At 44.4% G+C, this 57671-nt stretch carries 58 protein-coding genes and 5 pseudogenes (1 of these 63 running past the window's edge); 16 read left to right on the top strand and 47 right to left on the bottom strand.

Annotated features, from left to right (window positions below; genetic code table 11):
- From alr to NE638_RS07430, 3 genes are all read right to left on the bottom strand, one after another.
- Window positions 1-301, bottom strand: partial view of an alanine racemase gene (gene alr, locus NE638_RS07440; protein ID WP_173745974.1) — the 5' end (the start) only. It extends 869 nt beyond the left edge of the window; 301 of the gene's 1170 nt are visible here — the first part of the coding sequence; the start codon lies at window positions 299-301; its stop codon lies beyond the left edge, outside the window.
- The gene (locus NE638_RS07435; protein WP_173745973.1) at window positions 298-1815 is read right to left on the bottom strand and encodes an NAD(P)H-hydrate dehydratase; all 1518 of its coding nucleotides are present in this window, start codon (window positions 1813-1815) and stop codon (window positions 298-300) included. Before NE638_RS07435 ends, alr begins: the two co-directional genes overlap by 4 nt.
- A gap of 61 nt (window positions 1816-1876) precedes the next feature.
- Window positions 1877-2524 (bottom strand): redox-sensing transcriptional repressor Rex, encoded by a 648-nt coding sequence (locus NE638_RS07430; protein WP_021650558.1) that lies wholly within the window; start codon window positions 2522-2524, stop codon window positions 1877-1879.
- A gap of 214 nt (window positions 2525-2738) precedes the next feature.
- Here NE638_RS07430 and abc-f point away from each other — a divergent pair, with 214 nt between their 5' ends.
- The gene (gene abc-f / locus NE638_RS07425; RefSeq protein WP_022426792.1) at window positions 2739-4655 is read left to right on the top strand and encodes a ribosomal protection-like ABC-F family protein; all 1917 of its coding nucleotides are present in this window, start codon (window positions 2739-2741) and stop codon (window positions 4653-4655) included.
- A gap of 30 nt (window positions 4656-4685) precedes the next feature.
- Here the strand turns inward: abc-f and NE638_RS07420 are convergent, their stop codons facing one another.
- Window positions 4686-5552: a pyridoxamine kinase gene (locus NE638_RS07420; protein ID WP_015524819.1), complete on the bottom strand. Its 867-nt coding sequence runs from the start codon at window positions 5550-5552 to the stop codon at window positions 4686-4688.
- A 92-nt stretch (window positions 5553-5644) separates the two neighbouring features.
- Here NE638_RS07420 and pdxR point away from each other — a divergent pair, with 92 nt between their 5' ends.
- Window positions 5645-6961 (top strand): MocR-like pyridoxine biosynthesis transcription factor PdxR, encoded by a 1317-nt coding sequence (gene pdxR, locus NE638_RS07415; protein ID WP_173745972.1) that lies wholly within the window; start codon window positions 5645-5647, stop codon window positions 6959-6961.
- On the opposite strand, the gene NE638_RS07410 is transcribed toward pdxR, so the two are convergent.
- The 25 genes and pseudogenes from NE638_RS07410 to NE638_RS07290 form a co-directional block, all read right to left on the bottom strand.
- The gene (locus NE638_RS07410; protein WP_173745971.1) at window positions 6958-7599 is read right to left on the bottom strand and encodes a precorrin-8X methylmutase; all 642 of its coding nucleotides are present in this window, start codon (window positions 7597-7599) and stop codon (window positions 6958-6960) included. The genes pdxR and NE638_RS07410 overlap by 4 nt on opposite strands.
- Window positions 7600-7601: 2 nt before the next feature.
- Entirely contained in the window at window positions 7602-9122 is a 1521-nt protein-coding gene (locus NE638_RS07405) for a cobyric acid synthase (RefSeq protein WP_022426794.1), read from the bottom strand.
- On the bottom strand, window positions 9107-10159 hold the full coding sequence (gene cobD / locus NE638_RS07400) for a threonine-phosphate decarboxylase CobD (protein ID WP_022426795.1): 1053 nt from the start codon (window positions 10157-10159) through the stop codon (window positions 9107-9109). Before cobD ends, NE638_RS07405 begins: the two co-directional genes overlap by 16 nt.
- 27 nt (window positions 10160-10186) lie before the next feature.
- Complete coding sequence (gene cbiB, locus NE638_RS07395) at window positions 10187-11164, bottom strand: adenosylcobinamide-phosphate synthase CbiB (protein ID WP_173745970.1); 978 nt, start codon at window positions 11162-11164, stop codon at window positions 10187-10189.
- Window positions 11151-12554: a cobyrinate a,c-diamide synthase gene (locus NE638_RS07390; RefSeq protein WP_173745969.1), complete on the bottom strand. Its 1404-nt coding sequence runs from the start codon at window positions 12552-12554 to the stop codon at window positions 11151-11153. The genes cbiB and NE638_RS07390 overlap by 14 nt, the downstream gene beginning before the upstream one ends.
- Complete coding sequence (gene cobK, locus NE638_RS07385) at window positions 12555-14528, bottom strand: precorrin-6A reductase (protein WP_173745968.1); 1974 nt, start codon at window positions 14526-14528, stop codon at window positions 12555-12557. It abuts the gene before it with no gap.
- Window positions 14521-15252: a precorrin-3B C(17)-methyltransferase gene (cobJ, locus tag NE638_RS07380; RefSeq protein WP_021650567.1), complete on the bottom strand. Its 732-nt coding sequence runs from the start codon at window positions 15250-15252 to the stop codon at window positions 14521-14523. Before cobJ ends, cobK begins: the two co-directional genes overlap by 8 nt.
- On the bottom strand, window positions 15245-16333 hold the full coding sequence (locus NE638_RS07375) for a cobalt-precorrin 5A hydrolase (RefSeq protein WP_173745967.1): 1089 nt from the start codon (window positions 16331-16333) through the stop codon (window positions 15245-15247). The genes cobJ and NE638_RS07375 overlap by 8 nt, the downstream gene beginning before the upstream one ends.
- 3 nt (window positions 16334-16336) lie before the next feature.
- On the bottom strand, window positions 16337-17095 hold the full coding sequence (gene cobM, locus NE638_RS07370; RefSeq protein WP_173745966.1) for a precorrin-4 C(11)-methyltransferase: 759 nt from the start codon (window positions 17093-17095) through the stop codon (window positions 16337-16339).
- 3 nt (window positions 17096-17098) lie between these two features.
- Window positions 17099-17800 carry a precorrin-2 C(20)-methyltransferase gene (gene cobI / locus NE638_RS07365; protein ID WP_092069119.1) on the bottom strand — a complete coding sequence of 234 codons (702 nt, stop codon included), beginning with the start codon at window positions 17798-17800 and terminating at the stop codon, window positions 17099-17101.
- A 108-nt stretch (window positions 17801-17908) separates the two neighbouring features.
- Window positions 17909-19126 carry a cobalt-precorrin-5B (C(1))-methyltransferase CbiD gene (gene cbiD / locus NE638_RS07360; protein WP_147603012.1) on the bottom strand — a complete coding sequence of 406 codons (1218 nt, stop codon included), beginning with the start codon at window positions 19124-19126 and terminating at the stop codon, window positions 17909-17911.
- A 19-nt stretch (window positions 19127-19145) separates the two neighbouring features.
- Window positions 19146-20486: an MATE family efflux transporter gene (locus NE638_RS07355; RefSeq protein ID WP_021651731.1), complete on the bottom strand. Its 1341-nt coding sequence runs from the start codon at window positions 20484-20486 to the stop codon at window positions 19146-19148.
- Between the two features lie 207 nt (window positions 20487-20693).
- Window positions 20694-20990: pseudogene (locus NE638_RS18205) on the bottom strand (AAA family ATPase); the annotation flags it as partial.
- 177 nt (window positions 20991-21167) lie between these two features.
- Complete coding sequence (locus NE638_RS07345; RefSeq protein ID WP_173745965.1) at window positions 21168-21665, bottom strand: hypothetical protein; 498 nt, start codon at window positions 21663-21665, stop codon at window positions 21168-21170.
- A 3-nt stretch (window positions 21666-21668) separates the two neighbouring features.
- Window positions 21669-21887 (bottom strand): hypothetical protein, encoded by a 219-nt coding sequence (locus NE638_RS07340; protein ID WP_173745964.1) that lies wholly within the window; start codon window positions 21885-21887, stop codon window positions 21669-21671.
- A gap of 14 nt (window positions 21888-21901) precedes the next feature.
- A complete protein-coding gene (gene gloA2 / locus NE638_RS07335; protein ID WP_173745963.1) occupies window positions 21902-22285 on the bottom strand; it encodes an SMU1112c/YaeR family gloxylase I-like metalloprotein in 384 nt (127 codons plus the stop codon).
- Window positions 22286-22500: 215 nt separating this feature from the next.
- A complete protein-coding gene (locus NE638_RS07330; RefSeq protein WP_173745962.1) occupies window positions 22501-23376 on the bottom strand; it encodes a beta-1,6-N-acetylglucosaminyltransferase in 876 nt (291 codons plus the stop codon).
- Window positions 23373-24302, bottom strand: a complete 930-nt coding sequence (locus NE638_RS07325; RefSeq protein WP_173745961.1) for a glycosyltransferase — start codon at window positions 24300-24302, stop codon at window positions 23373-23375. Before NE638_RS07325 ends, NE638_RS07330 begins: the two co-directional genes overlap by 4 nt.
- Window positions 24303-24313: 11 nt before the next feature.
- The gene (locus tag NE638_RS07320; RefSeq protein WP_173745960.1) at window positions 24314-25636 is read right to left on the bottom strand and encodes a DUF6418 domain-containing protein; all 1323 of its coding nucleotides are present in this window, start codon (window positions 25634-25636) and stop codon (window positions 24314-24316) included.
- A 7-nt stretch (window positions 25637-25643) separates the two neighbouring features.
- Complete coding sequence (locus NE638_RS07315; protein WP_173745959.1) at window positions 25644-27101, bottom strand: flippase; 1458 nt, start codon at window positions 27099-27101, stop codon at window positions 25644-25646.
- Window positions 27101-27850: a glycosyltransferase gene (locus tag NE638_RS07310; RefSeq protein WP_173745958.1), complete on the bottom strand. Its 750-nt coding sequence runs from the start codon at window positions 27848-27850 to the stop codon at window positions 27101-27103. The genes NE638_RS07315 and NE638_RS07310 overlap by 1 nt, the downstream gene beginning before the upstream one ends.
- Window positions 27851-27932: 82 nt before the next feature.
- The gene (locus NE638_RS07305) at window positions 27933-28922 is read right to left on the bottom strand and encodes a glycosyltransferase family 2 protein (protein ID WP_173745957.1); all 990 of its coding nucleotides are present in this window, start codon (window positions 28920-28922) and stop codon (window positions 27933-27935) included.
- Window positions 28923-29113: 191 nt separating this feature from the next.
- Window positions 29114-30229, bottom strand: a complete 1116-nt coding sequence (locus NE638_RS07300) for a glycosyltransferase (RefSeq protein WP_173745956.1) — start codon at window positions 30227-30229, stop codon at window positions 29114-29116.
- A 24-nt stretch (window positions 30230-30253) separates the two neighbouring features.
- Entirely contained in the window at window positions 30254-31192 is a 939-nt protein-coding gene (locus tag NE638_RS07295) for an NAD-dependent epimerase/dehydratase family protein (protein WP_173745955.1), read from the bottom strand.
- A 473-nt stretch (window positions 31193-31665) separates the two neighbouring features.
- On the bottom strand, window positions 31666-32847 hold the full coding sequence (locus NE638_RS07290) for a zinc ribbon domain-containing protein (protein WP_173745954.1): 1182 nt from the start codon (window positions 32845-32847) through the stop codon (window positions 31666-31668).
- 561 nt (window positions 32848-33408) lie between these two features.
- Between NE638_RS07290 and NE638_RS07285 the strand changes: the two genes are divergently transcribed.
- Window positions 33409-34305 carry an RluA family pseudouridine synthase gene (locus NE638_RS07285; RefSeq protein ID WP_118608803.1) on the top strand — a complete coding sequence of 299 codons (897 nt, stop codon included), beginning with the start codon at window positions 33409-33411 and terminating at the stop codon, window positions 34303-34305.
- Window positions 34306-34359: 54 nt separating this feature from the next.
- On the opposite strand, the gene NE638_RS07280 is transcribed toward NE638_RS07285, so the two are convergent.
- From NE638_RS07280 to NE638_RS18405, 4 genes and pseudogenes are all read right to left on the bottom strand, one after another.
- Window positions 34360-35124, bottom strand: coding sequence for a type III pantothenate kinase (locus NE638_RS07280; RefSeq protein WP_092069061.1), 765 nt, complete (start codon window positions 35122-35124; stop codon window positions 34360-34362).
- Window positions 35125-35143: 19 nt separating this feature from the next.
- Window positions 35144-35782 carry an ECF transporter S component gene (locus NE638_RS07275; protein WP_118608802.1) on the bottom strand — a complete coding sequence of 213 codons (639 nt, stop codon included), beginning with the start codon at window positions 35780-35782 and terminating at the stop codon, window positions 35144-35146.
- A gap of 154 nt (window positions 35783-35936) precedes the next feature.
- The gene (gene coaBC, locus NE638_RS07270) at window positions 35937-37142 is read right to left on the bottom strand and encodes a bifunctional phosphopantothenoylcysteine decarboxylase/phosphopantothenate--cysteine ligase CoaBC (RefSeq protein WP_173745953.1); all 1206 of its coding nucleotides are present in this window, start codon (window positions 37140-37142) and stop codon (window positions 35937-35939) included.
- 14 nt (window positions 37143-37156) lie between these two features.
- A pseudogene (locus NE638_RS18405) lies at window positions 37157-37660 on the bottom strand (peptidylprolyl isomerase); the annotation flags it as partial.
- 636 nt (window positions 37661-38296) lie between these two features.
- On the opposite strand from NE638_RS18405, the gene NE638_RS07260 reads away from it, so the two are divergent.
- On the top strand, window positions 38297-38776 hold the full coding sequence (locus NE638_RS07260) for an S-ribosylhomocysteine lyase (RefSeq protein WP_015524777.1): 480 nt from the start codon (window positions 38297-38299) through the stop codon (window positions 38774-38776).
- Between the two features lie 192 nt (window positions 38777-38968).
- Here NE638_RS07260 and NE638_RS07255 read toward each other — a convergent pair whose 3' ends face one another.
- The 8 genes from NE638_RS07255 to NE638_RS07220 all read right to left on the bottom strand — a co-directional run bounded on the left by NE638_RS07255 (window position 38969) and on the right by NE638_RS07220 (window position 45303).
- Complete coding sequence (locus NE638_RS07255) at window positions 38969-39523, bottom strand: SH3 domain-containing protein (RefSeq protein ID WP_129974831.1); 555 nt, start codon at window positions 39521-39523, stop codon at window positions 38969-38971.
- A 91-nt stretch (window positions 39524-39614) separates the two neighbouring features.
- Window positions 39615-40619, bottom strand: coding sequence for an XdhC family protein (locus NE638_RS07250; RefSeq protein ID WP_173745951.1), 1005 nt, complete (start codon window positions 40617-40619; stop codon window positions 39615-39617).
- 32 nt (window positions 40620-40651) lie between these two features.
- Window positions 40652-41797 (bottom strand): aminotransferase class V-fold PLP-dependent enzyme, encoded by a 1146-nt coding sequence (locus tag NE638_RS07245; protein WP_173745950.1) that lies wholly within the window; start codon window positions 41795-41797, stop codon window positions 40652-40654.
- Between the two features lie 261 nt (window positions 41798-42058).
- The gene (locus NE638_RS07240; RefSeq protein WP_004612621.1) at window positions 42059-42379 is read right to left on the bottom strand and encodes a TfoX/Sxy family protein; all 321 of its coding nucleotides are present in this window, start codon (window positions 42377-42379) and stop codon (window positions 42059-42061) included.
- A gap of 26 nt (window positions 42380-42405) precedes the next feature.
- On the bottom strand, window positions 42406-42801 hold the full coding sequence (locus NE638_RS07235; protein ID WP_010775277.1) for an SRPBCC family protein: 396 nt from the start codon (window positions 42799-42801) through the stop codon (window positions 42406-42408).
- A 29-nt stretch (window positions 42802-42830) separates the two neighbouring features.
- Window positions 42831-43136 carry a hypothetical protein gene (locus NE638_RS07230; protein ID WP_021425049.1) on the bottom strand — a complete coding sequence of 102 codons (306 nt, stop codon included), beginning with the start codon at window positions 43134-43136 and terminating at the stop codon, window positions 42831-42833.
- 155 nt (window positions 43137-43291) lie between these two features.
- The gene (locus NE638_RS07225) at window positions 43292-44587 is read right to left on the bottom strand and encodes a tyrosine-type recombinase/integrase (RefSeq protein ID WP_003505396.1); all 1296 of its coding nucleotides are present in this window, start codon (window positions 44585-44587) and stop codon (window positions 43292-43294) included.
- Window positions 44588-44673: 86 nt separating this feature from the next.
- A complete protein-coding gene (locus NE638_RS07220; protein ID WP_003505395.1) occupies window positions 44674-45303 on the bottom strand; it encodes a helix-turn-helix domain-containing protein in 630 nt (209 codons plus the stop codon).
- Between the two features lie 174 nt (window positions 45304-45477).
- Here NE638_RS07220 and NE638_RS07215 point away from each other — a divergent pair, with 174 nt between their 5' ends.
- The 8 genes and pseudogenes from NE638_RS07215 to NE638_RS07180 form a co-directional block, all read left to right on the top strand.
- The gene (locus NE638_RS07215) at window positions 45478-45708 is read left to right on the top strand and encodes a helix-turn-helix domain-containing protein (protein WP_003505382.1); all 231 of its coding nucleotides are present in this window, start codon (window positions 45478-45480) and stop codon (window positions 45706-45708) included.
- 144 nt (window positions 45709-45852) lie between these two features.
- Window positions 45853-46167 carry a hypothetical protein gene (locus tag NE638_RS07210; RefSeq protein ID WP_014080633.1) on the top strand — a complete coding sequence of 105 codons (315 nt, stop codon included), beginning with the start codon at window positions 45853-45855 and terminating at the stop codon, window positions 46165-46167.
- Complete coding sequence (locus NE638_RS07205; protein WP_005345966.1) at window positions 46167-46472, top strand: hypothetical protein; 306 nt, start codon at window positions 46167-46169, stop codon at window positions 46470-46472. Before NE638_RS07210 ends, NE638_RS07205 begins: the two co-directional genes overlap by 1 nt.
- Complete coding sequence (locus NE638_RS07200; RefSeq protein ID WP_173685576.1) at window positions 46448-48169, top strand: MobA/MobL family protein; 1722 nt, start codon at window positions 46448-46450, stop codon at window positions 48167-48169. Before NE638_RS07205 ends, NE638_RS07200 begins: the two co-directional genes overlap by 25 nt.
- Window positions 48147-48857: a DUF6040 family protein gene (locus NE638_RS07195; RefSeq protein WP_138344492.1), complete on the top strand. Its 711-nt coding sequence runs from the start codon at window positions 48147-48149 to the stop codon at window positions 48855-48857. The genes NE638_RS07200 and NE638_RS07195 overlap by 23 nt, the downstream gene beginning before the upstream one ends.
- Window positions 48858-48945: 88 nt before the next feature.
- Entirely contained in the window at window positions 48946-49539 is a 594-nt protein-coding gene (locus NE638_RS07190; protein ID WP_003505367.1) for a type IV toxin-antitoxin system AbiEi family antitoxin domain-containing protein, read from the top strand.
- Window positions 49540-50403 (top strand): nucleotidyl transferase AbiEii/AbiGii toxin family protein, encoded by an 864-nt coding sequence (locus tag NE638_RS07185; protein ID WP_003505363.1) that lies wholly within the window; start codon window positions 49540-49542, stop codon window positions 50401-50403. It begins immediately after the preceding gene.
- Window positions 50404-50551: 148 nt separating this feature from the next.
- Window positions 50552-50830, top strand: a pseudogene (locus NE638_RS07180) (response regulator); the annotation flags it as partial.
- 10 nt (window positions 50831-50840) lie between these two features.
- Here NE638_RS07180 and NE638_RS07175 read toward each other — a convergent pair.
- From NE638_RS07175 to NE638_RS07150, 6 genes are all read right to left on the bottom strand, one after another.
- Complete coding sequence (locus NE638_RS07175; protein ID WP_069989194.1) at window positions 50841-52514, bottom strand: recombinase family protein; 1674 nt, start codon at window positions 52512-52514, stop codon at window positions 50841-50843.
- Window positions 52515-52591: 77 nt separating this feature from the next.
- A complete protein-coding gene (locus NE638_RS07170) occupies window positions 52592-52765 on the bottom strand; it encodes a transposon-encoded TnpW family protein (RefSeq protein ID WP_002604472.1) in 174 nt (57 codons plus the stop codon).
- A gap of 455 nt (window positions 52766-53220) precedes the next feature.
- Window positions 53221-53463 carry a helix-turn-helix domain-containing protein gene (locus NE638_RS07165; protein ID WP_002604473.1) on the bottom strand — a complete coding sequence of 81 codons (243 nt, stop codon included), beginning with the start codon at window positions 53461-53463 and terminating at the stop codon, window positions 53221-53223.
- Window positions 53447-53884: a sigma-70 family RNA polymerase sigma factor gene (locus NE638_RS07160; RefSeq protein ID WP_003502131.1), complete on the bottom strand. Its 438-nt coding sequence runs from the start codon at window positions 53882-53884 to the stop codon at window positions 53447-53449. The genes NE638_RS07165 and NE638_RS07160 overlap by 17 nt, the downstream gene beginning before the upstream one ends.
- A gap of 473 nt (window positions 53885-54357) precedes the next feature.
- Complete coding sequence (gene rlmN / locus NE638_RS07155) at window positions 54358-55341, bottom strand: 23S rRNA (adenine(2503)-C(2))-methyltransferase RlmN (protein WP_002584956.1); 984 nt, start codon at window positions 55339-55341, stop codon at window positions 54358-54360.
- A gap of 16 nt (window positions 55342-55357) precedes the next feature.
- Window positions 55358-55543, bottom strand: a complete 186-nt coding sequence (locus NE638_RS07150) for a cysteine-rich KTR domain-containing protein (RefSeq protein ID WP_003431289.1) — start codon at window positions 55541-55543, stop codon at window positions 55358-55360.
- 398 nt (window positions 55544-55941) lie between these two features.
- Here NE638_RS07150 and NE638_RS07145 point away from each other — a divergent pair, with 398 nt between their 5' ends.
- From NE638_RS07145 to NE638_RS07130, 4 genes and pseudogenes are all read left to right on the top strand, one after another.
- Complete coding sequence (locus tag NE638_RS07145; RefSeq protein ID WP_002584957.1) at window positions 55942-56298, top strand: helix-turn-helix transcriptional regulator; 357 nt, start codon at window positions 55942-55944, stop codon at window positions 56296-56298.
- Between the two features lie 201 nt (window positions 56299-56499).
- Window positions 56500-56829, top strand: a complete 330-nt coding sequence (locus NE638_RS07140; RefSeq protein ID WP_002584958.1) for a plasmid mobilization protein — start codon at window positions 56500-56502, stop codon at window positions 56827-56829.
- A pseudogene (locus NE638_RS07135) lies at window positions 56790-56993 on the top strand (relaxase/mobilization nuclease domain-containing protein); the annotation flags it as partial. The gene NE638_RS07140 and the pseudogene NE638_RS07135, both read left to right, overlap by 40 nt.
- Window positions 56992-57671 (top strand): annotated as a pseudogene (locus NE638_RS07130) (ABC transporter permease); the annotation flags it as partial. The pseudogenes NE638_RS07135 and NE638_RS07130, both read left to right, overlap by 2 nt.

Here is a 57671-nt window from a genome sequence, read left to right as displayed (position 1 = left end):
CATCGTTGGCTGCAAGTTCTTCATAATATTCCTCAAATACAAGGCCAAGGATCAGGACAGGCTTGATGATCCCTGCATGCCGAAGCTCCAGTGCCTCCTCTGCAGTAGCTGTTGCAAATCCCCAGATATAGTCATAGTCCTGGATCAGACGGGCAATAGCTCTGGCACCATGACCATAACCGTCCGCCTTGATCACAGCGATGATCTTTGTCCCTTCTTTGACATTTTTATGCATTTCCTCAAAATTGTGGGCAATGGCATCCAGTGATACCAGTGCTTTTACTCTCTCGTATTTTTTCATAATCCCGACTCCTCTTCACCTATAGCTAATGCCTTGGGCAGATATTCTATGATATCTCCTGCCAGCATACTGCGCATTCCTTTTTCAGCGGCTGCAAGATCACCGCAAAGTCCGTGAAGATAAACACCTAACGCGGCCTTTAAAACCATGGGAGGCTGTTCCTCCGTTTTCAGATACATACATAACACTGCTGCCAGGATCCCGGAAAGCACATCTCCGCTTCCTGCAGTTGCCATTCCGGAATTACCGGAAAGATTCAGATACATCTGGCCTTTTTCATCTGCGATCACCGTACATGCATCCTTCAATACGCACACAGAGCCTGTTTCCGCAGCACATTTCAGTGCAGTATCTGCGATCTCATGCTGGATCTCCTGGATCGTTCTGCCACTGAGCCGGCTCATTTCTCCGATATGCGGTGTCAGGACTACATGCTCTCCCAGATACTGGTACCACTGTGGATGTGCAGCCAGAAGGTTCAGGCCGTCCGCATCCAGGATCAGCGGCTTTTTCTCCCGGGCAGCCGCCGTGAGAAACCACTGTTCTCTCTCACGGCTGGCCACTGATGTTCCAAGTCCCGGTCCGATCACGATCACATCACACCAGGATAGAAGCTGTTCATTGGATTCCTGATCAAAGCGGCTGCAGACCATAGCCTCCGGAAGGAGTATCTGCAGTGGGATCCTGTTGGCTTCCACAGTCTGGATCTTTACCATTCCCGCACCGGCACGAAGTGCTGCACTGGCGCTTAAATAAGCGGCTCCACACATTCCCTCACTTCCGGTCACAAAGAGCACTTTTCCGAAGGTACCCTTGTTTCCGCCGGGATCACGTTCCGGAAACAGCTTCAGATCTTTATTTTCCAGACAGGCGGCAGATGCAGTCACAGCTTCCTGCTCATAGATCCCGATATCGGCGGTAACGATCCTTCCTGCATACAGTCTTCCCGGATAAAAGCAAAGACCTCTTTTCCGGTAGGCAAATGTGACAGTCAGATCGGCGCTGAAGGCAATTCCCATTTCCAGGCCAGTATCTCCGTTCACTCCTGACGGGATGTCAACTGCAATCTTTTTGGCCCTCGCACTGTTCATCTCATGGATGATATCAGCATAATGCCCCTCGATCGGACGCGTCAGGCCTACCCCAAACACGGCATCTACTATAGTAGTATATTCACTCCACTGCGGGTTATTCACCTCCGGGACACGATAACCGGAAGCGATCTTATACTGAAGAGCTGTCTCTCTGGTCATTTTATCTTTGTTTCCGACCATATAAAACTCTACCCGGATTCCCTTCAGATGGAACAATCTGGCAACAGCGATACCGTCACCGCCATTATTTCCGCTTCCGCAGACTACCAGGATCCTTTCGTCCTTCTGGAGATACTTTTCTGTTTCCTCTACCACCTTCAGTGCCGCCCGCTCCATCAGAACCTCGGAGGGAACTCCGATCTCACGGATCGTTGTGGAGTCCAGATCCTTCATTTCTTTGCAGGTAACAAGCTTCTTCATTCTGTCTTCTGCCTCCCCTCTGTCATAGAGAAAGCTGCCGTTTCCGGCAGCTTAACAATTCTTACTTATCCACATGTTCCTGCCTGTATTTGCTGAGATTATAAGACAGTGTCATCAGACTCTCGGAAAGATGAACGTTCTCTACGATCACATCATCCGGTGTCTCAAGATCGAGATGTGCAAAATTCCAGATTGCCTTGATCCCGTTCTCCACCAGGATATCTGCCATTTCCTTGGCTTTATTCTTGGGAAGTGTCAGGATCGCGATCTCCACGTTATTCTCTCTCAGGAAAAACGGAAGCTCACTGAGCATCTGGATCTCAAGTCCACGGACTGCGATGCCCTCAAGCACAGGATTTACGTCAAAGATACCAACCAGCCTGAACCCGCGCTTCTCAAAATCCACATAATTGGCAAGTGCCTGTCCCAGATTACCGGCACCCAGGATGATCATCGGATGAACGGTATCCAGTCCCAGGATCTTACCGATCTCTGTATAAAGATAGTGTACATTATAGCCATACCCCTGCTGCCCAAAACCGCCAAAATTATTAAGATCCTGACGGATCTGAGAAGCTGTGGTATGCATCTTTTTACTTAATTCATTGGAAGAAATACGTTCTACATTATCTTCCATCAGCTCTCCTAAGTAGCGGTAATAGCGTGGCAGACGCTTAATCACCGCTTTCGAGATTTGTTTTGTCTCCACGATAGTTTTCCTCCTTACCTTACACTAGGTTAATTATAACGAATTGACATTTTCCTGTCAATTAAAGTTGTCTATTCTGTACAAATTTCTTTATAATTTTTCTAATAATTGATTTTTTCTTTGAAATCCCGGCAGTTTCCGTTATAATAGGTGGAGGATTTTTCCCTGTTCAGACATAAACAGGGGTGATTCTTTATACAGGAGGACAGTTTTTATGATTTTATCATGTCAGAATATATGCAAGGCCTTTGGCGAAAAAGTAATTTTAAATGATGCATCCTTTCACATTGAAGACCGTGAAAAGGCTGCTCTGATCGGATGCAATGGTGCAGGAAAGACCACACTGCTGCGTATCATCATGCAGGAGCTTTCTGCTGATTCCGGTACCGTGGTGCTTGCCCGGGATAAAAATATCGGCTATCTTGCCCAGTACCAGGATATCCACGGACATCATACCATCTACGAGGAGCTTCTTACCACCAAGCAGCACATCATCGATATGGAACGCCGTATCCGCAATATGGAACAGGAAATGAACACGGTGACCGGTGATGAGCTGAACCGTCTGATGGAAACCTATACCCGCCTGACCCATCAGTTTGAGCTGGAGAACGGATACGCTTACAAAAGTGAGCTGACCGGTGTCTTAAAGGGTCTCGGCTTCACGGAGGAAGATTATGACAAGCAGATCGAAACTCTTTCCGGCGGTCAGAAAACCCGCGTGGCGCTGGGCAAGATGCTTCTTTCCAAGCCGGATATCCTGCTTCTGGATGAGCCAACCAATCACCTGGATATGGAAAGCATCTCCTGGCTGGAAACTTATCTTCTGAATTATCCGGGAGCTGTTTTTATCGTCTCCCATGACCGTTATTTTCTGGATAAGGTAGTCACCAAGGTCATTGAGATCGAAGCCGGACAGACCCGCGTATACAGCGGCAACTACTCTGCCTATGCTCTCAAGAAGGCTCAACTTCGTGACGCACAGTACAAGGCATACTTAAATCAGCAGCGGGATATCAAGCATCAGGAAGCCGTTATCGCCAAGCTGAAATCCTTTAACCGTGAAAAATCCATCAAGCGTGCGGAAAGCCGTGAAAAAATGCTGGACCGTGTACAGAGGATCGAAAAGCCTCTTGAGCTCCAGGACCGGATGCGTATCTCGCTGGAACCACGGGTGTTAAGCGGAAACGATGTGCTCCACGTGGAAGCGCTTTCCAAGGCTTTTCCGGGACAGACCCTGTTCTCCGATATCTCCTTTGATATCAAACGCGGCGAGCGTGTGGCACTGATCGGAAACAACGGAACCGGAAAGACCACCATGCTGAAGATCATCAACGGTCTTATTGAGGCAGATGCCGGCAAATTTTCCCTTGGTTCCAAGGTGCAGATCGGTTATTACGATCAGGAACATCATGTTCTGCATATGGACAAGACGATTTTCCAGGAGATCTCCGATACTTATCCGACTCTCACAGAGACCGAGATCCGAAATATGCTTGCCGCATTTCTCTTTACCGGAGATGATGTTTTCAAGGAGATCTCCGCACTTTCCGGTGGAGAAAGAGGCCGTGTTTCCCTTGCAAAACTGATGCTTTCCGAAGCCAACTTCCTGATCCTTGACGAGCCTACCAATCATCTGGATATTGCCTCCAAGGAGATCCTGGAGGAAGCACTGGTCAGCTACACCGGTACAGTCCTTTATGTATCCCATGACCGTTACTTTATCAATCAGACTGCGACCAGGATCATGGAACTGACAAACCAGGCAGTGGTAAATTACATCGGTGATTATGATTACTATCTGGAAAAGAAGGAGGAGCTGACCAGTACCTATGCACCGGGAAGCACTTCTCCGGAGGCACCTGCCGAAGAAAAATCGGTTTCCGAGAACAAGCTTTCCTGGCAGCAGATGAAGGAAGAACAGGCAAAGAAACGAAAACGGGAAGCCGAGCTGAAAAAAGTCGAAGCCCGTATCGAAGAGCTGGAAACAAGAGACAGCGAGATCGACGAAACCATGGTCCTTCCGGATGTCTGCACCAATGTAGCGGAATGTACAAAGCTGAGCCGCGAAAAAGCAGCCATCGCTGAAGAACTGGAAGAGCTTTATGAAAAATGGGAAGAGCTGGCCTGACGGTCAGCTCTTTTTTATCCCCTCATGTTTTTATGGAAGCAGCATGCCGAGATGCTGTTCAAAGCATACACCATCGTTACGGTCTGTTCCTTCCTCCACCGCATCCCGGATCGATGCCGAGATAAAGTCCACGGCCAGCTCTGCACAGGTTTTCATGGAATATCTTTTTACCAGCCCTGCACTGAGCACGGATGCAAAAAGATCTCCTGTCCCGGAATAGCTTCCGCCAGATTTCTCTGCAAATACCCAGGAGCTGTTTCCGTTTTCCAGGACAAGATTTCCCATTTTCAGAGGCTGCCCCTCCTCCCTGTGATCCACTCCGGTGATCACAACGGCAGGAAGTGAAAATTTCCGGGCAAGTCCGCACCCGATCTCCCGGATCTCTTCCATCCGCCGGGCCTCTGATGCCTTTTGCAGTTCCTTCCAGATCTCCTCCATTTTTTCTTTTCCGTAGAGAAGAAGGAGGGCTTCCGTAAGGTTCGGTGTGATCACATAGGAACGACGTGTCAGTTCGCAGAACCGGCTGCGAAGCTCTTCTGTATAGATCGGATAAACCGCGCCGTCATCCCCCATCACCGGATCTGTAAGGATCAGAGTATCCTTCCCTGCAAACGCATCCATAAATTTCAGGATCCTGTCTGCCTGCTTATCGTCAGAAAGAAATCCTGTATAGATCCCATCCGGGAAAAATCCTCTTTTTTTCCACTGCTCCATATATGGTTCCATATGCTCTGTGAAATCCTCACAGAAATAACTTTCATAACCGGTCTGGTTGCTTAAAACAGCGGTGGGAAGTGGACACGCCTGGACTCCCATCACCGAGATCACCGGGATCGCTGCTGTCAGTGAACATTTCCCCAGCCCGGAAAGATCATTGATCACTGCTATTTTTTTCATGGTAATTCTCCAGTCTTGAGTTTTTTTCTGTAATATTATAGAATGAACTGTCAGGTTTACGCAATCATTTTTGGAAGGAAATCATCATACTTATGTTAAATATATCTGCAGAACACAAAAAAGAACACCTTTATCTGGAGGTTTATCACTATTACCGGAAGCTGATCCTGGAAGGCCGTCTCCTTCCCGGAAGCAAAATGCCCTCCCTCCGCAAATGCGCCCAGGAGCTGAAGCTGAGCCGTACCACCATCGAAAATGCCTATCTTCTGCTGGCAGCAGACGGCTATATCATCGCCAGGGCACAAAGCGGCTATTATGTCACCAGCATTGCTTCCAAGCAGCATCTGCTTCCCCCCGAAAAACAGGATAAGGATATCACGCCCTGCCTTTATGATTTTGCCTCTTCCGGTGTTGACCGGGAAAGCTTCCGTTTTGATCTGTGGCAGCGTTACATCAAAAGCGCCCTCCGCCAGGGCGAACGTATGCTTTCTTATGGCGAACCCCAGGGCGAAAGCGATTTCCGGGAGGTTCTCGCAGACTATATCCGGGAACGCAGAAATGTGATCTGCTCCCCGGATGACATTGTAGTAGGAGCCGGTCTCCAGCCCCTTCTCCAGATCCTCTGTCCTCTAATCCATGAACGGAAAACCGTTTCGTTCCCCACACCGTCCTTCACCACATGCAGCACCATCTTTCAGGATTACGGCTTTGATGTCCATTACCGGGACAAAAGCTGCGATGTGATCTATGTTTCTCCTGCTCACATGACGAAATGGGGCGAGATCATGCCGGTAAAACGACGCCTGGAGCTGATCCGTCATGCGGAGATCAATGACCATCTGATCATTGAGGATGATTTCGAAAACGAATTTGTTTATTTCCAGAAGCCGACACCTTCACTTTTCGGTCTTGCAGGTGGTGAAAACGTTGTCTATATCGGTTCCTTTTCCAGGCTGCTGCTGCCCTCCATCCGTGTCAGCTTCATGGTACTGCCACGCTCTCTCCGGGAAAAATATACAAAAAAAGCAGCCTTTTATAATCAGACTGCTTCCAAGGCAGAACAGATCGCGCTCTGCCAGTTTATCCGCGACGGGCATCTGGCTTCCCAGACTAGAAAGCTCCGCCGCCTTTATTCCCAGAAGCTGAAGGCTCTTTCCCAGGCTGTCCGGGAAACCTTCGGCCAGGACTGCCAGATTCAAACAGGAACCGCAGGAACCAGCCTTGCCCTTACTCTTCCCTGTTCTCTCACAGGCAGTGAACTGACAGACAGAGCCCGGAACCGTGGTCTGGGACTGGAGGTTCTCAGAGAAAACGGAGCCGAGGTCACCCTGGTCCTCTCCTGCTCCTCCATTCCATCCAAGGATTTTCTGCCTGCCTGTCAGCTTCTGAAGGAGGTTACCGGCTCCTAATCTCTCCGGTTATCGATCATGTAGAGCAGGGCATTTACAATGCACGCAGCAATATTGCTTCCACCCTTGCGTCCTTTTGCCACAATATAAGGCACATCTGCGTGCATGATTAGCTCCTTGGACTGCACAACATTCACAAAGCCTACCGGCACACCAATGATCAGCTCAGGAGAAAGCTTTCCGTTCTCAATAAGCTCATAAAGACGTACCAGTGCGGTAGGTGCGTTTCCAATGGCAAAGATCAGCTTTTTATCCATCTCTGCTGCCTTGTCCATGCTGGCTGTGGCTCTGGTAGTCCCGTTCTTTTTTGCAAGGGCAGCCACATCCTCATCGGACATGAAGCAATAAGCCTCACCGCCGTAGCGGGCAAGTGCACGCTTGTTGATCCCGGCCTTTGCCATCTGGGTATCTGTGACGATACAGGCACCGTTGCGAATGGCGTCCATGGCTATCTCCACTGCCCCCTCCGAGAAGCAGAGATTTTTTGCATAATCAAAATCTGCGCTTGTGTGGATGCAGCGTTTTACGATCAGCTCTGTTCCCGGGATCAGGGGAGTATCCCCCAGCTCTTCTGTGATGATCTCAAAGCTTCTTTTTTCGATCTCCATGGGTTTTACATTTTCAAGCTCAACTTTCATTTCTATTCTTCCTCCGTAATCCCGTTTTCCAGTATCTCATAGATTTTTTTCATATCCAGATGCTTCCGCAACTCTGCAGCCAGGATATCATACTGCTGTTCCTTAAATGCCGCAAAATCCACGCCTGTCATATTTTCCACATCAATACCTTTTTTCTCACCGATCACGCGAATGATCGCCTCTGCAGATGCTTCCTTATCGAAAACGCCATGGATATAGGTTCCGCACACATTTCCTGCAAAAGCACCCTCTTCTTTTTTCTTACCGCTGACGCTGTCTGTGATCTTCGTGGCTGTTCCTGCATTGTCCTTCAGGATGCTTTCGCCCATATGGATCTCATAGCCCTCGATCTCCGCACCGGAAAGAGGAGCAAACACACCGGACAGCTGACCGAAATGCCCCTGCACCCTGGTCCTGGTTTTCTTTTCGGCAAATACCGTTTCCATGGGAAGAAGTCCCATTCCTTTCATGGAACCGCCATTTTCAACTCCATGAGGGTCGCTTAAGGTCTCGCCCAGCATCTGATAGCCGCCGCAGACACCAAAGATCAGCTTGCCTCTGGAGGCTTCCTTGAGAACCGCTGCCTCCATTCCGCTTTCCCGCATCCAGATCAGATCACCCATGGTGTTCTTGGTTCCAGGAAGGATGATCATATCCGGAGAGTGAAGATCTCTCGGGTGTTTTACATAGCGGAGAGAAACTCCGGGAATGCTCTCAAAAGGATTAAAATCCGTAAAGTTGGAAATCCTTGGTGTACGGACCACTGCGATATCAATGACACCGGCTTCCTGCTTCCGGTCAAAACGCTCCGTCAGGCTGTCCTCATCCTCCACCTGGATATCCAGATAAGGCGCCACACCCACCACCGGGATCCCGCTTCTTTCCTCAAGCATGACAACACCAGGGTCCAAAATAGTCTTATCTCCGCGAAATTTGTTGATGATCAGCCCCTTTACCATAGCCTTCTCATCGTCCTCCAGAAGCTCCACCGTACCGATCAGCTGGGCAAAAACACCTCCACGGTCAATATCTCCCACAAGAAGGACCGGTGCCTTGGCCATCTTTGCCATACCCATATTTACAATATCCTCATCCTTGAGATTGATCTCGGCAGGACTTCCCGCACCTTCGATGACAATGATATCGTTATCTGCTGCAAGAGCGTTGTACGCCTTCATCACATCCGGGACCAGGGTCTTCTTATATTTGAAATAATCCCTAGCACTCATGGTTCCAAGAACCTCTCCGTTTACGATCACCTGGGAGCCTACATCATTGGTAGGCTTCAGAAGGATCGGATTCATCAGGACAGACGGCCGGATCCCGGCTGCCTCTGCCTGCATGACCTGGGCCCGTCCCATCTCAAGACCATCCTCTGTGATAAAGGAATTCAGTGCCATATTTTGTGATTTAAAAGGAGCCACACGATATCCATCCTGCTTAAAGATCCTGCAAAGTCCCGCAGCCAGCAGGCTTTTTCCGGCATTGGACATGGTTCCCTGTACCATTATTGCTTTTGCCATAATATACCTCCCTCAAGTACTTCGATCAGTTTTACATTTTCTTCATGGCGCTTTACCGCGATCCGGTAATACCCCTTTGTAAGACCCGGATAATTGCTGCAGTCACGGATCAGGATCCGCTTGCGCAGACAGAAGTCAAAGAGCTCCTCCGGTCCTTTAAAGAAAATATAATTTGCTTCCGACGGAAATACTTTATACCCAATGCGGGCCAGCTCATCCTTCAGCCACTGTGCCTCCCGAAAAACAAGCTGTCTTCCCTCCTCTACATATTCCGTCTCTGTAAGTGCCTGGAGCCCGGCTGCCTGGGCCATGGTGGAAACATTCCATGGCTGAACGCAGAGCTCCATCCTTTCCAGCAGCTTTCTGTCAGAACAGAGGCCATAGCCCAGCCGCACACCGGCCATGGCATATCTTTTTGTAAATGCCTTCAGGATAAAAAGATTATTGAACCCGGAAAGAGAACGCTTCAGAGAATACTCTTCCGGTTCCTTTACAAAATCAAGGAAACACTCATCTACCACCAGCAGGATATCCAGCTTTCTGCATTTTTCCAGGATCCTTTTCAGAAGCCTGTGGGGAATCAGCATGCCGGTAGGATTGTTGGGGTTACATAAGAAAGCCATATCCAGTCCCTTATGGAGGATATCCAGATATGCTTCACTGAGCACAAAACCGTCATTTTCCGTCAGCATGTAATATTCCAGCTCACAGCCAGTGCTGGCCAGAGCCTGTCCGTATTCCGCAAAAGTAGGCGCCGGGATCAGAGCCCGCTTTGGCTTTACTGCATGACAGAGCGTAAAGATCACTTCTGCTGCTCCGTTACCACATATTACCTCTTCCGCTTTTACCCCTTCCGATTCTGCGATCCTTTCCCTGAGAACGCCGCATCCCACCTGGGGATACTGTGCAATATGATCCAGACTGTGGATAATGGCCTGCTTCACACTTTCCGGTGTTCCCAAAGGATTCAGATTTGCCGAAAAATCCAGGCAGTCTTTATGTTTATATACGTCTCCTCCATGTATGTGTTTTGTCATTGGTCATTCTCCTGTCTGTATTTATTGTTACCTTAATAACCCGAACCGGATCCCCGCACTGAGCAGTCCAAATACAACCACCCCCAGTATGGATGCCGCGTACATCAGCCGGTTAGCTCTTTTGATATCCTCCGGCTCCACCGGGCGGATCGGATCCCCGATCGTGGGTTTTTCATATAATTTCCCGAAATAATATGCATTTCCCGCAAGCTGTACATCCAGCGCTCCGGCCATGGCAGCCTCTGTCTGAGCAGAGTTGGGGCTTGCATGATTTCTCCGGTCACGTTTGTAGATCTTTGCCGCGTTTTTTGTATCCATTCCTGTAAAAACAGTTCCTGCCACCATCAGCCATCCGGAGATCCTGGCAGGGATATAATTGGCCACATCATCCAGCTTTGCCGCAATACGGCCGAAATAAAGATATTTGTCATTTTTATATCCAAGCATGGAATCCATGGTATTGATACCCTTATACAAAAACATCAGCGGCACCCCGCCGATAGCCATATAAAGCATGGGGGCGATCACGCCGTCGGATGCATTTTCCGCAACGGTTTCCACAGCAGCCTTTGTCACGCCGGTTTCCGTAAGCTCTCTGGTATCACGGCCTACGATCATGGACACCGCATAGCGTGCCTCGTCCAGAGTTCCGTTTTTCAGCCGGTCATAAACCTTCATACTCTCATCTTTCAGGGAACGGGTGGCAAGAAGCTGATAGCACCAGAAAACCTCCAGCACAAATCCGGTCACCGGCAGATACCGGTAAAGATAATAAAGCACCAGAAGCGGCACCCCGCCGCTGAACAGACCGACAAGCACTACGATCAGAAAGCCTCCTGTCAGCTCACCGCCGTGATTTTTCGGAAAAATCTTCCGGATCACCTTTTCCAGCACTGCGATCAGATTGCCGATGACACAGATCGGATGATAAAGCCATCTGGGATCTCCGATCAGAAGATCCAGCACAAATCCTATGACCAGTGCAGGAAGACTATATTTCAGCATCTTTTTTCTGCCTCCGTTCTTTCTTATATTCCAGTGCGTTCTTCAGAAAGCGTGCCGGAACCCTGGGATTTCCGTAATAATAAAGATGCGGAAATCCTGCCATCAGCCTGCCTCGGTCATGGATACAATCCCATCCTCTTTTAGATGCCGGCTTTGCCGCATGAAAATCCTCTCCGCAATCTGTGGAGTCAAAGTAATGGAATTCATGAGCCGGGATCTCACCAAGTCCGGTATCCTGTTTTTCCGTAAGGGTGATATAGCCGAACCGGTTCAGCTTCGGTGTCCGGTAAGCCCTTCCAGGGATCACCCCGCAGACTCTGCGCTGCTTTCCTTCCATATCCTCCATCTCCTGATGAAGATACATGAATCCGCCACATTCTGCCAGACAAGGCATTCCATCCAGGATAACTTCCCGGATCCGGGTGCACATTTCCTGATTTTCTTCCAGCGCCTCCCCGTTTAATTCCGGGTAACCGCCGCTTAAAAGAAGCCCGTCCAGATTCTCCGGAAGCTCTCTGTCATGAATGGGTGAAAAACGTACCAGCTCCGCTCCCATCTGCTCCAGAAGATTTAAATTATCCGCATAGAAAAAGCAGAAGGCTTCATCATCCGCCACACCGATCCGCACCTTTTCCTCTGTACGGTATCCGAAGGCAGTATCCTTCTGTATCAGCATTTCCGTCTCCGGTGCCGCAAGCTCCGGTGCTTCCCCTGCAAGCTCCAGGATCCCATCGATATCCAGGGTTTTCTCCAGTACCTCGGAAAGCTTCTGCAGACGGCTTTTCAGCTCCGGGATCTCCTCCGGAAGCACCAACCCCAGATGACGGCTTTCGATCACACAGTCCTCCACCTTCGGAACATATCCCAGCACCTTTACGGAAAGCTCCTCTTCCAGAAGCTTCTTCATCCTGGGATACAGCATGGGAGACATCTGATTAAAGATCACGCCACAGATATGACTGTCCTTTTTGTATTCCAGAAAGCCCTTTACATAGGCAGCCAGGGAAACACTCATGCCACGGCTGTTTACGATCAGGATCGCCGGTGTATCTGTGGTGGAGGCCAGATCATAGGCGCTGGCTCTGGAGGTGATCCCTCCTACACCATCATAATACCCCATGACTCCCTCCATCACTGCGATCTCACAGTCCGATGCGTTCTTTGCCAGAAGATACCGGGTTCTGTCTCCATCTGTAAAAAACGTATCCAGGTTTCGGGATCTTGTACCGATCACACGGCTGTGGAACATAGGATCTATGTAATCCGGGCCGCATTTAAAAGAAGCCACCTTAAGGCCACGGTTCACCAGCGCCTGAAGCAGCCCGCAGGTGATCAGGGTTTTTCCGCTTCCGCTGGCACCTGCCGCAAGAAGTATTCTCGGGATCTTCACCTAAATCTCCTCCCATCTTCCGCTGCAGGAAATGATATAGATCGGATTCTCACCCATCATCATATGATACCTTCCGATAGATTTTGATCTTGCCGCAGACAGCTGTACGATATCCACATCCGTCAGGCTGAAATCTCGTATGGCATTCATGGCTTCCGTCACCGTCTCCAGGGTGATGCAGTTGATCACGATCCGTACTTTTGGATTTTTGTCCAGAAGAAGCCGGATGATCTCATTCATATTTCCGGAAGACCCGCCGATAAAGGCATGTGTCGGAACAGGCAGTTCCACCATTGCTTCCGGTGCAGTACCCGGCACGATCTCCAGATTGTCTGTGGCAAATTTCCGCCTGTTCTCCTTCAGAAGAGCAAGGGCATCCTCCTTTTTCTCGATGGCATAGACCTGCCCCTTCCAGGCACGAAGCGCCATCTCAACAGAAACCGAGCCTGTACCCGCTCCCACATCATAGCAGACAGAATCCTCCTGAAGCCGAAGCTTGGACAGAGAAACCGTACGCACCTCTTCCTTTGTCATAGGCGCCTTCCCACGGAGAAATTCCTCATCACAGATCCCGTGAACTGCGGGCAAAGGTACTGCCTTTTCATTGCACGCAGTTACCACGCTTAACGCATCGCCCCGGTATTCTGTAAGATCTGCTGCACTGGCATGAAAGATTTTTTCATTTTCGTAGGAAAGATTTTCACCCACATAAAGGGTCACATCACCCATTCCATACGCAACCAGACGAGAAGCCAGGCGAGCCACCCCATCCTCTGTTCCCAGAATGGAAAAAACCTTGGGGTTATGCCGAATCAGGGCAATCAGATTGCAGTCTCTTCCATGAGCGCTGACGATTCTGGCATCATCCCAGGAAAGACCGATCTTCGCCATAAAATAGACAACGGAAGAAATCCCGCAGATCACCTGGACATCACCATCCAGAAGATCGATCAGCTTCCTTGCGCCGCTGTAGAAGCCCACATCGCCGGAAAGGGCAATGGCAACGGTACGGTACTGTGGATGTGTCTTGATATACTCCACGATCTTATCACTGCGGTACTCATGGAGAACCATCTGCCCCGGCATCTGTACGGCATCTGTCATACGCTTTGCACCGATCAGAAGCTCCGCCTCATCAAAGGCCTTCTTTCCTTCCAAAGTCAGGGTTTTTTCCGCACCCATGCCGATGCCTACAAGAGAAATCCTCTGTGACAGGGTAAGGCCGAACAGCTTTGCCAGAAATACCCTTGCTTCCGGCAGGGACAGCCCCTCCTCCTGCAATGGTCTTCCGATGATCACAGGTGTGACGCCGCAGCGCTGACAAGCCTCCATCTTTTCCGGGAATCCACCTGCCAGACCGGTATCCTTGGTGACCAGATAGCTGCACTGAAACTGTCGAAGCATGGCTTCATTGATCTCTGTGGAAAATGGCCCCTGCATACCGATGAGATGCTTTCCCTCGATCCCCAGCTCCGCGCAGGAGCTGATCACGGAAGGGATGGACAGCACCCGGGCAAAAAGCCTCTCCTGGTAATCCGGGATCACTGTAAATTTAGACAGCTCCTTGCTTCCTGTGGTAAGAAAAATGTTCCCCTCTGTACCGGAAAGAAGTTCTGCCGCCTTCTCCGTGCTTTCCACATAGATGGCTTCCCTGTTCTTCTCCCCCTCCGGGCGAAGGACACGCTGATAGCGGATGCTTCCGTTCTCACAGGCAGTCCGGATATTTTTTGTCACCTCTGCTGCATAGGGATGAGTGGCGTCCAGAACGATCTCCGGCGCTTCCCTTCGGAAAAGCTCCTCCATATCTTCGGTTTTCAGCCTTCCGGCGCTGACATGGAGAAATTCATTTTCCTTCAGAAGGGAGCCGCCATATTCCGTAGCTGCACAGGCATAGACCGGAACATGATTTTCCGCAAGGAACTCACAGAGCGCATAGCCCTCGGTGGTCCCTGCAAAAACAATGGCTTTATACATTCTTATATCCCCTTGGTGTTACCATCTTGCCGTTTACATTCTTAGTCTGTGAATTTCCCACAAATACGGTAGTAAACATATCCACTTCTGTATCACGGAGTTCCTTCAGTGTCATAACCTGTGCAGTCTCGCCGTCACGTGCGATCTGGGCAACCGTGCCGCAGACAGTATCCGGGGACTTGTATTTCATCATCAGATCACAAGCCTTCTGAAGATAATCCTTACGTTTTCTGCTGGACGGATTGTAAAGGCATACCACAAAATCCGCCTGTGCTGCTGCCAGAAGCCTTGCCTCGATCTTCTCCCACGGAGTCAGAAGATCACTTAAGCTGATCAGGCAGAAGTCATGGATCAGCGGTGCACCCAGCACTGCGGCGCCGCCTGTGGCTGCTGTCACACCCGGGATAATGGTCAGCTCCACATCCGGATAGTTTTCTCCCACCTCATACATCAGACCTGCCATGCCATAGACACCGGCGTCACCACTGCAGATCATGGAAACGGTTTTTCCTTTTTTTGCCTCGTCAAAAGCAAGTACACAGCGGTCTACCTCTTTTTTCATCGGTGTGGTCATGAACTCTTTGCCTGCAAAATACTCCTTTACAAGATCCACATACACCGTGTAACCGATGATCACATCACTTTCATTTAATGCACGGATCGCTCTTCCAGTCATCTGGTCATACGCACCCGGGCCAATTCCTACAACATAAATCTTACTCAAAACGTATCCTCCGATTTCCGGCTGCAAGGGCGGTGGTCACACCGTCCCGGCCTGTTTTTTTTCTGATCAGTGTACCCTGTCCGCAACCCAGAACCGCGCTTCTCTCACAGACATTCTCTACACCTGTTATCTTTTTTACAAATTGTGACGGGGTAAATTCACCCTGCACTGCCTTCAGCTCTTCCTCTGTAAAGGTCAGAAACGGAAGCTGCCAGGCTTCTGCCAGAGAAAGAAGTCCCACCTCTTCCTTCTTCAGATCGATACTGGCAATGGCTCTCAGTGCTTCTCTGTAAACATCCGATTCTCTCAGACATTCCTCTGCCGCCTTCCGGATGGAGGCTGCATCCTTTCCCCTGCGGCAGCCCATTCCCAGAACTGCAGAGGGCGGCACCACATGGACTGTATTTTTAAAGGGCAGGCAACCTCTGTGGATCGTCACCGCAATACCTGTTTCCGGTGCCTCACCGGCTTTCTCACCATTCTCCGGATCCGCTGCAGCTGAGGGCCTTCCGTCTTTCCCGCAAAGCACCAGACCCTCCGGCAGCTCTCCATCCCATGGAAACTCACTGTAAAAGCCAACGCTCTCTCCCGCAAGAAGGGCTGCAGAAGCCTCCTTTGCAGCCTTCATATGAAAAATAGCACAGCCATTCTTTTTTGCAAAAACATCCACTGCAAAACGGCTGTGAAGATCTGTGGCTGTTGTCACAACCGGCACCGCCTTAAGATATCCGGCACAGCGAAGAGCCAGCTCATTGGCTCCGCCCAGATGTCCGGAAAGAAGAGCAATGACAAATTTTCCACACTCATCGATCACCAGCACAGCCGGATCCGTCTTTTTTCCGGCAATGTAAGGTGCGATACTGCGCACTGCGATCCCGCAGGCGCCAATAAAGATCACACCCTCTTTTCCTGTCCGGAACTGTTCCCCTGCCCACTGGGAGGTGGAAACAGAGATCGGATCCGGAAGGTAACGGCTCTTTTTTGCAAGGGTGACACTCTCACCCTCTTTTTCCAGAGCCCTCTGAAGCCTTTCCCCTGTCTCCAGCCCTGTCATACTGAAGCAAATGATGGAAATGTTCATATTTTATTTCGTAGCCTCACGGAACTCTGTGGTAAAGCTCGGATCATACAGCTTGGATCTGTCATAGCTTGCAGCATTGACCGCATCGCCTACCAGCATAAGCGCTGTTTTTGTGATCTTGTTCTCTTTTGCTGTCTGCGCCAGAGTACCCACTGTACAGATAAACTTCTTCTCATCGGGCCAGGTTGCCTTGTAGACGATGGCAGCCGGTGTATCCTCACGGTATCCGCCCTCCACCAGTCTGCGGCTCAGCTCCTCCAGCATACCTGTACTGAGGAAAATAACCATAGTCGCATTATGAGCGGCAAAGGACTGAATACTCTCTTTTGCCGGCACCGGTGTCCTTCCTTCCATTCTTGTGATGATCACACTCTGGGAAATATCCGGAAGTGTATACTCCAGGTTCAGTGCAGATGCAGCTCCGCAGAAGGCACTGACACCCGGGCAGGAATCATAGGGGATTCCCTTTTCATCCAGGATATCCATCTGCTCACGGATCGCACCATAGATACATGGATCGCCGGTGTGGAGACGAACGGTCATCTTACCCTCAGCCTCTGCTCTCTCCATAACAGAGATCACTTCCTCAAGGGTCATCTTTGCACTGTTATGGATGGTGCACACATCCTTGGAATACTCCAGAAGCTGGGGATTTACAAGAGATCCCGCATAGATGATCACATCTGCCTCTTCCAGATACTGTTTACCTCTTACTGTGATAAGATCCGGTGCTCCCGGACCTGCTCCTACAAAATGTACCATAATCTATTCCTCTCTTCTGTCTTTGTTTTCTTTGATAATGATCAGGGAATAATATCCTGCATCCTCAGGGATCTCCTCCACGGTCCGGTAGATCTTTTCATCCGGCATTCCGCAGTTTTCGATCATCATGGCCTCTGCCCCCTGAGAAAGAAGCTCCGCCTTCACATCCTTCATTTTCTTTCCGGCCTTCATAAGGACCTTGGTACCGGAAAGCTTCAGCGCATCCTCGATCTGATAGGAAGCCGGGATCACGTGAAGAGGCTCTGCCTTCTCCACAAGTCCGGTGTTCAGACGGGCGGAAACTGCACAGAAGGATGTGATGCCACAGACGATCTCCGTCTCATAGCCCTGAGCCACAAGTCTGTGATGGATATAGAGATATGTGGAATACACGGTAGGATCTCCCAGTGTGAGAAATACCACATCTTTCCCCTGGTCCAGGACAGCCTTGACTTTTTCTGCTCCTGCATCGTGATAGCTCTTCAGCACCTCAGGATCCTTGGACATCGGAAAAGGAACTGCAAGAAGCTCCTTCTTTCCAAGCTCCGGATAAGCCCCCTCCACGATCTTAAACGCTACCGTATCCTCCGGAACCTGTCCCGGAAGTGCGATCACCTCTGCCTCCTTTACAAGACGAAGTGCTTTTAAGGTAAGAAGCTCCGGATCTCCCGGTCCTACACCTACACCATATAATTTACCTGCCATATTTCTTTCCTCCTAACTATATTTTCCAGACAGGATAAAACCTGTCTGTTATTTATATCAAATTTTGTCTTGAAATTAAAAAAATTCCATCCGGACCGGGGTTTCCTGTCATGAAATATCATCCACCCCGACTGCCTGCTCCTGTATCTTATGGATCAGCTCCTCTGCATCCCGGGTCTGCCCCAGCAGTCCGTATACATTGGAAAACACCACAGCACCCAGAAGGATCTGCTCATAGGATCTGTGGTCCAGATAAAACTGGATCTTCTCCATGACCACAGCCATAGTCTCTTTCAGGATACCATAGCTGTCAAGAACAGCCAGCGCCTCATCCGTAGTCCCCGCCTCCAGGATCTCTCTGGCACATTCCAGAGAGCCCCCTGCACGGATGGCACTTGCACAGAGAACCTCCATCCTTCCGTCAGCACAGTGGGAATGGGTATTCATGATCCCGGCGGCAACCTTTACAAACTTACCGATATGAGCCACAAAAAGAATGCCCTTTACGCCCATATCAATGGCCATGTCAATGGTCTCTCCTACATAATTGCTGCACTTGATATTGTTCTCAAAGGGAATGGACATATGCTCCCTGAGATAATCCGCACCGTAATTCCCCGGTGTCACCAGGATAAAATCTTCTCCCTGGCAGAAATGCTGCTTCATCTCCACATGGATGCTTTCGATCAGAGCCTTCTCACTCATGGGCTCTACGATCCCGCTGGTTCCAAGTATGGAGATCCCGCCAAGAATGCCAAGACGGGGATTAAAAGTTTTCTTCGCGATCTCCTCCCCCTGAGGGACGGATACGGTAAGCTTCAGACCGCCCTCGTAGTCATATTCCTGGGCCGCCTCTTCGGCTTCCCGCAGGATCATGGCTCTGGGAACCGGATTGATTGCCGCCTCGCCCACGTTCTGGGAAAGTCCCGGCTTGGTGACACGCCCCACACCGACCCCTCCGTCCAGGATGATCTGAGGCCGGGATCTCTCTGTTTTCCGTTCCTCCCCGTCCTGTTCTGCCGCTGAAACAGAAAACTTCTCCGCTTTTACATAGACCAGGATCCCATTGGTGGTATCCGGATCATCCCCTGCATCCTTCTGTACCGCACAGGAGACATAGGTTTCGCCCCGGGTAATATCGTGAAGCTGTAACGTGAGAGTGATCCCCTTTGGGGTATCAAGCTCTACCTCGGAAAGAGTCTCTCCCGAAAGCAGCATCCGGACTGCACCCCTGGCTGCCCCGGCTGCACAGGAACCTGTTGTGTAGCCATAACGGAGGCGCTTGTTGTTTTTTATGACATACTGGTCTTCCAGTCCATTCTTCATATATACGATGCCCTCCTTTTCAGATTACCTTGTGCTCCAGCCATTTACGGCTGTGGAAACGCCAGGTAAAAATGATCCCACGAACAGTCCAGTCTGCAAACATTCCGATCCAGACACCCATAGGCCCGAAGCCCAGGACACGGATCAGGAAAACACAGAGACAGAACCTGCATGCCCACATGGTACAGCAGGAGGTGATCATGGAAAACTTCACATCACCGGCTGCACGAAGACCATACCCCGGCACGAACGCCATTGTCCATACCACAGGCTTTACGATGGTGATCCATGTGATCATGTGGATGCACATTTCTGCACTGGTACTCTCCATTCCGCCAAGGATCGTCACCGGTCTGACCAAAATATACACGATCAGACAGCTTACGATAATAACTGCCTCTGCAATGACGCAGAGTTTTTTTATGTAATAGACCGCCTCATCCTTGCGACCGGCACCAAGACACTGGCCTACGATGGTCATCAGGCCCACACCTACTCCGATGGCTGCGATACCATTCAGGTTCTCAAGGATATTGGTCATTGCCTGCGCTGCAATGGCTGCTGTTCCCAGTGTGGAAACCGTAGACTGGATGGCAAGCTTTCCAAGCTGAAACATACTGTTCTCAATTCCCGAAGGGATCCCAAGTCCCAGGATCCGTCCGATCATGCTCCAGTCCGGTCGGATCTTCAGGTAATCCTTCACAACGACAGGCTGACGATCCTTACGCAGCTGCCAGAGAACAACCACTGCACAGAAAATACGGGAAACCAGTGTGGAGATCGCCGCTCCTGCAACACCAAGGTGGAAAACCCAGATCAGAACCGCGTTTCCGCCAATGTTCATGATATTGGAGATCATGGAGATGGCCATAGGCCCCTTGGTATTCTCCTGGGCACGAAAGATCGAAGCCGCAGAATCATAAGCCGCAATAAAGGGGAATGACAGTGCCGTGAAAAAGAAATAGGTTTCCGATGCACGCATAACATCCGCATCCACCGCACCGAAGATCAGCCTCAAAAGCGGCTTCTGGAAGATCAGACAGACTGCAGACACCACTACAGAGATCGCTGTGATGATAAAAAGCACCTGCCTGGCAGACATATTCGCCTTCTCATAATTCCTCTGTCCGATATACTGGGCGCAGACAATGGCGCCTCCCGCTGCCAGCGCCGAAAAAGCCTGGATCAGAAGCACATTGATGGAATCCACCAACGATACCGCAGAAAGAGCCGCAGATCCCACATTGCTGACCATCATGGTATCTGCGGTTCCCATTATCGAATTCAAAATCTGTTCCAGCACTACCGGCACCAGAAGATTACGGATCATCCGGTTGGTAAACATATGCTGCTGTTCCATTGTTACATCCTCCGCCTCACTTATTTATGACCTGACAAAGCAGAAAAAAACGTCTGTATTTTATCAATCACACTTTCTCTGACATTATACCCTTTTCCCGCTCTTTTTCCAATATATTTTCTGTGTTTTTTGTACAAACTGGAAAATGCCGCAGGCGCGAAACCTGCGGCAGTCTTTGTATTTTGTGTTTTTTATTATACAATTATGTTCCAAAGTCACTCGGATCACATCATACTTGTTAAGATGCTTTTTAAAGTCGGCCTCCCTGCTTATCTGCAATCCAGAAAACATCTGCTCAGAATCTGCGCCTTTGCTATAATACGCAGCCAACATATTAGCTGCATAAGATTTTCCGAACCGGCGCGGCCGACTATTGCAGATATAAGCATTTGTTGTATCAAGAACACTGTTTGTGTACTCGATCAGGCCAGTCTTATCCACATATATTCTGGAGTTAAGAGCAACCTGAAATGCACTGTTGTCCGGGTTCACAAATCTTCCCATGCTATTCAGACTCCTTTCTGAAGCTGTTCCTCAAGCACGAGGTTACAACTCACCTGTTTTATTTTGATTTTATCATTTCACAGAGCAAATAACAAGTTGATGGCTGTTTTACTTCATGCAACATATGCAAGCCCTGCTCGAACAGTACGTTCTTTCCCAGTTCTGTCAACCATTATTTCATTTTGATCTCGCTGTTATACGAACATCTGCTGATCCTTCTTCTGTTGGGGCATTCCTCCAACGCTTCATCGCTCTGTACCTCCGCTGCCGCTCGGCTCCAACACTGATCTTATCTGCCGGTGCTGTACCTGGAAAATACACACCCTTTTTGTACGGAAGATATGAAGTAACAGAGGACCTGGACAGGCCAAGAGCATTTGCAGTTGAAAGGACAGCAGCTTTATGATCCTGTGTTTTTCTGAAATCATCAAAGGTCACCTGCACCTTCTCCGCCATATCCGATACATACACACCAGCCGTGATAAGCAGCTTCCGAACCTTGATCGGGTTCAGACCCAGCTCATCAGCAATGGCCTGCAAAGACATCCCGGCATCATAAAGCACAACAGCAGAATCCATCAGCTCCTTAAGGATCTTCTCGGCATCATACTCCGGCTTTGATTTCCTGCGGCCACCTCCGGGCTTTCTTGGTTTATACGCTCTTTTCTCACCCATAGATCACAAAACCAGCGCATACATTTTGAAGGTCATCTCGCCGCCATCTGTCAGAACATACAGTTCTTTCTTATCAATACTGTTATGCAGCATTTCATCAGAAGGATGGATACCCTTCTTCCAATGTGGAAACGATGGATCCCCCTGCTCCTGGTCGATCAGCTCCCAGTACAGAGATTTTATGTTGTCAAAATCATCTTTTACTGCCTTACGAAATATCATTTGTTCCAATCCTCTTACTCATGCAGCTCCAGCGGCAATCCGTCCGGGTCATGAAAAAATGTCATCTTCTTGCCGGTAAAATCATCCACACGGATCGGCTCACATTCGATTCCGACCTCCGCCAACTCTTTCACCGTCTGCTCCACACTCTCCACACAGAAAGCAAGATGACGCAGACCACAAGCCTCCGGACGGTTCACCCGCTTCGGTGGATTTGGTTCTGCAAAAATCTCCAGCTCCGTGTGTTCATCCACACGCAGATCCAGCTTCCAGTCCCTGCGCTCTGAACGATAGTTTTCTCTGATGATGGAAAAGCCAAGCTTGTTTACGTAGAAATCCTTTGCGGATTCGTAGTTGGATACGATGATTGCGATGTGGTGTATTTTTGATAGGTTCATTTTTCTTGTACTCCTTTTTTTGTTTGTCTTATTTTCGTTATAAACTATATATTAGCATTTAAAATATGCCGTGTAAACTTTCAATTCTCTCTGGAATTCAGTCTACACGGAACTATTTTTTATTTCAGCTATTCTCTCATAATGATATTTATTTTTTCAATCGTAGTAGAAAGTATTCCTTACTTAATTTTACTTTGAATAAAATAGATTCGGTGCTATTTGTACATGTCAAATATCTTATCAACCAATTCTTTTTCTTCTGGTAATGATGTTCCAAATTTCCTGGCAAAAATACAATTAGAATTAACTAATACATTATAGTCCGCGATATTTAAAACAAATGGTGAAGGCCCATTAAATCTAGCATATCTTAAACATTCAGCATACGAATCTCCACTTTCTTTATTAAAGATATTCTCAGCAAAAGCACTATTTCCAATAATTGTCTGTATAAAGATTTCATCGCCACATATTGTTTCTTTAAAGCGATTTTTTGCCCATTCTCCATGATTCAATATATAAGTTGCCGCTTTTCCAGTTATACTAAACCATCCTGGCCCACCATAAAAATGAATTTTCTCATTCTTATATCTTTTATACCTAAACATCATTTCAATTTTTGTGATAATTCTTGATAGCACCCAAAGAATATTTTTCTTTTTCCCAATTTTATCTTGAAAAAACCAATGTAACTCATATCTTTTAGCAATGGAAGGGCTTTCTGCCCAATTCGGTGTAATACCTATAAATTCTTTTCCGTTGTTATTCTCAAAGAATGCCACCATATCTGAATGCTTTTTCAAAGGAAGGTCTACACCAGAAATCAAGTGATAATAATCATGTTGAGTTTTAAGTGCTTCTGCAAGAAGATCTAAAACAATATTTACTTGACTTACTCCTCCCCACGTCACATTTCGAGACGGTATTACTACCAAATGTGCCGAATTTGTGTAAAGAGCATCTTTGTTGATCAACTGCGATTTTTCATCTATATGAATGTATATGTCATTATCCGGATAATCTAACATTCGAATAAGCTTTTCCAATACATATGGCTCATTATGGGCCATAATCAAATAAGCAAATTTCATTCTTTCATCCCCAATCTGACAAGATAGTAATACAAATCACCTAAATACTTTTTAGGTTTCAAATAATATTTTTTCAAAGGCCACAATCTAATCCAGTAAACCAATTTCTTGTCAACAATAAGTTTTTTTCTAAAAGTACACCACTTTGTACAACATTCAATTGTTTTTCTTTTTTGCAAATCCCCATCATATGTACTTAAATACCATTCATTCACTAATGCAGTACGTTCTATCTCATTAACTTTATATTTATATCCATGTGATATATTCTTTGACGCATTAGAATCATGTCTTCTATATTCTATAAATGTCCCTTGATATAAATATAATCTCTGCTGTATCGAGGCAATCGTCCAAAGTAATGCATCATGCGGAGTACCTTCCTTCCATAAAGTTTTAAAAGCAGGCATGATTTCTTTTCGAAAAGCCATTGTACAACCTGGCCTGAGTATTTGATAGTATTTCTCGTCAAATACAATCTTACTTACTATATCTTCCGATTCCGTCCGTACATTTTGTTGAGTAGCCATTTTCCCGCCGTTTTCACTGAAGGCATGATATCCAGATACCAAAAGAAGAATGTCATCATTATTTTCAAACGCAGTTGACATTTTTTCAATTTTATCAAGATGCCATATATCATCCTGATCACATGGGAATATGATATCTCCTGTAGCTGTACTTATTCCATCTGTAAAATTTTTTTCCCATCCTTTGTTTTCTTTATTTACAACTAGTTTCCAATTATTCAACCTATATTTAGAAATATAAGTCTTTATTATCATTTGGCTTGAATCAGTTGAACGATCATCAAATATGAGAAGTTCATCAATAGCTCTAGTTTGTTTTCTCAATGATTCAAGCATCTCCAATAAATATTTAGAGCCATTATAGACTGTCATTATGACAGATGTTTTCATTTGCATATTCTTTCTCCTTAAATCGTTGTTTCTACTTGAGTTCGCCGTCCCAAAACTATTTTTGTGCTTCCAAAAAGAATTATAAAGAGTATCACCATTTTCCAACTCAAAATAATTGAAAGATTTCCAACTCTAAAATATTCATACATTCTTCTATATAATAAAAAACAGAAAAAAAGCATGACTAAATCTTTTCCTTTTAAATAGGTATAAAAAACTGCACATATACTTGCAGTAATATATCCAATGATAAAAGAATATGCAAAAGTAGCAATATACCCCGCATAGCTAAGAGATACTGTTAAAAAGCTTCCTGCAAATTGCACACCACTTCTTAACATATCATAAGCATATGTTGATTTAGTTACCAAATACATCACTCGCCCAATTCCAAAATCACCATTTGTTAACGAGGTTCCGGAAATACCAGCTAAAACTTCTTTACAAATCCAATCAAAGTCAAATGATAATTTTCCTTTTTGAGCTAAAAGATCAATTCCCCAAAAAGTGTGCGATTGAAGTGAAAAAATTCTGTTTAAAAGTGCAGCAAAAGGATCTGTGTTTAATCGTGCATATTGTTTATAACATATTCCTAATAGAATCCCTAAAATCACCAAAGTAATGAGAATATATTTAAAAGGGATTTTTGCTACACGTTTTTCATCAATTTTTTTCTTTATATACGTTCCAATTACAGGAATCGAAAACCAAATTGCATAATCGTATAATCCATAAAATTTATTATCCATTAAAATTTGAATAACCATAATTGAACCAGCTACAGCTAATGATTTATAGTATTCTTTACTTTTTCGCATACTTCTTGAAAATCTTATACCTGACAACAACATTGCAAATGGCATAATAAAATTATGTAATGTACTCGCCAATGGAAGTTTTGAAAATTTAGTATAATAGTCTATTTTATTAACACTACTACTTAATAATGGTATACCAGAAATCATTAAATCAAGGAAAATATATCCGACAGAAATTAAGCATAAATTCCAAATAATACTATCCAATGAGACTCCTGGAATTTCAAATTTAACAGTTTTGTACTGTTTACGTAATATTTTCTTTTGCAAAGTATATGGAAATACCAATGCAAATGGCAACATAAGTAATATGTATCTTATTGCAGCTCCAGTGGTATAAGAATCTCTTAATTGTTCTGTAATATATATACCACTATCAATCCATATAATTGATAATATCCCCCATGCAATTTCAATCAAAAAAATTATCGTGAATGGAAAGGCCAATGAGCACTTATTCCATATCCAGTAGGCATATATGATTAATCCCAATATCGCCAAAGGTATTGTTACAGCCACCATTTTCAATTTATCTCCTTCCCAATATTTTCCTAACTATCAAATTTTTCGCTTCAATCAGCAATTTATTTCTTGTCAAAATCAAAGTTACACCATATATTAAAACAGCTACTAGAATAATTTCTATAAACTGAAAAACAATCGAATTTGTAAATAGAAAATATTTTTTCACCCCTGCGATTCCTATTATCATCAATAAAATACTTAATCCAATACTTCCAACAAAAGATTTATCTTTTGAAATAGAGAAATTTTTCCTAGAATAAAAAATAAGTACAGAAGTAACCGTTACCTCTGACATCACAGATGCAATAATCGCACCATTTTCTGCATACTTCGGAATAAGGCATGTATTAAGTATTGCATTAAGTATTGCTCCAATTATTGTCGCTTTAAGAATATACTTTTCCTGCCCAGATGCCATAAGGATAACATGTCCGAGCAAATACGCTACTGAAAAAACAAAAACCAAACCACTAGAAACTTTCAAAACAGGAATAGAATTCATGTATTGATTTCCAAACAAAATTAGTATAATATACTTTGCAGTCGACATTAAACCAAACGCACATGGCAAGGCTATCAGCAAAATAATATCGAACCCCTTTTCAACAAGCTTATCACTTTCATTTCTCTTATCGTTTTGAATATAATATGCTATTCTAGGATAAAATGTTGCTACAAAAGCAATTACCATTGTATAAATCATTCTGACAATTTTAGTTGCATTAGAATAATATGCAACATTGGAACTACCATGGAAATACTCCAACATGACCGTATCCAGAGCCATATATAGTTCTGTAGCAATCGTAGAAGCTAGTAAGATAAATACTGGTTTGAGATGATGTCTAACATTTAAAATATATCTTTTGAATACAACAAATTTTCTAAGGATTACCATATTAAAAATATAGTTTCCAGCTGTTGCCATACAAAGAATTAGAGCATACTTTAGATAATCTTCTGGTTTTTTAACAAACAAAAGCATGGCTATAAAAGAAACTATCTTTACAACCATACCTCTAGTAGCTATAATTCCATATTCCTCAATTCCTTGATAGAACCAATCAACATTAAAAAAATTAAATACTAGCATTAATCCCATTGTATTAAGTGCTGGTTTCTGGTTTTGAAAATATGGGAACAGATTTACAAAAACATAATACAAAAATATACAAATAGCTGTAGAAACAAAATTTATAGAAAATAACTCAGAAAATGTTTTACTTCGTTTTTCAATGTTTTCTCCGCATTTTGAAATTTCTTTTACACCATAGTTAGGAATTCCAAGTGATGCAATGGTCGTAAAGTAAACAACTATAGTATTAGCATACGATACAAGACCCACTTTTTCAGGTAATAATGTTCGAGCAATATATGTGGTAGTTAAAAGTGGAAAAAGCGCTGTAAATCCTTTGTATGCCGTATTAAATATTGAATTTAACGCAATAGATTTTCTTGCCATTATCTTATACCTCTTGCTTGCAAAAAATCCCTTTTTAATACATGAAGTTCTCTCTTAATATAGTATAGCTCTCGAAGTCCCATTGTTGTTGGCGCACCTTCACAAGTCGTTGCCAGATACTTTACGGTCGCTTTATATCTCTTACTTATTCTATAAAATGTTACATTATAAGAGTGATCTGTTTTTCCTCCAGATAAATGTGTCAAATCAGCATCTACAACATATACTTTATTACCGCGTTCTAATGCTGCCAAGCATCTTTCGACTGCATACATATGCCATCCATTGCACAGTTTCTCTGAAAATGGATACCTTTTAAAGCACTCCGTATAACCACCAAAAAAGCATTCATCAACGGTATCACATTTTTCAATACCTTCTACTTTTCCACTAACTGCTCGTCTCTTGTCCCTTCCCTGTTTTATATTTCCAATTCTCTCTTTAGTTAATGAGCTTCGCCCTACTACGCCTACTATATCGTATAAATCAATTTTCCCAAAGTAATCAATTATGCGTGATAAACTATCATCTGTATTATATATTATATCTTGATGTGAAAAAATTACATATTTTGTGTGGATTTGATCCATGACTGAATTAAATGCCGCACTGCAAGACGAAAATCTTCCATCAGAATTATTAATCCCAATAATTTTCACTTTTTCCGACTGTTCGTTTAATGAGCGAATCATTTCGTTAAAAATTGATTTTTGATTATAACAACATACAATTGTCGCCCTTATTTCCATTAAGCAAACTTCTCCTTCTACTTTTTGATACATTACTTATTATTTAGATTTCGTTTATATTATCATCAAGTGTGAATATACATCAAATAACAGACTTCTGTGTACTTACATAAATTTTATACAAAAATTTATATCCCCCATATGAAAGAAGGGCCGCCACTCTTGCTTTCTTTCTTCCGTATCTATTTTTCAAAACACTATATCTATATTTTTTTATTTCATTCCATAACTCTTCTTGTTGCTGTTTAAATTCGGGACTTTGAATTTGAAATAAAATATTACATAAAACGCTAAAATATCTACATTCTGCCGCCTTTTTTAGCAATGGGTAGTTTACAGTAATAAAATTTCTAAAATCATTCATGTGATTTATAGCATCCATTTTCTGCAAGGAAAAATTTGCCTGAGCAATGCTTGTTTTTCTTTGAAAATAAAAGTAATCAATATTAGGGATAACTGCTATTTTTGTTACCTTTTCCACAAGCAAATATGTAGTAGGAATATCTTCATAAAGCTTTCCGGTAGGATATTCAACCCCTTTGAACAACTCTGCCTTGTATAGCTTTCCCCAAGCTGAAATTTCAACGCCATCCTGGTAAAGAAGTTTTTTATAGAACTCCTCTTTATTTAAAACTTGTACATCATTTATATCAAGTTTTTTTGACTCTGTGATATCATCACCTTCATAATAATCAACAAACCAGCTTGTAGCTATCTCACATTTACTTTCTTGTATTGCAGTCCATAAATTATCTATGAAAAATGGCGAAATAAAATCATCACTATCAATACAAGTGATGTATTCTCCCTGAGCTATTTTTATGCCAACATTCCTTGCATCCGAAAGTCCTCCATTTTTTTTGTGAATAACTTTTATTCGATTATCAGTATTCCTGTAAGCATCACAGATTTTCCCACAACTATCTGGGGATCCATCATCCACTAATATAATCTCCAAATTAGAGTAAGTCTGACATCTTATGCTCTCAACACATCTTCTTAAATATTTTTCAACATTGTATATTGGTACAACAACACTAATCAATGGATTATTATTCAATTTTAAAACCATACCTTTCCTCTGCGTAACAAAGCATAAATATAGAATTTAACTGTTTTATATTGTAGAAATCTCGTGATTTGTCATCAATTGAAGCAATCAACACTACCAACTTGCTGCATAAAAACATTTTATAGCAATACAATTTCGTCAATAACACACTCGAATTTCTTCAATCCTAAATTTACAACACCAACAAAAATTCAATTCATCGAAGCAATTAAACCTTCATAATACTTCAACAGTTCATTTGCCTCAACACTAGAATCGAATCCGGCCGCTTTTACTTCTTCGGTTTTTCCTTTTCTGATAGGTATATTCTTCTTTACAACTTGAAGAATTTCATCAGCCCACTCATCTGGGCTCTTTTCTAGCGAGATAAAGACACCCAAATCATCACACGCACTAGATTCCTTTGGAATTTCTGTTGAAAAAAACATAGGGAGTCCGCAATTTTCTGCTTCTACACCCACAACTGGCAAACCTTCATATAAACTTGGAAGCAGAAAACAATCCATCGCATTATAAAACTGAGGAATGTCTTCTCTTCTTCCCAAGTAAAGGACTTTATCCTTTATCCCATATTCATCGATTTTTGCAATCATTGCTTCACGAAGATTTCCATCGCCAATTATTAATAACTTTGCTTTTGGTTCTTTATTTACCAGTGCATTAAAGATATCAATAATGAAAAGTGTATTCTTTTGTTCTGTCAAACGACCAATATGTCCAATTACAATGTTATCCTCAACACCATATTTTTCCCGAGTTGCATTTCTGAGTTCCTCGTTATACTTATTAGCTTCGGTATTAATAACCGTTTTGAATACTCTAACTTTTCCTTCATCAAATAGCTTATCACCAAACTGCCAACGTCCACAAACTTCACCATTCGCCATGAAGTTAGTTGCGAATAATTTTGAAAATGGTTTCAAAATATTTTTGAGTATTGTTTTCTTATCAGCACTGTGCGCCATAGATATACTTTCACTAATACGAATTGGAATTCCACATTGCCAACCAACAAACATTGAGAACAAATTCATTGTTCCGTTATACGCATGCATGATCTTATAATTATTCTTTTTGCAAATAGTTTTCATCTGGCTCATATTTTTCAAAATGTTCTGATATGGTGCAATTTGATACACTCTGCCCCCCAACTTAGTAATCTCATCTTTTGGAATAGCATTCGAGTCTGTGTCACAGAAAAAATCAAACTGTATTTTTGTTTTATCAATATTTCTATAATACTCCATAACAAGATTCTTTTTCCCGCCGGAATGCATTTTACCCATTATAACTGCAACTCGTTCCATCTTATATCCTCTTAACTCTTATTTTTATAAACCATATTCTTTTTTCATAAAATCCGAAATTCTTTTAATTCCCTCTTCCAACGGAATTGGATTAAGTGCACCATAATATTTTTCATACCGACTAATATCGAGATAATTAACAGGCACATCCACTTTACGTCCCTCTACATAAGAAACGTTCACTTTTATTCCCAACGCTTTCTCAATTGTATCGAGAACTTTCTTGATACTTGTTCCATATCCACAACCAAGATTAAACGTTCTATGCTTACTTTCACCTTTAACAATTTTCATAATTGCTCTAATTGCATCATCTATATAGATGAAGTCACGTACTACAGAACCATCTCCATAAACTGTAATTTCATCTCCTTTAAGCGCCTTATATGTAAAAGTTGTCACTGCTCCCAAAACGCCATTTGGCCTTTGATATGGCCCATACGGATTTGCAAGTCGGATAATACGATAATCTAATCCGTACATATATCTATAAAGATATAGTAATTTTTCTATTGTAATTTTTTGAATTCCATACGAAGATATCGGATTCGTTGCTGTTTTTTCCTTCAGAGGACAATCAGCTTCTCTGCCATATACTGTTCCTCCAGAAGAAATAAACACAACCTTTTTAACACCACATCGAATACATGCCTCAAACAAATTTGCAGAGAAGATAACATTGGATACTAGTTCCTGGGATATATGCTGATTCGAAGTTGTTGGTACTGTCGTGCTCACCAAATGATAAACTATCTCTTGATTTTTAAGAATTGAATCAAAATCCATGTCTACCGTCAAACTCGCTTCTTCAATATGAACATTGTTTAAATTCATATTAATAATCGGATTAAAAAAATCTATATTTCTATCTATTAGTGTTATTTCATCTTTCGTATTCTTAGCTAACTCAATTGTAAGATTAGTTCCAATAAAGCCGGCTGCTCCTAAAAGCAAAATTTTCATACCCCAAACTCCTCTATAACCGAATAATATTCCTTAATAGGCATGAGTCATCAATTTATTTAATTTCATAGTAATAAAAAAGCTACTTGTCTCTTTATGAATTCATTTCCGTATACATTGAGAATTATCACATCGATAACATATATCTTGTACCTATTTCAAATTCATTCCTCTATACCATCCTTACTCTATGGTTCTTATATGAACACAAAAGTAAAATCAAATCTCAGTTTGGCCCAATTATTCATACCTATTTTTTTATTGCCACTGCAAGCACCGCTATCCGTAGCGATTCTTCCACACATTTCACATTTTTATAACTTCGAATACACCCCGCACCACAAAGGCACAGTTCTTCGGCGACGCCTGCGTTGGGCCGCCTGGCGGTATTCAACCGGAAAGGAGGCGTCACTGGCGCTTCCTCTCTTGCTGATTGCTCAGCATTTATATATAAGAGGCATTCCTGCCGCTTATTAACTTGGTTTATTGTTTTTCCGGAAGCTTTCCTGGCATTTGCGGCCCAGGTTTCGGGCGCCGTTCAGGAAGCGGTTGACCTGATGGCCGTTCTGGCAAATGAATACGCTACCCTGTTTTTTTCCGGTGGCTCCGCAGATGGAACATTGCTTTTCTGTTCCGTCGGCGCGCAGCTCAAGTACCAGGATTCCTTCTGCCCAGGCTTTGTATTTCAGATAATTCCGGATGCGGATACTTAAGTGAAGGGGCGAATAATTGCCGCTTCTGTACATGGATATCCTGGAAAAATCTTCATTATACTCCGGCAGTACCAGTATCCCGGTGTGATTTTCCTTGCAGAAATCCATGATCTCCTTGCTGACCTGATGTGCATAATGTTCATTCAGGTGCTTGAGATGCATGTAATATTTCCTGTTTGGCTGACTGACGTTGTCTTTATCGGTAAATGCCCTGGATGCTTCTACTTTTTTCATCAAAGCTTTGCAATGATGTCGGTATGCATTTCCACCTCTGCAGTTTTTTACAGCCAGCTGCCTGGATTCTTCATCCAGAACTGTGCATACTGCAAAGCTGTCCGTATTGGTAAAGCGGACGCTGCATACTCTAGCGCCTTCCTGCATTCGTTCCTTTGCTGTCCGGGCATCGGAGTTCTCCTGCTTGACAGGTACATGGAACATGAGCCATTTTTCCTCATGGACCAGTGTTGGTGAAAGGATCGCCGCTTCCTTGGGGAAGGGACGTCCTGTAAGTCCACAGGATACCCAGATCCATTTCTTTCCGTTCCAGAGCTTCAGCACTACGGAGGTGTCTGTCAGGTCTCTGTACATTCCCTTGAAAAAGGTGATATTGGCATCGATCTTTTCGGGGAAGCTTTCAGCGCTTGCAGCGGTCTTTACTGCCATTGCAGCTTTGTTCATGGCAGATCTCCGAAAGTAAACGGGGAGCTTTCCGCCTGGCGGGATGTACTTTGGTTCTCTTCCGTCTCTTCCGGGAACAGTGAGTTTTTCCAGATGTCCCTGGATGGTCAGCAGATTTTCGGCCCAGAGCTCTTCTCTTTCTTTCAGGAGCTCATAGTAAAAGGCTACGGCTTCCCGATACAGGGCTTCGGTTGTTTCGATCATCTGCTTTTCCGGACAAAAGAGCCGCATTTTCCATGTTTTGATACTGTATCCTGTTTTCATGGCATCTCTTTCTGCTGTCAGGTATCGCTTAATATCTTCATTAGCGAAAAAGAGCTTGAAACACTGTTAAATGCTGTTTTTTTCGGCACAGTTGACCACGATTTTGACCACTAATAATTGGAAAGAAAAAGGAAAAAAGCTTGAAAAGTATTGATTTTACGCGGATTTACGCAAGAAAAAAGTGACCACTTTTAGTGACCACTAATGTTAGATTTCGATGATTATCAGACTGTTTATTTACTTTTTGATAGAAAACTGCTGCATATGATGCTTAAAAAACGACATTATTAGCATGCTTCATGTCTTTGGCACGCCTTGACAAAGGAAAATATCAATGGTATTCTTACATATGGCTGTAAAATATATCTTTTTTGGTCTGTGACTAATGAAGATAATAAGCGACACAAATCCCATAATCCACGAGCTGTCCAAGGATATTTTCTCTTGTACCAGCTCTTTTTTTATGCCTATTCGACATTTCCCTCCCCAAATGCTATACTATACCCGCAGGCCACCTGATCTGGCTTTTGGCCTGCTAAATTTCAGAAAAGGATTTTTTCTATGGAGAGAATTATTACCTATACGATCTTAACCGGGGAGTCCGGGGAAAATATTCTTGGGTTTCTTCGGAAAAAGGGTTTTTCCAAACATATATTGACTACTATGAAGCGGGCGGAGCAGGCGATCCTGCTGAACGGGCAGCCGGCTTTTGGCAGAACGGTCCTGAGGGAGGGGGATGTTCTTCGGATCCTTGTTCCGGAGGAAGCCGGGGAGGGATCGGAGTCTTCTATCCTTCCGGTACCGCTGCCTCTTGATATCCTGTATGAGGATGAGGATATCCTTGTGCTAAACAAGCCTGCTGATATGCCTGTGCATCCCTCTGCCGGGAACTACGAGAATACGCTTGCCAACGGTGTTGCCTGGTATTATAAGCAGCAGGGGAAGGCTTTTGTCTACCGTTGCATCAACCGGCTGGACAGGGATACCACCGGGGTGCTGGTGCTTGCCAAGAACCCTCTGAGCGGGGCTCTTCTCTCTGCCCAGATGAAGCAGCGTCAGATCCGACGTACCTATCTTGCACTTACTGACGGGATCCCACCGGAAAGGGGTACGATCTCCGCCCCTGTTGCCAGAATGGATGCTTCTGTGATCACAAGGGAGGTTAATTTTGAGCGTGGGGAGGCTGCCGTGACTCATTATGAGCGTCTTGCAGTCAGCAACGGATATGCTCTTGTGGAGCTGCATCTGGATACGGGGCGGACTCATCAGATCCGGGTGCATATGAAATATATCGGCTGTCCGCTGCCGGGGGATTTTCTGTATCATCCGGTTTTTGACCGGATCGGACGCCAGGCCCTGCATTCCTTCCAGCTGGAATTTGCTCACCCCATCACCGAGGAGCCTATGTGTTTCCTGGCACCTGTGCCTGAGGATTTCCGCAGAGCATTTCTACAATAAAAAAATCAGCTGTCCGGTAGGTGTTTCCTGCACCGGCAGCTGATTTTTTTGTTTTTATTTATTTTTTTTGTAGATCACAAGGAGTCCTTTGAGCAGAAGGTCCTCATCCAGAATGATTTCTTTCTTACAATGAGAAATGATCTTTTTTGCAAGACCGCCTGTTGCGATCACGGTTGTTTTCTCACCAAGCTCTTCTTCCACCCGGTCTATGATCCCGTCGATGGCTGCTGCGTTGCTGTAGAGCACGCCGCTTTTCATGCATTCGATGGTATTGCGCCCGATCACATGCTTCGGGGCATCGATGCTGATCCCGCTGAGCTGGGATGCTCTGGCTGTCAGTGCATCCAGGGATATTCCGATGCCAGGAAGGATCATTCCGCCAATGTATTGCTTTTTGCTGTTGACAACCGAAACTGTAGTGGCGGTTCCCATATCGATCACAATAAACGGAACCGGATATTCATTTAATCCTGCCACAGCGTCTGCCACAAGATCCGCGCCCAGCTGTCCGGGGTTGTCCATCATGATGTTCAGACCTGTTTTTACTCCTGGTCCCAGGACCATGACTTCTTTTTTGAGGATCTTTTCTGCTGCCAGCCTGGCAATGTTGGTGATCTGCGGGACTACAGATGAAATGATACAGCCTTCTATGTCTGCCTTTTTGATGTGGTAGATTTCCAGTAAGGTTTTCAGGTCTACGGCATATTCCAGTTCTGTTTTTGTTCTTACGGTAGCAAGTCTCTCGATGAAGTATGTTTTTTGATCATCGATGCAGCCCACGACTATGTTGGTATTTCCAATATCAATTGCTAATATCATAATTTTATTTTCCCCGTCTTTATGCTTTTGTCTTCTTACAACTGATCTGTGCAGATGGGATCAGATGTGCCTTGGAAAGTGCAGCTCCCACTGCTCCTGTGATCACTGTGGAGGAAATCATTTCGCATACTGCGTTGATCCCTACCATAAGACAGCAGCCGATGATGATGTTATGACCGCCCATCAGATTTTTTACATAATCGGTATTTCCGAACAGTCCTACAAGTGCTGCCATGAAGAACAGTGTATTCAGGAATGCGGAAAAGAATCCGGTTACTGCACATGCCACATAGGTATTGCTGACCTTTCGCATGCCTTTAAAAATATATCCGAGGCAGATACCGTCCAGAAGACGTGGGATGAAGCGCTGGATAAAGGCAAATACCGGATTGATACCGAAAAGCACAACTCCCATTGCACTGGAGCCGCCTACTCCGATGCACTGGAGAAAGCTGGTCAGGCCGAAGATCGCACCTGCCACGGCTCCTCCTACAGGTCCAAGGACGACTGCACTGATGGCTACCGGGATCACGTTAAAGGAAATGGCCAGTGGCCCGATGTTCAGATATCCCAGTGGTGTGTAGGCCATCAGCAGAAGGATCGCTGCCATCAGGCCGAGTAATGTAAGCTGCGCTGTTGTAAATCTGTTGTTTTTCATTTCTTCTCCTCCTTGTTACCGTTCCGCTCTGTGAATATTTCCGGAAATACAGCATTTCCCGGCGTTTTCTGCGGATACAATACGGTGATGGAAAGCGGTGATCTTTTTGTTCCGCTTTTCGTTGTTAAAACCGGCTCTCTGACCGGCTCTGTAGCTATGCTTCTGCCTTTGTGGTAAGCAGAAGGATCTTATCCAGGATCTTTAACGCTGCATCCTCCTTGCTCATAAGCGGGAGTGACACTTCTTCGTCCTGTGTGATCAGAGTCAGGACATTGGTATCTCCCTGGAATCCGGCGCCTTCTACCTTCAGGTTGTTGGCTGCCACCATATCCAGGTTTTTCTTCTCAAGCTTGGCTCTGGAATTGCGGAGCATGTCTCTGGTCTCCATGGAAAATCCGCAGAGGAACTGGCCCTGCTTTTTGTGCTGGCCCAGATATTTCAGAATGTCGTCTGTCCTCTCAAGCTCTATGGAAACCTGATCGTCTTTTTTCTTAACCTTGTCTTCGCTGACCTGCTTCGGACGGTAGTCTGCCACTGCGGCAGCCTTGATGATGATGTCCTGTTCATCACTTAAACCGGTGACTGCCTCGAACATATCTCTGGCGGATGTCACAGGTACGACCTTCACAAAAAGGGGCGGCTCAATGGCAGTAGGTCCGCTTACCAGCGTAACCTCCGCTCCTCTGAGCATGGCCATTTTTGCAATGGCGTATCCCATCTTTCCGGATGAATGGTTGGTGAGACAGCGGACCGGGTCGATGGCCTCCTGGGTAGGTCCTGCCGTTACCAGGAGCTTTTTGCCGGCAAGGTCTTTCTGGAAGGCGGCTTCCTTCAGGATATATTCCAGAAGGGTTTCCGGCTCCGGCATTTTTCCGGCTCCGGTGTCCCCGCATGCCAGGTAGCCACTGGCCGGTGTGATCACCTCATATCCGTAGGTTTGCAGCTTCCGGATATTGTCCTGCACCACGGGATTCTCATACATGGCGGTATTCATGGCTGGTGCAAGGATCTTCTGACATCTGCAGGCCATTACCGTAGTGGTGAGCATATCGTCCGCAAGGCCGTTGGCCAGCTTTCCGATCACGTTTGCACTGGCCGGTGCGATCATCACAACATCTGCCTTCTTGGCAATGGATACGTGCTCTACCTGGAACTGAAAGTTCCGGTCAAAGGTATCCACCAGGCATTTATTCCCGGTCAGTGTTTCAAATGTGATCGGATTGATAAAGTTCGTTGCATTCTCTGTCATCAGTACATGGACATCTGCATGAAGCTTATGTAATGCACTTGCCAGATATGCGATCTTGTATGCAGCAATACTTCCTGTGATGCCAAGAAGCACTGTTTTCCCTTTCAGCATCCTTCTCCCTCCTGTCAGTCAACCATACGGATACTCTCGATCACCGGCTGCTGATCCTTTGCAATGGTTCCGTTGCCGTCTGTCGGCTTGGCATCCTTGCAGATCTGATCTACAATGTCCATCCCGGAGGTCACGTGTCCGAATGCAGCATAGTCGCCGTCCAGATGTGTGGAATCGGACTGTACGATAAAGAACTGAGAGCTTGCGCTGTCCGGATCTGTGCTGCGGGCCATGGAAATGGTTCCTCTTACATGAGAAATATCGTTCTTCACTCCATTGCTGGAAAATTCGCCCTTGATGGTATCCTCTGCTCCGCCGGTTCCGTCTCCGTTTGGATCTCCGCCCTGGATCATAAATCCGTCAATGATCCGGTGGAAGGTCAGACCGTCATAAAAATTGTCCTGTACCAGCTTTACAAAATTTGTGAATGTGATGGGTGCGGTGTCTGCATCCAGCTCTACATCGATCTCGCCATAATCCTTTACAGTGATGGCAGCATGATGGGTTCCTGTCAGCTGCTGGCTGGTATCGATCACAGTTGTTCCTGCCATTTGTGCATCCTCGGAACCATCGGAAAATTCTCCGTCTGCGCTGTCTGTATCCTCTGTACTGTCTGCGGAGCTGTCTGCAGAAGCTTCGGTTTCATGTGAGGTGTCCGCTGCATCACCGGAAGCCTCCTGATCATCGGCGCTTTCTTCATGGTCTGAAAAGCCTGCCGCCTCAGCCTCCTCCTCGGATACTGCATTGGCTGCTGTCTCTTCATCTACGCCAGTCTGTCCTTCTGAGATTTCTTTCTCCAGAGATTCTTCCTTCTGGTCTGCTTTGTCAGAAGTACTGTCTGTGCTTCCGCATCCGGAAAGCATTCCTGCGGTAAGAGCTGTCGCAAATAATACGGCTAAAACCTTACGTTTCATATTTATAAGTCCTCCTTATCAGATCCCGAAAACGCCTGTTCCGGCATTTTCAGGTGAGCTTTTCACTCTCCCCCCTGTAAGCTTTTCTCAGTTTAACATCATCTTTTCATAAAGTCAACTTTGCACGGAACCAGGTGCAGGATTCCCTTTGTTTTGCCTTGTATCTCTTCCGGTTCTCTGCTAAAATCATGTATGGAGCTTATTATGGGCTCCGTACATATAAGAAAGTGAGGAATCAACATGGAAAAGATCACAAGTTTTACCATTGACCATATCAAGCTTCAGCCAGGCGTATACGTTTCACGTAAGGATCCGGTTGGAGATCAGGTGATCACTACCTTCGATATCCGTATGACTTCTCCCAATGAGGAGCCTGTTATGAACACAGCCGAGCTTCACGCCATGGAGCATCTGGCAGCTACCTTCCTGCGGAACCATAAGGAATTTGGCCCGAAGGTCATTTACTGGGGTCCTATGGGCTGCCGTACCGGAAATTATCTTCTTCTTAACGGGGATTATGAATCCAGAGATATCGTTCCGCTGATGATTGAGATGTTTGAATTTATCCGCGATTTTGAGGGTGAGATCCCGGGAGCTTCTCCCAAGGACTGCGGAAATTATCTGGATATGAACCTTGGCATGGCAAAATATCTGGCAAAGAAATTCCTGAACGAGGTTCTCTACGATATCAAGCCGGACCGTCTTGTTTATCCGGAATGATCTGCGGGTACGATCCGCTGGCATGATCCTTGTGTTCTGAACGGACTATATGCCGAAACAAAAAAACAGGCTACCTGTATCGATGTTCTTTCATCGGATACAGTTGCCTGTTTTTTATTATATCAAGGAGATATCTGCAATTAAAGCAGGATCAGGATTTCCCTGATCTGGTCAAAGCCTGTAGTCTGTGCTCTACTGTGCTGCTTCTGTGGTAGTATCTTCTGCGGTAGTATCTGCTGCCACTGCGCCCACCGGCGGTGTTGTGCTGACATAATCACCGGATGCGTAGCAGGTCTGGCCATTATAATCCACACGAATCCATCCATTGTCACAGACACCGGTACACTTCAGGGATTCTCCGGAAAGGACACCTGCCACAAATTCTGCCTCTGCGTTGGCGTCAGAACGTAAATTCACACCCTCCACTGCATAGTAAGTAGCATCCTGTGCCTGTACGTTAATGCCGCTTGGGGTCTGCTCCGTAGCTGCTGTCTGTGCTGCGGGATCTGTTGCCGCTGCTGCTCCGTCTGCCGTGGAATCCGCTGCCGCTGCTGTTCCGTCTGCTGTGGAATCTGCTGCCGCTGCTTCTGGTGTAGGTGTTGCAGTTGCCTTCGGCTTCTCTGTGGGCTCCGGCGTCGGTGTGGAATCTACTACTGTTACCACTGCATCGGTTCCTTCCTCATATCCACAGCCCTGTGCAAGGAAAGCCGCGCCTATTATCAAAGCCATAATACATTTTTTCTTCATGTTATCTGATTCCTCCTTATACGCCGGTAAAAAATTCTCTGCGTCCAATATACACGATTCTGCAATATTATGCAAGTCCTGGCCGGTTCTTTCACATATTTACCGGCTCAAAAAGCACCCGGACAGTTCCGCCGCAGATCATTCCCAGATCTCCTGCCCCCTGTCCCAGCTCGTAAACCTTTGTTTCCGTATTTCGGATATTTACTGCGTGTTTTCCGGCTTCAAACTCCACTTTTCCGCCGCCGATGCTTCCTGCCGTGCTTCCGTCCCGGAATACGAACATCTTGCTCCCAGTTCCTCTTGGTGAGGAGCCCTTCTTCTCGATGATCGTGACCATGGTTCCCGGTGTCCTGCGGCGTACTGCTGCCTCCACCTCCTCATCACAGTAGGTGCGGAAATGCCGGTTCTTTTCCTGCACGATCTCTGCCATGATGCTCACGGCGATCTCAGCCGGCATCTGTCCTCCGATGGGAAGTCCGATGGGGGCATGGATCTGATCCAGCTGTTCCTCCATAAAGCCCTCTTTCAGGAGCTTTTCCCTGGTGATCCGCACCTTTGTCCTGCTTCCGATCATTCCGAAATATGCAAAGGGTCTCTTAAGGATCGCTCTTGCACAGGCGGAATCTCCCAGATGGCCTCGTGTCACCACTACATAGTAGGCATTTTCATAGGGAGGGATCCTGTCGGACAGGGTATCAAAATCTCCAAAGATTCTCTCATCTACCATGGGAAATCTTTCCTCCGTCACAAATTCCTCCCGGTCATCCATGACTGTTACATGAAAGCCCAGCATCCTGCCGATCTCTGCTACCGGAAGAGAAACATGGCCGCCACCCAGTATGATCAGCCTGGGATTCTTCTCGTAGGTTTCCACAAATATCTCCCGGTCTCCGTTTTTCACAACGCCGGTTTCCACAGCTGCTTCCACGGAAGCCTTCAGGAATTCTTCTGCTTCTTTATTTCTTTCTGCTCTCTTCGGATAAAAAAAGCTGCTTTCTTCCAAAAGATATTTCAGCCCGGCATCCTTTCCGTTCAGAAGGATCCCTGTTTTTACACGCCCTCTTTTTTCTACCACATCATATATTGTCTGATACATGCTTTGTGTCCTTTCTGTCCGTCTTTCGCTGTTTATTCCGCGGCAAGCTCCTTTACCGCCCTGGCAGCAGTGTCCACCTCTTCTTCCGTATTAAAATAAGAAAAGCTAAAGCGGACAGCTCCCGTTTTTTCGGTTCCCAGTGCTTTGTGCATCAGCGGTGCACAGTGGCCGCCGGCTCTTACACTGATCCCGTACTCTTCATCAAGGACCATGGCCACCTCTGCCGAGTCCATCCCTGCAATATTCAGAGTCACCACAGGGGAGCGTTCTTCCCTGGAAAAATCTCCGTACAGGGTGACTCCCGGAATTTCCTTTACCTGGTCATAAAAACGCCACATCAGCTGCTGCTCTCTTTTTCGGATCTGTTCTGTTCCAATTTCGGTAATCCAGCTGATGGCTGCGCCAAGACCTGCGATCCCGTGGCTGTTCAGGGTGCCTGCCTCCAGTGTCTCCGGCATATCCTGCGGATGCTCTCTCTGAAAGGTGAGGACGCCGCTTCCGCCTACCTTCAGAGGCTCCACAGATACCCCCGGCCGAACGCAGATGGCGCCTGTGCCCTGGGGTCCCATAAGGCCCTTATGTCCGGAAAAGCAAAGAATATCTATATGATCTTTTTTCATGGAAATCGGAAATACTCCTGCTGTCTGGGCAGCATCCACAATAAAAAGCTTCTGGTGCTTCTGTGCGATCTCACCGATGGCGTGGATATCATTGAGATTTCCTGTCAGATTGGAGGCGTGGGTACAGACGATCACCTTCGTCTCCGGACGGATGGCTGCTTCAAGCTCCGTAAGGGAGATCCGTCCCTTGCGGTCTGCCGGCAGGATCGTAAGCTTCATGCCTTTTTTTTCCAGGCGGTACAGCGGACGGAGCACACTGTTGTGATCCATCTCCGTACAGATTGCATGGATAGTTTCCTCCTCTGGATGAAGTGTTCCCTGCAGGGCGATATTGAGCGCTTCCGTGTCATTGGATGTAAAGGCCACACATTCCGGTCCCCATACGTCAAACATCTCTGCGATCTGGCATCTTGTATTAAAAATAAGCCTTGAGGCTGCCATTGCTTCGCCGCTGCTGCCCCTTCCGCTGTTTCCTGCATGCTGCATGGCTTCCACCACAGCACACGGCACACAGTCCGGCTTATGAAAGCTTGTAGCCGCGTTATCCAGATAAATCATTTCATCCTCCTTGTGATTTGTTTAGAAATTTTATATCTAATTTTCGATTATCCGCATAAACACTATACTTTCAAGTATTTTGAAGTATAGAAAAAACTCATTTTACCACGAATTTACCACGATTGAATGAGCCTTGATATGACCTATAAAATAACACCCAAAAGACATCATTACACCTAAATGGTGTCTTTTTAAAAAGCAGTCAATCCTAAAACTAACTGCTTTGTGTATATGGATATGAAATTGTAAACTAGAAGCTGTTTATTTTTTCTTTTTAGGTTTTGGCGTTGGTAGTTCATCATACATCACATCAAATAACCCCGTCAGAAAATCTTTATTATCAACTTCTTCCACCAATAACATTTCTTTGGCGTTTTCGTATGGAATTTCATAAGTAACTGTCGGCATATAAGAAATTGCAGACTTTGTTGGTTTTACAAGTAACCTATCATCATATATACCGCCAACGATTTTTCCACGATAATAAATAATAAATTCTCCCATCATTGCACGATATGTTATTTCTTGTAATTCTGATAATTGTTCTAAAACAAATTGTAAATAATCTTTACTTGAAGCCATTTCCAACCCTCCAATCTTGAATTTTATTATTCCAATGCTTTCTTTAAGTCCAGAACAAATTGCTTTTGTTGTTTTTTCAAATAGGTTTTTACAAAAGGTTTCATAAACCACTTTTTAGGTATCACATTTTCTGTAAAGTCTATTTGTGTTTCATTCCCTTTGTCTATAAAAACACCAATCCAATGACCTTTCATGTTGCTATTCTCCATATCAAATTCCCAGCGTTTATATGGTTCTGCAACGGTAACGGTAAATGTAGTAGCATATCCATTTTTTGTGTATTCAATAAATTGTTTGTCATTTATTATTTCTGTTTTGCTCAAATCACTTCGCCATGAGTTATATTTATCAACAGCTAAAACAATGTTCCAAACTTTTTGAATATCATTACTAATAATTGTATTTATATTTGAAATTGCCACTTTTTCATTTCCCCTTTTCAAACTGGGATTTACGAAAATCTTTTTTGAATCTTATACAGCCATATACTACAAATAACAGCTATAAATAATATAAATATAACTGCAATAGAAATAGCATAATCTTTCGGTAATATAACTGCAATCACTCCAGAGAACAAAAGACAAATTCCTATCAATAAAACAGGCTTTCCTAATGCTTTTGCATATCCTTTTCTGTCGTTTGTGGTTTCAAATACTTTGCCATGAACAGAAGAATAATTTCCTTTTAATAGAGAAAAACTAACAAATATGAGAAGAGCAGAACAGAACCACATCATTATACTAAAGCCTATCATAATATATCCCTCCATCAATTCAAGTTTGCCGAAATATATTTCTAACTTTCCCTATTTTACAGGCTTTCCAGCCTGTGCATTAGCGAAACGATATGTATTTTCCCTTATTTTTGCCCTTATGAGATAATCGTAAGGGAAATAAGGGAAAGTTTTATTTAGTCATTGCCTGCCACTTTATCAAGTAACCTTGCAGATTCCCGCTTGGCTTTTCTTGTAGAGTGTGCATAGACATTCATGGTGGTACTGACATCTGAGTGCCCTAACAGTTCCTGCACATCCTTTGGTGCTGCTCCATTTGCCAGAAGGTTGCTTGTGTAGGTGTGTCGCAACTGGTGAAAATGAAATCCTTCAAATCCATCCAGTTTCTGAGCAATCTTCCTGCAAACAATTCCTAACGTGCTTGGCAGTTCCAAACTTCCATCCGGTCTTAAGCAGACAAAGGATATTTCCTTATAATCTTCTGGAACATTCTCTGTTCCGTCCAGATGATAGAACTCATAGTAAACTCTGTTTTTGTCTTTTACTTCTCTGTAGTAGTTTTTATGGTAAAGTTCTCCGTACTGCATTCGGTTTTTAAGTTGTTCCTTTCGGGCATTGCGAAGAATCTCTGCCAGTGTATCTCCAAAATCAACAATCCTTACCTTTTTTCGTTTGGTTGGTCCGATGATATTCTTGTGCCTTGAACCATCATATCGGATACTGCGTCTGATTGTAAGGCACTGTTCTTCAAGATTCACATCCTGCCATGCCAGACCACAGGCTTCACCGATACGAAGTCCTGCATAATAAGCTATCTGGATTGGAAGTATTGCCGGTGGATTGTAATTCTGTAGAAATTCAATCAGTCTTTCATAATCCTCTCGTGGAATTGGCTGTATATCGCCATCCATGTCATCATCGGAAAACAGGTCAACCTCATCCGTCTGGTATTTCAGCTTAATATACTGCATCGGATTGAAAGTGATATATTGCTTTGGTGATACTGCAAATCGGAATGACTGCTGTAATACTGCCGAGAAAGAACGAATGTAATCTTTGCTATAACCTTTTCTTTCTGAACCATCTGGATAAGTGCCACCAAAGGAAAGCAGATCGAAGAAGGCTTGTAAATGCTCAGATGTTACATTTTTCAACTTTCTCTCTGAAATTGGATGCTTCTTGATGTTGGTAATGGCACCGAGGTAATTCTGGACTGTCCCATTACTGAGCGTACCGGTCTTTAATTCTTCCTCTGCCCATATATCAAGTAATTCTCCAATTGTAATATTTTCCGACTTTGCAATGAATTTCTTGCTTTCGTAATCGTCCATTGCCTGACGGAGCAGTTTTTCCGTTTCACTTTTACTTTCTGTTCCAGCGTATTCTTTCTGAACCAGATTGCCGCTTGCATCTTCTACATAGAAGCGGTAGTACCATTTCTTTCCTTTTTTTCTTACAGATCCTTTTGCCATAATCGTGTGTCTCCTTTCGATATCAGACAATCGGAACTGATGAAATGCTTCTTGCGTGTAAGTATATCATAACTCCGGTTGTCGTTCTATACCGAATCGGAATCCTCATACAAAACTTCTGATAAAAGATTTTCAAGCCTTTGTTCTGCCATTTCCGGTTTCTTGGAATAAAGCCTTACGATATCTGCCATGTCGTTAAAGGCATTAACAGTGTGGGTGATCTCCCGGAGAAACATAATCTCGTTATATTCATCATTCGATTCAAACCCCATTACTTTTGCAATATCAGCTTCATTCGTGTTGCCCTTGTAATTCTTGCAGGCAAACTGGAATGATTCCAGAAACAGGTTATATTGCTTTAACATCAACAGCAGTAAATCTTTGGAAAAAGCATCTTCCTTTTTACTAAGGTCGAGAGGTAACTGTTTGAGAATATCGCCCATTGCATCACGAATCTGTAATTCTTTCTTATCCGTAATATCGGTTTCGTATTCATCGGTTTCCCCTCTGAGCCATTCAATAGATACATGAAGTGCTTCCGAAAGACCTTCCAGCACCATCTTTTTGGTATTGTCAATCGAACCATTCTCATAACGCAGGATTGTGGAAGCTGTAACTCCCATCTTCTCTGCAACATAAGGCTGTGTCAGATTTAATTCCAGACGACGCTGTTTTGCCCTGCTGCCTATCAGCTTGCGTAGTTCTTTATCTTTCATGCTGATTGCCTCCTTTTTCGGTATGTATGAATTATAGCATGTACCTCACATAATTGCAATATGCAATATAATAATTATTTTTAAAATTTCATAACGCTTGACAACACAATATAAAACCGCTATACTAACAGCACAACAAAAATTGCATAATGCAATTTATAAGGAGGTGACAAGATGACGGAAAGAAAGATTGCATTATCCATCGAGGAAGCAGCCGACTATACAGGAATTGGCAGAAACACTTTGAGAAAGCTGGTTGAATGGAAGAAGCTTCCGGTATTAAAGGTCGGAAGAAAAGTCCTTATTAAAACTGACATTCTGGAAAAGTTCATGGAAGCCAACGAGGGGCGTGATCTGAGGGATAAAGGAAATGTAAAAGCTGTCACAAGAAATGTGGCAACTTAAAAAGGCGGCTTCCTAAGAAACCGCCAAAGGTTCTATCAGACCGAAGCCATGATATACCTACACGCAAGAGGATTATACCATGTGCTTCTCCTGATATGCAACCGGAAACTGTTGTTTATCGGAAAAAGAAAGGATGAAGACGATATGGCGAAATCAACAAAGACTTATGAAGAAAGAATACGTGCATTAGAGAAAAAGGAACAGGAAAGCATTGAAGCTACAAAAAAGCTCATTGCACAGCGGAAGGAACTGGAAAAGCGAAAGAAAGCAGAGGAAAGTAAAAAACGAACCCACAGGCTCTGTCAGATTGGTGGCGCAGTGGAATCGGTTCTTGGCTGTCCGATTGAGGAGGAAGATTTACCAAAGTTGATAGGCTTCTTAAAAAGGCAGGAAACAAACGGAAAGTTTTTCTCAAAGGCGATGCAGAAAGAGCCACTTACAGATATGGAGGAAGTGTAATGGCGGAGGGAGTGGTTTTTCCATTCCCTTCATTGCCTTTGAATGAAGGGCGCACTTATGGACAACCAGAGGTCGTCCTTATAAGTTTGCCACAAGTGGCAACCGGTCTGCGCTTACGCTTGCCGGGCTCGTTCCGTCGGCGGGGCTTTCAGCCAGACCTGCTCATGCCGCAGGGGGCACTCTTGCGCAGAGGGCGTTCCGACAGCTTCACTTCTGCCAAACCAGAAGAAGATGCTGTCGGAAATCAATGCCGGATACGGCAGAAAGGGGGAATCGTATCATGGCGATATTTCACTTTACAGTAAAGATTGTCGGGCGCAGTAAAGAAAAATCTGTCATATCCGCATCGGCATATCTTAATGGAGATGTGATGAAGAATGAGGAAACAGGCAGAATCAGTTACTATACTTCCAAAAAGGAAGTCGTCTACACCAGTCTGATGATGTGCGAAAATGCACCTCCTGAATGGCTGCATGTACCGGAAGAAAATATAAAAAGGTTTCAACAGTCTATCCGTTATAAAAGAGCGGATGATAAAGATGCCGCACTGGAAAAGTTTAAAATCACATTTCAGAAACAGCGTCTATGGAATGAGGTATTGAAGATAGAAAAAAATGCAGATGCACAGCTTGGACGCTCATTTGAATTTTCCCTGCCGAAAGAATGGAGCAGACAGGAACAGATTGATTATACAACCGAATATATTCAAAAGACTTTCGTGGATAAGGGAATGTGTGTCGACTGGAGCATACACGATAAGGGCGATGGAAACCCACATGTGCATTTACTTGTAACCATGCGACCATTCAATCTGGATCATTCATGGGGCAGCAAAGAAGTCAAGGACTGGGATTTTGTCAGAGATACTGACGGAAATATCGTGGTTGATGAATCCCACCCGGACTGGTGGCAGGATAAGAAAAATCCTGACCGGCATGGAATCCGCATTCCGGTACTTGATGAAAACGGAGTACAGAAAGTCGGGGCAAGAAACCGAAAACAATGGAAACGGGTTCTGACCGATGCTACCGGCTGGAATAATCCAAAGAATTGTGAGTTATGGCGAAGCGAATGGGCTGGGATGTGTAACCGGCATTTATCCATAGACAATCAGATTGACCACCGCTCTTATGAAAGACAGGGCAAATTAAAAATCCCTACGATTCATGAGGGTGCGGATGCAAGAAAGATTGAGGAAAAATATCTCACCGGACAGATATGGAATGGTTCATGGAAGGTAGAGGAAAACCAGATGATTAAAAAACAAAATGCACTACTGCAAAAGGTAATCACAACCTTTGGTAAGGTATCCGGTGCATTGTCAATATGGAAGGAGTGGTTGAATGACATTAGAAGAAAGCAAAGAAGTAATTCCCATGATGGAAGCAATGATTACACAGATAGAGGAACAGCAGAATATCATGGCAGAGATGCTTCAGGAAATACAGGAAAAGGACGAGAAGCTGATGTGCTTTCAGGAGAAGGAAGAACGATTGCAGCAATTAGAGAGCGAATTATCAGAACTGCTTCAAATCTTGCCGGATACAGAAGAACTGTTGATACTTCTGGAAGAAAAGACAGACCAGATACAGAAGCTTACAGACGAAAATCAGCAATGGCAGGAATTGGCACAGAAATTAAACAGCGAGAACCGGCTATTGCAGAAACAGAACAGCGAATTACTGAACTTGAACAGCAATTAGAGAAAGGAAGGTCGATTGATGAACGAATTAAGAAACTCAAAGAGCGACGATCAACTGGAAGAGTTGCTTCTGCTGACAGAGCAGATGCAGGAAGAACTCGACCAGAAAGACAGGACTATCCGGGAACTGAAAATGCAGCTCGACGAATCGCTGACCTTGAACGAGAGGTTAAACAGCGAGAACAGAGCAGGGAACATTCAAGCCTTAAAGAACGACTTGAGGAAAACAAAAGAATTGTTGCAGAGAGAGAAAGAGAAAACGCACGCTGCCGAAATCATGACAGAGGAATGTCAAGATAAGCTAAGGCAGGCAGAACAGGAACGGGACTATGCACTCTCTCATCAGAAAAAAGTAGAGATACCGGTTGAAAAGCCAGTACTCTATCAAAAGTGTGGGAACTGTAACCTGACAGCTTATCTGAAAGCCAAGGAAAAGTATGATACGCAGAGAGAAAAACTGGCAGGCAGATATAAAACAAAAACAGCCATGTATGAAGCATTGATGTTTCTGCTGATATGGTATTCCGTATCAACTACTCTTTTTCAGATGATACGGTCAAAAATATTTATTTCTGATTGCGTGGTATTCTTTGATACAATCGCCACTTTTATACAGACCATTGCAGGGTGGATTATACTGACAGGAAAGAACATGGCACAGATTAGTAATGGAATATCCAATCCTGTCGTTGCCGGAATTGTATATTGGCTGATAAGAATACTGATCTGCGGTGGATGTTTGGTGGGTGCTGGAATACTTGTAGCATTTATAGAGATAAAGATTGCAGAGTTATATAAGAAGTGCTGTTGGGATATGATTACCATAATGGTAATACTTATAAGCATGGCAACAGCTATCTACTTTGGGAAGTGGATAAAGATAACATTGCCAATCAATCTGCTATTTCTCTTATTATTCGTGCAACTGGTATATGTTGGAATCAGGTGGTATGTAAAGGGATGGCGAGAAACAAGGGGATATCATTAAAACAAAAATACCGATATTTTATTGGTACTATATGTCTTTACTTTCGTGCTAATATATATTATCATATTAGCACGAAAGGAGAAAGTATATGACTCAGTTTGAAAAATTAGATTTGTTGTTGCGTGAATGTGGAGGGACAATTCAGACATTTCAAGTTCTAAATAATGGAATTAGTAAGTCTGTGTTTTATGCATATGTGAAGGAACGAGGATTAGAACAAGCTGCTCATGGTGTGTATGTATCGCCGGATACGTGGACAGATGCAATGTACCTTTTGCATTTACGTTGTGGTCAAGCTGTATTTTCTCATGAAACTGCATTGTTTTTTCATGATTTAACGGACAGAGAGCCTTTGAAATACACCATAACAGTAAGAACTGGATATAATCCAAGTCGTTTGCAGGAAGACGGTTTTCAAGTGTACACAGTAAAAAAGGATTTACATGAAATAGGAATCATAGCTATGCAGACATCATTCGGACATTCCGTTCCCGTTTATGACATGGAGAGAACAATTTGTGATCTGCTTCGTAGCAGAAAAAATGTTGAAATGCAGGTCTTTCAAGACGCATTGAAACAATATGCAAAACGTAAGGATAAAAACTTACGGATGCTTATGAAATACGCAGCTATGTTTCATGTTGAAAACATACTTAGACCATATTTGGAGGTGTTACTTTAGATGATAACAACGGCAAGACAATTAAAGGATTTAATTCGTAATATGTCAAAGAAAAAATCCGCAGATGCACAGATTTTGATGCGGAATTATATGATGGAACGTTTTTTAGAACGAATTTCTTTATCAGAGTATAAAAACCAGTTTATATTAAAAGGTGGAATGCTTGTGGCGGCAATGGTTGGTCTGGATGCCAGAGCTACTATGGATCTGGATGCTACCATAAAAGGCACTAATGTTAGTGTGGAGGATGTAGAAATGATTATATCCCAAATTATATCAATTCCACTGGACGATGGTGTTTCATTTCGGGTCAAACGGATATCGGAAATCATGGAAGAAGCAGATTATCCTGGTGTTCGTGTAAGCATGGAAACGAAATTTGATGGTGTAATCACACCATTAAAGATTGATATTTCTACAGGGGATGTAATTACACCAAGAGAAATCAAGTACAAATTTAATCTTATGCTTGAAGACCGCACTATTGAGGTATGGGCATATAATCTGGAAACGGTATTGGCTGAAAAATTGGAAACTGTTGTTAGTCGAAACGTTACAAATACACGAATGAGAGATTTTTATGATATTTATATTTTACAAAAGTTGTATGGAGAACAACTCCAAAAACAAGTTTTATGGACTGCACTTGTGGCTACAGCCAAAAAAAGGGGAACATTAGACCTGATAGAAGCTGAGGATATAAGAGAAATATTTGATGAAATTGAATCAAGTCCGGTTATGGAGACCTTATGGAAAACATATCAAAAAAATTATTCTTATGCTGCTGATATTTCATGGCATGCAATTGTGAAGTCAATCTGTGCATTATATGGAAGTATATTGGAGAATATGTATGACACATAAAAAACTGATATGTAAATTACGTTAGCATTTTGAGTTGCCTAAATTCGAAAGTTAGGAAAATCTTAATAATTTCTCAGGCAATCCATTGTGAATTTAGATGTTGTATTTGCTATACTTAATTGGAAATATGAGCAAAGGAGTTGAAAATATGTCTGAAAAGATATTGATTATAGATGACGAGCAAGATATAGCGGATCTGTTGGAGGTCTACTTGAAAAACGAAAATTACGTCGTTTATAAATTTTACTGCGCAACGGATGCCATGTCGTGTATTGAAAGCGGCGACATTGATCTTGCCATTCTGGATATTATGCTCCCGGATATGAACGGCTTTTCACTTTGCCAGCTTATCCGAAAGAAATACACTTATCCAATCATAATGCTAACGGCTAAAATTGAGGAAACGGATAAAATAACGGGGCTGACATTTGCTGGGGTTAGATAGCGATACTTTTTACATCTACCATGTTACGGCGGTCATGGTTGACAACTTGCGTCGGCTCCTGCTCGGTATCAACCTGTCCGACAAAGCTGTAATGGATTTCGATTTTCCGGGTGTTGGTTTCCCGGTCTAATTCATGTATCAAAATACGGTCGATAAACTCATGGACGTTTTCATAGGTCAATTCCTGTATGTCGCTGTATTTCCCGACAATCTGAATAAACCTTGATATATCCCTTTTTCGCTCGGTAACGGTTGCGATCTGCTGTTGTAACTCGTCTATCCTTGCGGCAAGGGATTTCTTTTCGTCCTCGTAGCCGGAAGTTAGAAACACAAACCGTTCATCTGTCAGTCTGCCTAATGCGTTGTCCTCGTACAGCTTGCGGAAAAGCGTGTCAAGTTCGGTCATACGCGCCTGTGCTTTGGAAAGTTCCTTTTGCTGCTGCGCTAATGCCTTTCTCGCTTCCATGTCGCCGTACTCGGTAGCTTTACAGATAAAGTCCTGTTCGTGTTCCTTAACATACTGCAAAACCCGCCGCATATCTTCCAGCACTAAATCAAGAAGTACGTTTTTGCGGATATAATGAGAGGTACACTCGCTGCCTGTCCTTGCCCTGTTGCGCCATGCGCCGCAAGAATAGGAAAACCTGCGCGGCTCGATATTTACGCCCTGTTGGTAATACATCTTATGTCCGCAACCAGCGCAAAACAGCAAGCCGGAAAAAATATCAATCTCCGCTGCTTTTGTCGGGCGGTGGCGGGTAGCAATCCGCTTTTGCGCAAGTTCAAAGGTTTCCTCGTCAACAAGCGGCTCATGGGTGTTTGGGAAGAAATAGCGTTGTTCTTCTTCGTTCTTCCGGGTCTTTTTCGACTTGTAGGATACCTTGTGAGTTTTCGCGGTTATGGTATGCCCTAAATATTCCTGCCTTGCTAATATGTCATAGAGCGTTTTGTCCGGCCAAGTATAGGGGGCGATCATTGCCCGCTGATACCGCGCCTGTCCTGTGCGCTGATAGCGCAACGCTCCAATCGTCAAGACTTTGTTTTCCGCAAGCCATTTTTGGATTTCGCACATACGCACGCCGCTAACAAACATAGCGAAAACCTGTTTGACAATCGGCGCGGTTTCCGGGTCGGGTATAAGGTGGTGGCGGTTGTTCGGGTCTGGGATATAGCCGTATGGATATTCCCCGTTGACACGCTCGCCTTTTTGCGCCTGTGCCTGTTTAACTGCACGGATTTTCTTGCTTGTATCGCGGGCGTAAAACTCGTTAAACCAGTTCCGCAAGGGGGTAAACTCGTTATCCTCCCGCGCTGTGTCAACTCCGTCGTTAATCGCGATATAGCGCACTCCGTTTTCGGGAAATACAATCTCTATGAGTTCGCCCGTTTTCAGATAGTTTCTGCCAAGACGGGAGAGGTCTTTGGTAATAACCGTCGCCACTCGTCCGGCTTCCACTTCCTGCAACATCGCTTGCAGCCCCTCGCGCTCAAAACTCACGCCGGAAAATCCGTCGTCCACAAAAAACTTTGTGTTCAAAAAATGGTGTTCGTCCGCATAGCGTTGAAGTATCATTTTTTGGTGCTGTATGCTTCCGCTTTCTCCGGCCTGCATATCCTCTTGACTTAAACGGCAGTAAAGGGCGGTGATTTTATTCGACTGTAACATTAGTCCTCCTTTCCGACAGCCGAATAAACAGGTATAATGTGTTGCTATCATTATACCATATCCCGCCGCCTAATGCACTACTCGGACGCTAAAAAGCCCGGATTTCCGGGCTTTTTCTGCAAATCCTTTACAATGAGTTTTTCAATCTTTTTATGGATTGTATCGGTTGCCTTTTCACTCGGCAACGCTTGAACAAGATAGGTGATTTTCCCTATTTTGCGTTCGGTTGTAATTGTCTGTTTTTTATCCATTAGAAAAACCTCCTTTTCCTGTATGGATAAACTATATTCGTCAAAAGGCAAAACGGGCGGTTGTTAGCTGCAACCTCACGGGAGTTTCACCCCGGCCCATGCTTATGGGTGCGCCGCGCAATACTTTGAGGGTGTTCAACGCGGGAGTATCATTGTGCCGCCTTGTATGTCGTCGCCCACAAGCTGCTAAACTTGTTTTACGGCGCGGTAGTTCTCGCTCGACTTTTCCCCAACGGGGAAAAGCGGTCATGGCGTACCCGCCGCCCGGCTCGGTACAGACGGAATGTACCCGTTGCCTGTTATGCTGCGCACCAAAGGCCGCTTTCTTTGTCAAGGAACAATAGGCTTTGTCGGCCTGTAACAGTACACCGTTTCCGATGTGCTGTTACGGAACGACAAATAGCCCATAACGGGAAGCGTGGAAAGGGGACACGCTCCCCGCATGGGCTAAAAGATTATCCTACATGAAAAGCAAGGGTGCGGGTAATAAGGCGCACTTGCAGCCTGTTACGCATTTCCTCGTCCACATAGGAATAGGTATTGCCCGCGTCGTCTTTCAGCGTGCGGGTACAAAGTTTCGCTATGTAACCCTCGTAATGCTTCAAGATCGCGCACATGGCGGTTGTGTCGCCGTTTGCCGCTGCGGAAATGACAGGGAACGGCAACAGATTTTCAGATTTCCTAACGGTATTCATCATCTGCTTTTCCCTCCAAATACTGTTTGATTTTCGCAAGCGCGGATTTCCTGTGCCGGAAAACCGTCGTGCGTACAACATTCAGCAGTTCAGCAATTTCCGCGTCGCTCATGTCCAAGAAGTAGGACAAAAGGATAATGTCGCGTTTCCTTTCGGGCAAAGCGTTAAGGGCTTCGGCAAGCAGTTCATTTTTGACGAGTACATCAAAGCCGGACACTTGAAAACGGAAATAATCGCTTTTGTATTCGTCCGTTGTGAAAAGCTGCGCGAGTTCGCTTTCGCTCAAATCCGAAAAAGGTACTTCGCGTGCTGCGCGTTTCGCAAGAGTGCGGCGGTGGCTTTTCGCTTCGCCAACCAAAGTTTTCTTTGCTAATGCGTCGTACTGATGTTGTATTCTTTCCTTGTCGGAAGAAGATAGCTCCATAGAGTTCACCTCCTTCCCGCGTGGAGTAGAGGACGGGAGTTAAGGGCTTGTCCTCTCTGCCCCTTTCGCTCCGTACCCGTTCGGGAGATGGCTCTTGAGTGCGTTTTTCAGAAAAAAGTTGAAAAAAGCAAAATGCGCCCGTCCGCAAGACGCGGACGAGCGCAAAGGAAATGTAAGAAGTATTTAGATGTATTGACAGTTCATACTCATAGCCGGAATATCCCGCTTGCGGAGCATAGCTTTTTTTGACCGCAAAGCATTAGGCGGGTTACAGTAAATAAAAATGGACACGGCGATACCTCCCCGATACCGCCGTATCCTTAAAAAAGGGCGACTTTAATACACTACCCGCAATCCATTCTATAATAGGGAACAGCGGCTTTTGCGCAATATTAAATAAAAAAGCCGATAACACATAGGTTTTTTGACCTAATGCGTTATCGGCTCTGCGTCTATGCGTCTGGCACTTTTAATCATTTTTTTTTGAATTTATTATATGTGTTAGCTAACTGTCCACAAGCCGCGTTAATCTCTCTGCCATGAGAAACTCTCATAGTAACTTCAAGTCCTGCTTGCTCTAATTGATGTTTGAATGCAACTATTTCCCGTTTCTGTGGTGCTTTAATTCTTGAATTGCTTGTTGGGTTGTATTGTAACACGTTAATCATAACTTTTTTGCCCCGAAACCATTTTGCAAGTTGTCTTACATCTGAGGGCCGGTCATTTATACCCGGTAAAAGCAAATACGCAAAGACAATTTTGCGATTATGCCTTTCAGAATAGGATAAGGCTTGCTTAACAACATCTTCAATAGCATATATGCGCATGTGAGGAATAATACGATTTCTTGCAGATTGTGTTGCTGCGTGTAAAGATATTGTCAACTGAATTTTAAGATGTTCCTCGCGCAATTTTTTTAATTGATCGACCGGACCAACTGTTGATATGGTAATGCCGTCGGTTGGAAAGTTGAGCCCATATCTATCTCGGAGAATATGGATTGCTTTTATCAAGTTGTCATAATTGAATAAAGGCTCTCCCATACCCATAAAAACGATACGGTTTACTTTTCGACGCAACAATATAATCTGTTGTACGATTTCTGACGATGTTAGATTACGAACAAAGCCATTTCGCCCGGACTCACAAAAAATACAACCAACAGGACAACCGACTTGTGTGCTCACGCAAACAGTTCCACCATCTCGCCGCTTGATAAAAACCGTTTCAATGTATTTGTTGTCTTTCAGTTCGTAAACATACTTTTCAGTATCACTGCTTTTGCAAATATTTTTTACCAACATTGATAGATTTTTTTTGCGTGGTAATTGCTTATATAATTCTTCATATAAGGCTTTTGCTTCATTCTCGCCAATAACTTCCGACATTTCTTTGTAAGTAAATCCGTATGGATCATTCCGTACTTCCGCAGGCGTATATTTAGGTAAACGTTTCATTTTTATATCCTTTCTTCTAAATAATAAAAGTTTGTTTTTCTGTATTTTTGATTACAATCTCTAATTTTTCTACATCAATGATATGCGTCAATTTGCATTTAGGGCAGAAAAGAGGAAAATCTTTTAATACAGTATTATGAAATACTTGAACTCTCGTCTTTCCGTTACAAATCGGACATTTTATCCAATATTTTTTAAGCATTATATTTCACTCGTCCTTTTTACACAAAAAAATGCAGGTCAATCCTCAACATGAGCATTGACCTGCATTTATAATGCACAGAGCAGTACAACAAAACTAAGGCATAGCTTGCACTATGTCTATACTATATCTATACGTCGTTAGTTTTTTGTATAGCATCCGCAAAATAAGCATGACAAAAAAGCCCATGTTGAAAATGGGAAAATCCTTTTTTTCAATGCTTATCTAATACGCATGCTATGCAACATAAACGCCGCCTCCTTTTACATAAATTTTATTTTATCAGAAAATCAGTCTACTGTCAATACACAACAGGAAGTATTTAACCTAATGATATGAATTGTGTGGACATATCCAAAAAGAAAGGTGAACTGTAAAATGTAACAGGGTGAATGAAAATGGCAAAAAGACCCGTACCATTGTACGACTTTAAGGCTTTCGGGGCAGCTATAAAAGCCGCGAGAAATGAATACGGCGAGAGCCGCAAAAAGGTAAGCGACGAGTTATATATTTCCCCGCGCTACCTTGCGAATATCGAGAACAAGGGACAACAGCCGAGTTTACAGGTATTCTATGACCTTGTAACCCGGTATCATATTTCGGTAGATCAATTTTTCTTCCCGAACAGCAATGCGGAGAAATCCACCGGGCGGCGGCAGCTTGACGCGCTGCTGGACGGTATGAGCGATAAAGGCATACGGATTGTAACCGCAACAGCAAGGGAGATAACGGAAGTCGAAAAAGCAGAGGATTAACCTCACAATATGAGAAATCGGGAGATTGCAGCGCATGGCGGCTGCAATCTTTTTTTGCGTCCAAAATCAAAGGAACGCGCAACAAATACCGCCTTTCGGTGGGGGTATGGAGTAGATAGCAAGCACAGCAAACGAGTACCCGTTTGCGGAAAATGCTTGTTGGGATAATCCCAAACCCTTATACCGAAAGGCGGTGCGGAAATGGAAAACCGAAAGAGAAATATACAGATGAAGTTTTACGTTACGGAAGAAGAAAAGCGGCTGATCGACGAGAAGATGAAGCAGCTTCCCATAAAGCAGTATGGGGCATACTTCCGTAAAATGGCGATAGACGGGTATATTCTTGTCGTTGACCGAAGCGACACAAAAGCATATATCCGGGAACTGCAAGCGGTGAGCCGGAACATCAACCAAATTGCAAAACGCGCCAATGCGACGGGGACGGTTTACAGGCAGGATATAGAGGACATTAAAAAGGCGGTGGACGAGATATGGCGGTTACAAAGACGCACCCTATTAAATCAACCTTAAAGGCTGCGATAGACTATATCTTAAATCCCGAAAAGACAGACGGGAAGCTGCTTGCGTCCTCTTTCGGCTGCGGGCTGGAAACCGCCGATATTGAGTTTGCATGGACGCGGGAAGCTGCCGGAGATCGCGGTACACATTTAGGGCGGCACTTGATACAATCCTTTGGCAGCTATCAAGTACAAACAAGATTTATATAAAACATCCGCTGGTGAAGTGACCCCGGATAGGATCAAATCGGCTTTGGAAACTTATCAAAGCTGCGTTCGAGAATATGGGCCAGTCGAGGAAGAGGGCTTTCCTCTGGCTGTATTTATTGAAAAAATCGTCCCGTTCCGTCACTTGCTGATGGGTCTGTCCGAAGCGTTTGCTGATCCAGTAACAGGCATTGGTGCTGATTTAATGGATATTGACCCGAATGACATTGACGGAGCCTATTATGAAAAGTGCGCAGAACATTTACAGGATGTCATGCGGAATGAGCAAAGAGAAAACGAAACCGCACAGCAGAAAGCTCTTGAAAAATATTCAGAACTTGATACGCCATTTTATCTTCATTCTGGAATTTCAAAAGATGCATTTGATTATATTGAGTTTTATATTTTGTTCCTTGCTATTTTGTGTGTGGCAATCGCAGCATCTACTTTCGCCGGAGAATATCAAACGGGCGGTGACAGCATCCTGCGAACCACCAAATACGGGCATAAACAATTAGCAATTACCAAAATTCTGGCGGCATTTACACTTTTCGTTGTTACTTTCCTTGTCGGGATCACGATACACATTCTGATTTTAGATGCAGCGTTCGGGACGGATTGCTTAAAAACATCGTTTCAGATGCGATA

It is taken from the genome of Blautia sp. MSK.18.38, assembly GCF_024460535.1.
Taxonomy (GTDB): Bacteria; Bacillota; Clostridia; order Lachnospirales; family Lachnospiraceae; genus Blautia_A; species Blautia_A fusiformis.
The sequence above is the reverse complement of the archived record's forward strand: the minus strand, read 5'-3'. Positions and strand labels throughout refer to the sequence as shown.

What these genes read in the sequence shown, in the direction of transcription:
- NE638_RS07435 (WP_173745973.1), bottom strand. Translation starts at nt 1,815, where the DNA reads ATGAAGAAGCTTGTTACCTGCAAAGAAATGAAGGATCTGGACTCCACA.
- abc-f (WP_022426792.1), top strand. Translation starts at nt 2,739, where the DNA reads ATGATTTTATCATGTCAGAATATATGCAAGGCCTTTGGCGAAAAAGTA.
- NE638_RS07420 (WP_015524819.1), bottom strand. Translation starts at nt 5,552, where the DNA reads ATGAAAAAAATAGCAGTGATCAATGATCTTTCCGGGCTGGGGAAATGT.
- pdxR (WP_173745972.1), top strand. Translation starts at nt 5,645, where the DNA reads ATGTTAAATATATCTGCAGAACACAAAAAAGAACACCTTTATCTGGAG.
- NE638_RS07410 (WP_173745971.1), bottom strand. Translation starts at nt 7,599, where the DNA reads ATGAAAGTTGAGCTTGAAAATGTAAAACCCATGGAGATCGAAAAAAGA.
- NE638_RS07405 (WP_022426794.1), bottom strand. Translation starts at nt 9,122, where the DNA reads ATGGCAAAAGCAATAATGGTACAGGGAACCATGTCCAATGCCGGAAAA.
- cobD (WP_022426795.1), bottom strand. Translation starts at nt 10,159, where the DNA reads ATGACAAAACACATACATGGAGGAGACGTATATAAACATAAAGACTGC.
- cbiB (WP_173745970.1), bottom strand. Translation starts at nt 11,164, where the DNA reads ATGCTGAAATATAGTCTTCCTGCACTGGTCATAGGATTTGTGCTGGAT.
- cobK (WP_173745968.1), bottom strand. Translation starts at nt 14,528, where the DNA reads ATGTATAAAGCCATTGTTTTTGCAGGGACCACCGAGGGCTATGCGCTC.
- NE638_RS07375 (WP_173745967.1), bottom strand. Translation starts at nt 16,333, where the DNA reads ATGAACATTTCCATCATTTGCTTCAGTATGACAGGGCTGGAGACAGGG.
- cobM (WP_173745966.1), bottom strand. Translation starts at nt 17,095, where the DNA reads ATGGTACATTTTGTAGGAGCAGGTCCGGGAGCACCGGATCTTATCACA.
- cobI (WP_092069119.1), bottom strand. Translation starts at nt 17,800, where the DNA reads ATGGCAGGTAAATTATATGGTGTAGGTGTAGGACCGGGAGATCCGGAG.
- cbiD (WP_147603012.1), bottom strand. Translation starts at nt 19,126, where the DNA reads ATGAAGAATGGACTGGAAGACCAGTATGTCATAAAAAACAACAAGCGC.
- NE638_RS07355 (WP_021651731.1), bottom strand. Translation starts at nt 20,486, where the DNA reads ATGGAACAGCAGCATATGTTTACCAACCGGATGATCCGTAATCTTCTG.
- NE638_RS07345 (WP_173745965.1), bottom strand. Translation starts at nt 21,665, where the DNA reads ATGGGTGAGAAAAGAGCGTATAAACCAAGAAAGCCCGGAGGTGGCCGC.
- NE638_RS07340 (WP_173745964.1), bottom strand. Translation starts at nt 21,887, where the DNA reads ATGATATTTCGTAAGGCAGTAAAAGATGATTTTGACAACATAAAATCT.
- gloA2 (WP_173745963.1), bottom strand. Translation starts at nt 22,285, where the DNA reads ATGAACCTATCAAAAATACACCACATCGCAATCATCGTATCCAACTAC.
- NE638_RS07330 (WP_173745962.1), bottom strand. Translation starts at nt 23,376, where the DNA reads ATGAAATTTGCTTATTTGATTATGGCCCATAATGAGCCATATGTATTG.
- NE638_RS07325 (WP_173745961.1), bottom strand. Translation starts at nt 24,302, where the DNA reads ATGCAAATGAAAACATCTGTCATAATGACAGTCTATAATGGCTCTAAA.
- NE638_RS07320 (WP_173745960.1), bottom strand. Translation starts at nt 25,636, where the DNA reads ATGGTGGCTGTAACAATACCTTTGGCGATATTGGGATTAATCATATAT.
- NE638_RS07315 (WP_173745959.1), bottom strand. Translation starts at nt 27,101, where the DNA reads ATGGCAAGAAAATCTATTGCGTTAAATTCAATATTTAATACGGCATAC.
- NE638_RS07310 (WP_173745958.1), bottom strand. Translation starts at nt 27,850, where the DNA reads ATGGAAATAAGGGCGACAATTGTATGTTGTTATAATCAAAAATCAATT.
- NE638_RS07305 (WP_173745957.1), bottom strand. Translation starts at nt 28,922, where the DNA reads ATGGTTTTAAAATTGAATAATAATCCATTGATTAGTGTTGTTGTACCA.
- NE638_RS07300 (WP_173745956.1), bottom strand. Translation starts at nt 30,229, where the DNA reads ATGGAACGAGTTGCAGTTATAATGGGTAAAATGCATTCCGGCGGGAAA.
- NE638_RS07295 (WP_173745955.1), bottom strand. Translation starts at nt 31,192, where the DNA reads ATGAAAATTTTGCTTTTAGGAGCAGCCGGCTTTATTGGAACTAATCTT.
- NE638_RS07290 (WP_173745954.1), bottom strand. Translation starts at nt 32,847, where the DNA reads ATGAAAACAGGATACAGTATCAAAACATGGAAAATGCGGCTCTTTTGT.
- NE638_RS07285 (WP_118608803.1), top strand. Translation starts at nt 33,409, where the DNA reads ATGGAGAGAATTATTACCTATACGATCTTAACCGGGGAGTCCGGGGAA.
- NE638_RS07280 (WP_092069061.1), bottom strand. Translation starts at nt 35,124, where the DNA reads ATGATATTAGCAATTGATATTGGAAATACCAACATAGTCGTGGGCTGC.
- NE638_RS07275 (WP_118608802.1), bottom strand. Translation starts at nt 35,782, where the DNA reads ATGAAAAACAACAGATTTACAACAGCGCAGCTTACATTACTCGGCCTG.
- coaBC (WP_173745953.1), bottom strand. Translation starts at nt 37,142, where the DNA reads ATGCTGAAAGGGAAAACAGTGCTTCTTGGCATCACAGGAAGTATTGCT.
- NE638_RS07260 (WP_015524777.1), top strand. Translation starts at nt 38,297, where the DNA reads ATGGAAAAGATCACAAGTTTTACCATTGACCATATCAAGCTTCAGCCA.
- NE638_RS07255 (WP_129974831.1), bottom strand. Translation starts at nt 39,523, where the DNA reads ATGAAGAAAAAATGTATTATGGCTTTGATAATAGGCGCGGCTTTCCTT.
- NE638_RS07250 (WP_173745951.1), bottom strand. Translation starts at nt 40,619, where the DNA reads ATGTATCAGACAATATATGATGTGGTAGAAAAAAGAGGGCGTGTAAAA.
- NE638_RS07245 (WP_173745950.1), bottom strand. Translation starts at nt 41,797, where the DNA reads ATGATTTATCTGGATAACGCGGCTACAAGCTTTCATAAGCCGGACTGT.
- NE638_RS07240 (WP_004612621.1), bottom strand. Translation starts at nt 42,379, where the DNA reads ATGGCTTCAAGTAAAGATTATTTACAATTTGTTTTAGAACAATTATCA.
- NE638_RS07230 (WP_021425049.1), bottom strand. Translation starts at nt 43,136, where the DNA reads ATGATAGGCTTTAGTATAATGATGTGGTTCTGTTCTGCTCTTCTCATA.
- NE638_RS07225 (WP_003505396.1), bottom strand. Translation starts at nt 44,587, where the DNA reads ATGGCAAAAGGATCTGTAAGAAAAAAAGGAAAGAAATGGTACTACCGC.
- NE638_RS07220 (WP_003505395.1), bottom strand. Translation starts at nt 45,303, where the DNA reads ATGAAAGATAAAGAACTACGCAAGCTGATAGGCAGCAGGGCAAAACAG.
- NE638_RS07215 (WP_003505382.1), top strand. Translation starts at nt 45,478, where the DNA reads ATGACGGAAAGAAAGATTGCATTATCCATCGAGGAAGCAGCCGACTAT.
- NE638_RS07210 (WP_014080633.1), top strand. Translation starts at nt 45,853, where the DNA reads ATGGCGAAATCAACAAAGACTTATGAAGAAAGAATACGTGCATTAGAG.
- NE638_RS07205 (WP_005345966.1), top strand. Translation starts at nt 46,167, where the DNA reads ATGGCGGAGGGAGTGGTTTTTCCATTCCCTTCATTGCCTTTGAATGAA.
- NE638_RS07200 (WP_173685576.1), top strand. Translation starts at nt 46,448, where the DNA reads ATGGCGATATTTCACTTTACAGTAAAGATTGTCGGGCGCAGTAAAGAA.
- NE638_RS07195 (WP_138344492.1), top strand. Translation starts at nt 48,147, where the DNA reads ATGACAGAGGAATGTCAAGATAAGCTAAGGCAGGCAGAACAGGAACGG.
- NE638_RS07190 (WP_003505367.1), top strand. Translation starts at nt 48,946, where the DNA reads ATGACTCAGTTTGAAAAATTAGATTTGTTGTTGCGTGAATGTGGAGGG.
- NE638_RS07185 (WP_003505363.1), top strand. Translation starts at nt 49,540, where the DNA reads ATGATAACAACGGCAAGACAATTAAAGGATTTAATTCGTAATATGTCA.
- NE638_RS07175 (WP_069989194.1), bottom strand. Translation starts at nt 52,514, where the DNA reads ATGTTACAGTCGAATAAAATCACCGCCCTTTACTGCCGTTTAAGTCAA.
- NE638_RS07170 (WP_002604472.1), bottom strand. Translation starts at nt 52,765, where the DNA reads ATGGATAAAAAACAGACAATTACAACCGAACGCAAAATAGGGAAAATC.
- NE638_RS07165 (WP_002604473.1), bottom strand. Translation starts at nt 53,463, where the DNA reads ATGATGAATACCGTTAGGAAATCTGAAAATCTGTTGCCGTTCCCTGTC.
- NE638_RS07160 (WP_003502131.1), bottom strand. Translation starts at nt 53,884, where the DNA reads ATGGAGCTATCTTCTTCCGACAAGGAAAGAATACAACATCAGTACGAC.
- rlmN (WP_002584956.1), bottom strand. Translation starts at nt 55,341, where the DNA reads ATGAAACGTTTACCTAAATATACGCCTGCGGAAGTACGGAATGATCCA.
- NE638_RS07150 (WP_003431289.1), bottom strand. Translation starts at nt 55,543, where the DNA reads ATGCTTAAAAAATATTGGATAAAATGTCCGATTTGTAACGGAAAGACG.
- NE638_RS07145 (WP_002584957.1), top strand. Translation starts at nt 55,942, where the DNA reads ATGGCAAAAAGACCCGTACCATTGTACGACTTTAAGGCTTTCGGGGCA.
- NE638_RS07140 (WP_002584958.1), top strand. Translation starts at nt 56,500, where the DNA reads ATGGAAAACCGAAAGAGAAATATACAGATGAAGTTTTACGTTACGGAA.